Annotated in this window: 55 protein-coding genes (1 of these 55 running past the window's edge); 19 read left to right on the forward strand and 36 right to left on the reverse strand. The window is 35.0% G+C overall.

The genetic code is table 11. The features are described from left to right. Positions 1-19 precede the first annotated feature (19 nt). The 13 genes from BA768_RS03260 to BA768_RS03320 form a co-directional block, all read right to left on the reverse strand. Complete coding sequence (locus tag BA768_RS03260; protein ID WP_123947057.1) at positions 20-874, reverse strand: hypothetical protein; 855 nt, start codon at positions 872-874, stop codon at positions 20-22. Positions 875-883: 9 nt separating this feature from the next. Beyond that, complete coding sequence (locus tag BA768_RS03265; protein ID WP_065719693.1) at positions 884-2,527, reverse strand: T9SS type A sorting domain-containing protein; 1,644 nt, start codon at positions 2,525-2,527, stop codon at positions 884-886. Between the two features lie 402 nt (positions 2,528-2,929). Further along, positions 2,930-4,198, reverse strand: a complete 1,269-nt coding sequence (gene serS, locus BA768_RS03270; protein WP_065719694.1) for a serine--tRNA ligase — start codon at positions 4,196-4,198, stop codon at positions 2,930-2,932. A 108-nt stretch (positions 4,199-4,306) separates the two neighbouring features. Further along, complete coding sequence (locus BA768_RS03275) at positions 4,307-4,813, reverse strand: hypothetical protein (RefSeq protein WP_065719782.1); 507 nt, start codon at positions 4,811-4,813, stop codon at positions 4,307-4,309. A 22-nt stretch (positions 4,814-4,835) separates the two neighbouring features. Continuing rightward, on the reverse strand, positions 4,836-6,749 hold the full coding sequence (gene asnB, locus BA768_RS03280) for an asparagine synthase (glutamine-hydrolyzing) (RefSeq protein ID WP_065719695.1): 1,914 nt from the start codon (positions 6,747-6,749) through the stop codon (positions 4,836-4,838). A 65-nt stretch (positions 6,750-6,814) separates the two neighbouring features. Beyond that, on the reverse strand, positions 6,815-8,074 hold the full coding sequence (locus BA768_RS03285) for a lipopolysaccharide biosynthesis protein (RefSeq protein WP_065719696.1): 1,260 nt from the start codon (positions 8,072-8,074) through the stop codon (positions 6,815-6,817). Next, positions 8,071-9,213, reverse strand: a complete 1,143-nt coding sequence (locus tag BA768_RS03290) for a glycosyltransferase (RefSeq protein ID WP_065719697.1) — start codon at positions 9,211-9,213, stop codon at positions 8,071-8,073. The genes BA768_RS03285 and BA768_RS03290 overlap by 4 nt, the downstream gene beginning before the upstream one ends. Positions 9,214-9,509: 296 nt before the next feature. Continuing rightward, on the reverse strand, positions 9,510-9,998 hold the full coding sequence (locus BA768_RS03295; RefSeq protein ID WP_047482813.1) for a hypothetical protein: 489 nt from the start codon (positions 9,996-9,998) through the stop codon (positions 9,510-9,512). Between the two features lie 24 nt (positions 9,999-10,022). Continuing rightward, positions 10,023-11,153, reverse strand: a complete 1,131-nt coding sequence (locus BA768_RS03300) for a hypothetical protein (RefSeq protein ID WP_065719698.1) — start codon at positions 11,151-11,153, stop codon at positions 10,023-10,025. A gap of 32 nt (positions 11,154-11,185) precedes the next feature. Beyond that, positions 11,186-11,971, reverse strand: coding sequence for a (Fe-S)-binding protein (locus BA768_RS03305; RefSeq protein ID WP_034678269.1), 786 nt, complete (start codon positions 11,969-11,971; stop codon positions 11,186-11,188). Positions 11,972-12,056: 85 nt separating this feature from the next. Then, entirely contained in the window at positions 12,057-13,391 is a 1,335-nt protein-coding gene (locus BA768_RS03310; RefSeq protein ID WP_065719699.1) for a 4Fe-4S dicluster domain-containing protein, read from the reverse strand. Positions 13,392-13,402: 11 nt separating this feature from the next. Then, complete coding sequence (locus BA768_RS03315) at positions 13,403-14,353, reverse strand: MlaD family protein (protein ID WP_065719700.1); 951 nt, start codon at positions 14,351-14,353, stop codon at positions 13,403-13,405. 127 nt (positions 14,354-14,480) lie between these two features. Then, positions 14,481-16,622: a peptidylprolyl isomerase gene (locus BA768_RS03320; RefSeq protein ID WP_065719701.1), complete on the reverse strand. Its 2,142-nt coding sequence runs from the start codon at positions 16,620-16,622 to the stop codon at positions 14,481-14,483. A 258-nt stretch (positions 16,623-16,880) separates the two neighbouring features. Here BA768_RS03320 and lon point away from each other — a divergent pair, with 258 nt between their 5' ends. The 4 genes from lon to BA768_RS03335 all read left to right on the forward strand — a co-directional run bounded on the left by lon (position 16,881) and on the right by BA768_RS03335 (position 20,951). Then, on the forward strand, positions 16,881-19,289 hold the full coding sequence (lon, locus tag BA768_RS03325; protein ID WP_065719702.1) for an endopeptidase La: 2,409 nt from the start codon (positions 16,881-16,883) through the stop codon (positions 19,287-19,289). Positions 19,290-19,361: 72 nt separating this feature from the next. After that, a complete protein-coding gene (locus BA768_RS21420; protein WP_228388277.1) occupies positions 19,362-19,532 on the forward strand; it encodes a hypothetical protein in 171 nt (56 codons plus the stop codon). A gap of 41 nt (positions 19,533-19,573) precedes the next feature. Beyond that, entirely contained in the window at positions 19,574-20,473 is a 900-nt protein-coding gene (locus BA768_RS03330; RefSeq protein WP_262484164.1) for an AI-2E family transporter, read from the forward strand. A gap of 100 nt (positions 20,474-20,573) precedes the next feature. Then, positions 20,574-20,951 (forward strand): DoxX family protein, encoded by a 378-nt coding sequence (locus BA768_RS03335; RefSeq protein ID WP_034677670.1) that lies wholly within the window; start codon positions 20,574-20,576, stop codon positions 20,949-20,951. Between the two features lie 86 nt (positions 20,952-21,037). Here BA768_RS03335 and BA768_RS03340 read toward each other — a convergent pair whose 3' ends face one another. Beyond that, complete coding sequence (locus tag BA768_RS03340) at positions 21,038-22,396, reverse strand: acyl-CoA dehydrogenase family protein (RefSeq protein WP_034677668.1); 1,359 nt, start codon at positions 22,394-22,396, stop codon at positions 21,038-21,040. Between the two features lie 203 nt (positions 22,397-22,599). Between BA768_RS03340 and BA768_RS03345 the strand changes: the two genes are divergently transcribed. The 8 genes from BA768_RS03345 to BA768_RS03380 all read left to right on the forward strand — a co-directional run bounded on the left by BA768_RS03345 (position 22,600) and on the right by BA768_RS03380 (position 30,614). Beyond that, positions 22,600-23,523, forward strand: coding sequence for a DUF4349 domain-containing protein (locus BA768_RS03345; protein ID WP_065719703.1), 924 nt, complete (start codon positions 22,600-22,602; stop codon positions 23,521-23,523). A gap of 215 nt (positions 23,524-23,738) precedes the next feature. Next, on the forward strand, positions 23,739-25,379 hold the full coding sequence (gene pgi / locus BA768_RS03350; RefSeq protein ID WP_065719704.1) for a glucose-6-phosphate isomerase: 1,641 nt from the start codon (positions 23,739-23,741) through the stop codon (positions 25,377-25,379). A 29-nt stretch (positions 25,380-25,408) separates the two neighbouring features. Continuing rightward, positions 25,409-26,293: a bifunctional 5,10-methylenetetrahydrofolate dehydrogenase/5,10-methenyltetrahydrofolate cyclohydrolase gene (locus BA768_RS03355; RefSeq protein ID WP_065719705.1), complete on the forward strand. Its 885-nt coding sequence runs from the start codon at positions 25,409-25,411 to the stop codon at positions 26,291-26,293. 7 nt (positions 26,294-26,300) lie between these two features. Beyond that, complete coding sequence (locus BA768_RS03360; RefSeq protein ID WP_034677659.1) at positions 26,301-26,930, forward strand: 7-carboxy-7-deazaguanine synthase QueE; 630 nt, start codon at positions 26,301-26,303, stop codon at positions 26,928-26,930. Between the two features lie 41 nt (positions 26,931-26,971). Continuing rightward, positions 26,972-28,342 (forward strand): exopolysaccharide biosynthesis polyprenyl glycosylphosphotransferase, encoded by a 1,371-nt coding sequence (locus tag BA768_RS03365; protein ID WP_065719706.1) that lies wholly within the window; start codon positions 26,972-26,974, stop codon positions 28,340-28,342. Positions 28,343-28,424: 82 nt separating this feature from the next. Further along, positions 28,425-29,177 (forward strand): MlaE family ABC transporter permease, encoded by a 753-nt coding sequence (locus BA768_RS03370; protein ID WP_034677656.1) that lies wholly within the window; start codon positions 28,425-28,427, stop codon positions 29,175-29,177. Further along, positions 29,177-29,992 carry an ABC transporter ATP-binding protein gene (locus BA768_RS03375; RefSeq protein ID WP_034677654.1) on the forward strand — a complete coding sequence of 272 codons (816 nt, stop codon included), beginning with the start codon at positions 29,177-29,179 and terminating at the stop codon, positions 29,990-29,992. The genes BA768_RS03370 and BA768_RS03375 overlap by 1 nt, the downstream gene beginning before the upstream one ends. Beyond that, positions 29,976-30,614 carry an outer membrane beta-barrel protein gene (locus BA768_RS03380; protein ID WP_034677653.1) on the forward strand — a complete coding sequence of 213 codons (639 nt, stop codon included), beginning with the start codon at positions 29,976-29,978 and terminating at the stop codon, positions 30,612-30,614. The genes BA768_RS03375 and BA768_RS03380 overlap by 17 nt, the downstream gene beginning before the upstream one ends. A gap of 37 nt (positions 30,615-30,651) precedes the next feature. Here the strand turns inward: BA768_RS03380 and BA768_RS03385 are convergent, their stop codons facing one another. Both BA768_RS03385 and BA768_RS03390 read right to left on the reverse strand, forming a co-directional pair. Beyond that, the gene (locus BA768_RS03385; protein ID WP_034677652.1) at positions 30,652-30,963 is read right to left on the reverse strand and encodes a hypothetical protein; all 312 of its coding nucleotides are present in this window, start codon (positions 30,961-30,963) and stop codon (positions 30,652-30,654) included. Positions 30,964-31,037: 74 nt separating this feature from the next. Further along, on the reverse strand, positions 31,038-31,844 hold the full coding sequence (locus BA768_RS03390) for a M48 family metallopeptidase (RefSeq protein WP_065719707.1): 807 nt from the start codon (positions 31,842-31,844) through the stop codon (positions 31,038-31,040). Between the two features lie 103 nt (positions 31,845-31,947). Between BA768_RS03390 and BA768_RS03395 the strand changes: the two genes are divergently transcribed. Then, the gene (locus BA768_RS03395; RefSeq protein WP_065719783.1) at positions 31,948-32,493 is read left to right on the forward strand and encodes a DUF4251 domain-containing protein; all 546 of its coding nucleotides are present in this window, start codon (positions 31,948-31,950) and stop codon (positions 32,491-32,493) included. A 46-nt stretch (positions 32,494-32,539) separates the two neighbouring features. Here BA768_RS03395 and meaB read toward each other — a convergent pair whose 3' ends face one another. After that, a complete protein-coding gene (meaB, locus tag BA768_RS03400) occupies positions 32,540-33,553 on the reverse strand; it encodes a methylmalonyl Co-A mutase-associated GTPase MeaB (RefSeq protein ID WP_065719708.1) in 1,014 nt (337 codons plus the stop codon). Between the two features lie 184 nt (positions 33,554-33,737). Here meaB and BA768_RS03405 point away from each other — a divergent pair, with 184 nt between their 5' ends. Both BA768_RS03405 and BA768_RS03410 read left to right on the forward strand, forming a co-directional pair. Next, positions 33,738-34,031, forward strand: a complete 294-nt coding sequence (locus BA768_RS03405; RefSeq protein WP_034677650.1) for a c-type cytochrome — start codon at positions 33,738-33,740, stop codon at positions 34,029-34,031. 33 nt (positions 34,032-34,064) lie between these two features. After that, positions 34,065-34,352, forward strand: a complete 288-nt coding sequence (locus BA768_RS03410; protein WP_065719709.1) for a cytochrome C — start codon at positions 34,065-34,067, stop codon at positions 34,350-34,352. A 46-nt stretch (positions 34,353-34,398) separates the two neighbouring features. On the opposite strand, the gene BA768_RS03415 is transcribed toward BA768_RS03410, so the two are convergent. From BA768_RS03415 to BA768_RS03490, 16 genes are all read right to left on the reverse strand, one after another. Then, positions 34,399-34,995: a hypothetical protein gene (locus BA768_RS03415; protein WP_065719710.1), complete on the reverse strand. Its 597-nt coding sequence runs from the start codon at positions 34,993-34,995 to the stop codon at positions 34,399-34,401. A 26-nt stretch (positions 34,996-35,021) separates the two neighbouring features. Further along, entirely contained in the window at positions 35,022-35,531 is a 510-nt protein-coding gene (locus BA768_RS03420; protein ID WP_065719711.1) for a tetratricopeptide repeat protein, read from the reverse strand. Then, positions 35,518-36,216 carry a peptide chain release factor H gene (gene prfH, locus BA768_RS03425; protein WP_065719712.1) on the reverse strand — a complete coding sequence of 233 codons (699 nt, stop codon included), beginning with the start codon at positions 36,214-36,216 and terminating at the stop codon, positions 35,518-35,520. Before prfH ends, BA768_RS03420 begins: the two co-directional genes overlap by 14 nt. Positions 36,217-36,218: 2 nt before the next feature. Further along, positions 36,219-36,764 (reverse strand): nucleotidyltransferase domain-containing protein, encoded by a 546-nt coding sequence (locus BA768_RS03430; protein ID WP_065719784.1) that lies wholly within the window; start codon positions 36,762-36,764, stop codon positions 36,219-36,221. Between the two features lie 181 nt (positions 36,765-36,945). Beyond that, on the reverse strand, positions 36,946-38,337 hold the full coding sequence (locus tag BA768_RS03435; protein WP_065719713.1) for an RtcB family protein: 1,392 nt from the start codon (positions 38,335-38,337) through the stop codon (positions 36,946-36,948). A 96-nt stretch (positions 38,338-38,433) separates the two neighbouring features. Further along, positions 38,434-39,096 (reverse strand): hypothetical protein, encoded by a 663-nt coding sequence (locus BA768_RS03440; protein WP_083206581.1) that lies wholly within the window; start codon positions 39,094-39,096, stop codon positions 38,434-38,436. A gap of 620 nt (positions 39,097-39,716) precedes the next feature. Beyond that, the gene (locus BA768_RS03445; protein ID WP_034677644.1) at positions 39,717-40,217 is read right to left on the reverse strand and encodes a hypothetical protein; all 501 of its coding nucleotides are present in this window, start codon (positions 40,215-40,217) and stop codon (positions 39,717-39,719) included. Positions 40,218-40,284: 67 nt separating this feature from the next. After that, a complete protein-coding gene (gene scpA, locus BA768_RS03450; protein ID WP_065719714.1) occupies positions 40,285-42,402 on the reverse strand; it encodes a methylmalonyl-CoA mutase in 2,118 nt (705 codons plus the stop codon). Positions 42,403-42,774: 372 nt separating this feature from the next. After that, positions 42,775-44,820 carry a prolyl oligopeptidase family serine peptidase gene (locus tag BA768_RS03455; protein WP_228388285.1) on the reverse strand — a complete coding sequence of 682 codons (2,046 nt, stop codon included), beginning with the start codon at positions 44,818-44,820 and terminating at the stop codon, positions 42,775-42,777. Positions 44,821-44,988: 168 nt separating this feature from the next. After that, positions 44,989-45,585: a hypothetical protein gene (locus BA768_RS03460; protein WP_065719716.1), complete on the reverse strand. Its 597-nt coding sequence runs from the start codon at positions 45,583-45,585 to the stop codon at positions 44,989-44,991. Between the two features lie 173 nt (positions 45,586-45,758). After that, positions 45,759-47,408, reverse strand: a complete 1,650-nt coding sequence (locus BA768_RS03465; RefSeq protein ID WP_065719717.1) for a DNA repair protein RecN — start codon at positions 47,406-47,408, stop codon at positions 45,759-45,761. A gap of 73 nt (positions 47,409-47,481) precedes the next feature. After that, the gene (locus BA768_RS03470; protein WP_047479897.1) at positions 47,482-48,381 is read right to left on the reverse strand and encodes a DUF4835 family protein; all 900 of its coding nucleotides are present in this window, start codon (positions 48,379-48,381) and stop codon (positions 47,482-47,484) included. 37 nt (positions 48,382-48,418) lie between these two features. Continuing rightward, entirely contained in the window at positions 48,419-49,621 is a 1,203-nt protein-coding gene (gene coaBC, locus BA768_RS03475; protein ID WP_065719718.1) for a bifunctional phosphopantothenoylcysteine decarboxylase/phosphopantothenate--cysteine ligase CoaBC, read from the reverse strand. Between the two features lie 125 nt (positions 49,622-49,746). Continuing rightward, the gene (locus BA768_RS03480) at positions 49,747-50,070 is read right to left on the reverse strand and encodes a DNA-directed RNA polymerase subunit omega (protein ID WP_034677637.1); all 324 of its coding nucleotides are present in this window, start codon (positions 50,068-50,070) and stop codon (positions 49,747-49,749) included. A gap of 42 nt (positions 50,071-50,112) precedes the next feature. Further along, complete coding sequence (locus BA768_RS03485) at positions 50,113-51,108, reverse strand: outer membrane protein assembly factor BamD (RefSeq protein ID WP_034677635.1); 996 nt, start codon at positions 51,106-51,108, stop codon at positions 50,113-50,115. A 97-nt stretch (positions 51,109-51,205) separates the two neighbouring features. Next, the gene (locus tag BA768_RS03490) at positions 51,206-51,835 is read right to left on the reverse strand and encodes a TetR/AcrR family transcriptional regulator (RefSeq protein ID WP_034677633.1); all 630 of its coding nucleotides are present in this window, start codon (positions 51,833-51,835) and stop codon (positions 51,206-51,208) included. A 95-nt stretch (positions 51,836-51,930) separates the two neighbouring features. Here BA768_RS03490 and BA768_RS03495 point away from each other — a divergent pair, with 95 nt between their 5' ends. The 4 genes from BA768_RS03495 to BA768_RS03510 all read left to right on the forward strand — a co-directional run bounded on the left by BA768_RS03495 (position 51,931) and on the right by BA768_RS03510 (position 54,463). Further along, positions 51,931-52,557 carry a TatD family hydrolase gene (locus BA768_RS03495; RefSeq protein WP_065719719.1) on the forward strand — a complete coding sequence of 209 codons (627 nt, stop codon included), beginning with the start codon at positions 51,931-51,933 and terminating at the stop codon, positions 52,555-52,557. Continuing rightward, the gene (locus BA768_RS03500; protein WP_034677630.1) at positions 52,550-53,281 is read left to right on the forward strand and encodes a ThiF family adenylyltransferase; all 732 of its coding nucleotides are present in this window, start codon (positions 52,550-52,552) and stop codon (positions 53,279-53,281) included. The genes BA768_RS03495 and BA768_RS03500 overlap by 8 nt, the downstream gene beginning before the upstream one ends. Continuing rightward, the gene (gene rnpA / locus BA768_RS03505) at positions 53,274-53,654 is read left to right on the forward strand and encodes a ribonuclease P protein component (protein ID WP_065719720.1); all 381 of its coding nucleotides are present in this window, start codon (positions 53,274-53,276) and stop codon (positions 53,652-53,654) included. The genes BA768_RS03500 and rnpA overlap by 8 nt, the downstream gene beginning before the upstream one ends. A gap of 197 nt (positions 53,655-53,851) precedes the next feature. Continuing rightward, entirely contained in the window at positions 53,852-54,463 is a 612-nt protein-coding gene (locus BA768_RS03510) for a DUF4126 domain-containing protein (protein WP_065719721.1), read from the forward strand. Positions 54,464-54,503: 40 nt separating this feature from the next. Here BA768_RS03510 and BA768_RS03515 read toward each other — a convergent pair whose 3' ends face one another. The 3 genes in view from BA768_RS03515 to BA768_RS03525 are tightly spaced (at most 12 nt apart) and all read right to left on the reverse strand, a layout consistent with a single transcriptional unit that may run on beyond the window. Beyond that, entirely contained in the window at positions 54,504-56,627 is a 2,124-nt protein-coding gene (locus BA768_RS03515) for a hypothetical protein (protein ID WP_065719722.1), read from the reverse strand. Between the two features lie 2 nt (positions 56,628-56,629). Further along, on the reverse strand, positions 56,630-57,154 hold the full coding sequence (gene lptE / locus BA768_RS03520; RefSeq protein ID WP_034677626.1) for an LptE family protein: 525 nt from the start codon (positions 57,152-57,154) through the stop codon (positions 56,630-56,632). A 12-nt stretch (positions 57,155-57,166) separates the two neighbouring features. Then, positions 57,167-57,671, reverse strand: partial view of a hypothetical protein gene (locus tag BA768_RS03525; RefSeq protein ID WP_034677625.1) — the 3' portion only. The gene runs 203 nt beyond the window's last position; 505 of the gene's 708 nt are visible here — the last part of the coding sequence; its start codon lies beyond the right edge, outside the window; it ends in the stop codon at positions 57,167-57,169.

Consider the following 57,671-nt stretch of genomic DNA (forward strand, 5'->3'; position numbering starts at 1 on the left):
TGGATTCAAAACAAGAATACTAAGTAAAATAATGACACTCACATTTATCCAATTCATAAATGTTTTTGTTTATAAAAGAAAAATGAATAATATTAAAATAGCTATTGTGTGATAATGCACTACGGGTTATATTACTGTTATCAGTAGCTTCAATTTTTTTTATTTTCCACGCATTTGTTCCGAAATAATTACTCGTACTGATTGAACCTATTAGATTATATGTTTCTGTACCATCTTCACCAAAAATATATTTTGTACCATTTGTTGTTTTTATATCAATTGTTTTAATTTGATTTGTATTTCCAAAACTGTAATCAATTTTAATATCCGACATTGGAAACGTGACATTTTTTTTATTTTTTGGATTATAAAAAAAGCTTCCCGAAAAATCATTGATTGATAAGCTAAATTCATCAGGCATCAAATCTGCTATTGCTTCGTTATATAGTCCGTTGGTAGCCATATTAAGTCTTAATTGCTGATTAGCTAAATTGCTGTTTAGAAAACCTTCAATATTATCATCATGCTTCATTACTCCATTCTCATCAGTATATCCATTAGTTTTCCTTGTAATAGGTGCTACTGTATTAATCGACCAACCTAATCCCACGGAACTGGCAATATCGGAAACCAAAACTCCACCTGCGTGATAAGATAAGGTGATAGGAACTTCAACACTTCCTGATTTTGCCGTATATATTGGTATTGATATATTCGGAACTCCAGTATAATTAGAAACAGGTGTTTCCTGATATTTTAAAAGGCTACTCGTCTCAGGTGTAAAAGGAAATATATTTCTTGGATCTTTAAAGATTTGTGAAAATCCTAAAGAATATATAAGCATACATATTGTTGCTATAAAAATCTTCTTCATAGTATAATTTTATTTTTTAATCAATTTAGCATTAGCTGTTTTTTCAGTGTCTGTTTTCACAACAATCAGATAAGCTCCCTGTATCAGGTTCTGAGTATTGATCTTCGTTACCTTATTCTTGGTCTTAAAACCCTGAAGCTGTCTTCCGCCCATGTCATACAAAGTAATATCTGCTTCCTTAAATTCAAAACCGATCTCCACATAACAATAATCACTCACAGGATTCGGATAGATTTTCATATCCTGCTTCTCGATCAACTGATCGATCTGGCTGTCTCCCAGTTTCACAATCTTCCAGTTTTCTTTTCCAAGTTCTTCAGCACTCGTTCCCGCCAATACAATCGAACCGTCTTTATTCATCTTCAGATCAGATAATCTTTCTTCCTTCTTTCTCGATTCTCCTTTTACATGTTTTCTCCACTGTTCATTGCCGTCATTGTCAATATAAAGCATCCAGAATGTCTCATCATCAGCTTCAATTCTTCCTTCTGCCTGAGTGTATCCACCCAGCAAAATACCTTTCGTTGATGGTTGTCGGTTGTCTGTTGATGGTTTTCCTGTGATCACATTCATCCCCATTAGTATGTCTCTGTTTTTGAAATTGTAGGATTTCTGCCACTGCTCATCACCTTTGGTATTTAAAGAAATTAGCCACAGATCAGTTCCTTCTTCAATTCCAACGGTTTTATTTCCTGACCTCTCAGATCTCGATTCTCCGCCAATAATATAACCAGAAGAAGTGAACGCCATTGTTCTTACATGATCATCTCCTTTACCTCCAAAATTCTTTTCCCATTCTACCTTTCCGTCTTTGTTAAGCTTTATAATCCAGTAATCGCCTTCTCCATAATTCTCGGTAGCTTTGGGATAACGTGATACGGGATTCGGGTTTTCTGATGATGAATTTTTAACTGTCGCTCCGGAACCCGTACCACGGATCTCGGAACTCCTTGAATAAATTCCAAGCAAAGCTCCACCATCGGGAGTAGGAATCATCTTTTCAACTTCATCCAAACCTTTTCCCCCCAATATCGTTTCCGATAATAGTTTCCCATTTTTATCCAGTCTTGAAACGATCACATCTTTAGAACCAAAACCATTTCCAGCATTCTGAACATTTCCAGCGACCATAAATCCTAAATCTGCCGTCTGAATAACCGACCTTGCTTCTTCATCATGTAAGGTTCCTAAAGTTTTCTGCCAAAGCTCATCTCCGAATTCGTTGATTCTGATCAGCCAGATATCAGATCCGCCTTTTGAATCGTCTTTTTTATCCAAACCTTTTGATGAATACGAAGTTCCTGCAAGCAAAAACCCGCCTTCCTGGGTAGACATGGTTGCTGAAAGAAAATCGTGGTTCTGGCCTGAGAAATACTTTTCCCAGACTTCCTCACCCTGTTGATCGAGTTTCACCAAATGGAAATCGTACCCGTTGTTTTGTTTTGAGGTAGAAGATAAACTTCCAGCACCGAGCTTCCCGCTTCCAGCCTGAATAGAACTTCCTGTAATAAGGTATTGCTGATCTACGGTAGTGCTTACCTGAGAAAGAAAATCCTGCGTCGAGGACTTGATATCTTTCTGCCATACCACTTCCTGAGAATACAATACAGCAGTCGTACATATAAGAAATGTACTCATGTAGAGTTTTTTCATGATTTGTTTTTAATGATATTTAAGTTTAAATTTTATAGAAATCTTTTAAATCGTAAAAATGATCTAAAAAATAGGGAATAGTCTCTTTTGCATAACGAAAAAATGCGTCTGTTGAAGGTTAATAGTTTTATTCATCTTTGTTCATCATATTTTGTGTTTGGTTTAATTCTACAAATCTAAAATATTTTAAATTTACTTCAAAATAATTCACTGTACTTTTTCCCATAATCTATTGACTATTAGTCAATAATACAAATGTAATCCTGTGCAGCGACAGAACTCGTCGTGTCTGAAATATTTTTTCCAAGTAAATTATTTTAAAAAAAATAACTTTAAAACTGTACTATAAAACAACAAAAGCCACCCGAACCGGATGGCTTTTTTATATGAAATTTATTAAAACTAATTAATCAATTCAAATCTCGCATACTCAGCGATTTTCTTAGGAAGCTTAATGCCTTCTTCAGTCTGATTATTTTCAAGCAACGCCGCCATAATTCTTGGTAACGCCATTGCTGAACCGTTTAAGGTATGAACCAATTGAGATTTCCCGTCTGCTTTGTAACGGCACTTCAATCGGTTTGCCTGGAACGTTTCAAAGTTGGAAACTGAACTTACTTCCAGCCATTTCTCCTGAGCTGCGCTCCAGACTTCAAAATCATAGGTCATCGCAGAAGCAAAACCTGTGTCTCCACCACAAAGTCTTAATACTCTGTACGGCAATTCAAGGTCTTCCAAAATTCCTTTGATGTGCTCTACCATTTCTTCCAGAACAGCATAAGAATTCTCAGGTTTTTCAATTCTTACAATTTCCACTTTTTCAAATTGGTGAAGACGGTTAAGACCTCTTACGTGAGCTCCGTAACTTCCCGCTTCTCTTCTGTAACATTGAGAAAAGGCTGTATTTTTAATCGGAAGATCTTTTTCCTCCAACAAAACATCACGGTATAAATTCGTCACCGGAACTTCTGCAGTAGGAATTAAATATAAATCATCTGCATTTACATAATACATCTGTCCTTCTTTATCCGGCAACTGTCCTGTTCCGTAGCCAGAAGCTTCATTTACCACGTGAGGCGGATTTACCTCAAGGTAACCTGCATCTGTATTTTTATCTAAGAAATACTGCACCAAAGCTCTCTGCAATCTTGCTCCTTTCCCGAAATATACAGGAAAACCGGCTCCGGCAATTTTCACGCCCAGTTCAAAATCGATCAGGTTGTATTTTTTTGCCAGTTCCCAGTGCGGAATTGCGCCCTCACCCAAACCTTCCACATCATGAGACTGATAAATGATTTCATTATCATCGGCAGAAATACCTGCTTTTACCAATTCGTAAGGAATATTCGGAATCTGATATAAAATATCCAATAACGCTTTTTCTTTTACATCCAGCTGTGACTTTAATTCCGACGTCGACTCTTTATATTGTGCTGTTTTAGACTTTGCAGATTCTGCTTCTTCTTTTTTTCCTTCTTTCATCAACATTCCAATTTCTTTGGAGATTTTGTTGATCTCGGAAAGCTGAGAATCTAATTCAAACTGAATTTTTTTTCTTTCTTCGTCGGTAGCAATAGCCTCGTCTACCAACTCAGGATTCTTGAATTGTCTTTTCTGAAGACCTTCTAAAACGCGCTCTTTGTTGTCGCGCAAAAAATTAACCTGTAACATAGTTGTTGGGTGTTTGATGATGGGTACCTGATGTTAATTTGATGAGAAAATATTTTAAAACTTCCATCATCGTGCATCCTGCATCCCGCAATTTTGCAAATTTAAGATTTATTTTGTGACTGTAGCGGTATTGGGCTGATCCTGAACCTTCGTAAAAATCAATTGATTGTTATAAAGGACTCTGGAAACTTCAAAAACGGAGGATGAGGATCGGTAAAATATTTCCATCCTATCGATCACCACAGGATCATTCTGAGTTTCGGATATTTTCTTGGTTAAAGAAACTTCCAACAGAGATCTGTAGGTTTTACTTCCATCTGCTTCATCTGCCACAAATTCTCTGGTTGCTCCGGCAATATATTCGATATAATAAGTGGAATCAGCGAGCATTTTGCGGCTGTAATTTACATTAGCGATATCTTTATCAGCCAGTTCATCATTGAAAGAAACTCCTGTAAAAGAACCTACTTTTGTAGGATTCAGCATGGTTTTTCCCGAAGAATCCTGAATATAAAGATTGAATATCTGGTCGATTTTCTGCAAATCTTCATCATCACTTCCGCAGCTGAGAAGTGTAAGACCGAAAAGCATCAATAAGGGAAATAATTTCTTCATTTGCACAAAGATAAAATATTCATCAAAAATAAGTTGGGTGATTTTCAAAATATTTCTGATACCAAAGCTCAAAAGTGACCAATTGCCAGATTTTAACACAATCATACTCATTTTTTTGGTTGTTCCACCATTCATCGATAACTTTTGCATTGAAAAAATTTCTCTTTTTCAGACTGCTTAAATTTTCAAGAATAAAATCTCTTACTTTCGGTTCAGTTTTAATAAAATGGGCAAGCGGAAAAGAAAACCCACGCTTCGGCATCTGCAAAATCTTCTGAGGAAGATATTTTTCAGCAACTTTTCTAAGAAGCGGTTTATTCTGAATACCAATGTAACGCAATTTTTCCGGTAATGAAGAAACATACTCAATTAAATCATTGCTCAAATAAGGATAACGGAATTCCACGCTATATTTCATCGCACTCAGATCGTCTCTGAAAACGTGATGCGAAGACAGAGAATATTTCATGTCATATTCAAAAAGCCCTTGATAATCTTTGCTTTCAGATAATTGCTTGTCTTTTAAATTGATTTGAATTGAATTAAAAATATTTTCAGAAAAAATGTTTTTAGCTTCCAAAGGTTTCATTCCGACCTGACTTTGGCGGAAAAAATCCAGCATATCATCCTGAGAAAAATAGTTTTTTACTTTTTTTGAAAAATTATCATTGGTCAAAATAAAATGTCGCACAAAATTGAAATTTCTCATGGAAAGCCATTTATTAAGCTTCAAAGAATGAGAATATCCTGCAAATAGTTCATCGGCTCCGTTTCCGCTTAGAACAACTTTAAAACCATTATTTTTTGCATATTCTGCAGCATTCATCAACACTTCCAAACTGCTGTAAGGTTCTTCAAAATGCTGAATATTTTCTTTTAACTGATCTAAAATCTCACCATCCGAAACTTTCTTCACATGATGCCGAATATCGATCTTGTCCGCTAACAAAGATGCATTTTCAACTTCGCTTTCTGAAAATTGGTACGAGATTGTGAATGCATTAATATCATTTTTATAAGGCTTAGATTTGGCGGTAATCAAAGTAGAATCAATTCCGCCGCTCATCATACTCGTGACCGGAACATCAGCAAAAAGTTGTTCTTTTACACTTTCAGAAAGAAGTTGGTCAACTTTCGCAACAACTTCATGTTCTGTAATATTATTGTTTCTTTTAGCAGGAAAATTCCAGTAAAACTGTTTTAATGTTGAAAAATCTTTTAAATCAATCGTTACGAAACTGGCTGGTTCCAATGAATAAATGCCTTGAAAACAGGTTTCCGGAGCCAAAGTCGTCTGAAAAAGGAAATTCGTATATACTCCATTCCAATTGATTTCAGGTTTGACGAATTCATTTTTCAGAATAGATTTTATTTCTGACGCCCAAACCAAAGCATCATCATTTTTAAAATAAAATAAGGGTTTCAGCCCGACTCTGTCTCTTGCCAGAATGAGTTTTTGTTGGTTTAAATCAATTAAAGCGATCGCAAACATTCCGTCGAATTTAACGAACATTTCAGTTCCCCATTCTTCGTAAGATTTTAATATAACTTCTGTATCTGAACTACTTTTAAAACTATAACCTAAATCTTCAAGTTCTTTCCTGATTTTTTTAAAATTATAAATCTCACCATTGAAAGTAATGGTAATTTTTTCATCATCGGAAAGCATCGGTTGGTGACCTTTTTCGGACAAATCTACAATCGAAAGTCTGCGAAAACCCAAAGCAATTTTTGAAGAAGCTTCATCCAGAACAGGAAAAGTTTCTTTAATTTTTTGTGTAGAATCGTTTCCGGAAAAAGATTCACCGGCGAACCCATCAGAAGTCCAGAAACCTTCGTCATCCGGACCGCGGTGACGGATGGCTCTATTCATTTCTAAAATATTTTTAGAAGAAATTTCTTTCTTAAATGAATAATAGCCGCAGATTCCGCACATATTTTAAAAGCTTTTTGGAATGGTAAAAATAAGGATTTGGACTTAATTTAAACCAAGAAAAATAATTAGCTTTTTTTAGAAAAAGTTTTAATTAAAGTATTGATCTCATCTTTTGAAATGATATAATCTTTGATCTTAAAATCTGTAGACTGATAAAATTTCCAGAATAAAATTCCTGCTGAAACGATGTAGGAAGATGTGGTTACCAAACAGGCTCCAAAAATTCCCCATTTCGGAATGATTAAAAATGAACAGGCAACGGTAATCAACAATCCGATTATTGATTTGATGTTTAAAATTCTGAGTTCTTTGATCCCCGAAAAGTAATACCCGATCATATCGCTGACTGCAATGGCAAAAATTCCGGGGGACAGCAATAGCATGATCTTTTTTGTCTCACTAAATTCTTCGCCGAAAATCTGCGTATAAATAAAGCCCGGAATAACGAGAATTCCTAAAACAAAAACAAGCATTAGGGTAAACGAAAGTTTTAGTGAAGACTTTGTTCTAAAAATAGAATCTTCTCTACTCTCGCTGTTTACAACATCGGAATAAAGAACAACGGCGATACTTCTCGTGATCGTCCAGATCGCTTCAGAAAAGGTGATTCCTATGGAGAAAATTCCGACTGCAGCAATTCCTTCAAAATGTTCAAGAAAATAAAAGGAAAGCCTGTAATTGAGAAACTGTATGAATGCGCTGAGTTGGGTTTTCCAGCCATACTCAAACATATTGATGAAAACATTTTTTGAGAAAGAAAATTCAGAGCTTTTACATTTTTTTAAAATAAAGAAAAGACTGGTCAGAAATAGAAAGAGCAGACAAAAAATCTGCGCTAAAAAGTAAGCTGAAACATCTTTTAGTTTGATAATATAAATCAGGAAAACAATAAATAAGACATGAACAAGCTGCTGTAAAACGGTATAAATATTAAATAGTCTGATATTTTGCGTCCCGATAAACAAATTGATATTGGTCGATAAAAGTGAAGACAGTACGGAAATCCCGATCAGACCATATAAATAATCACTTTGAATTCCTGCAAAACTAAACAGCAGCGGAACTGCAACTCCCGTAACAACTGACCAGAGATAAGAATAAACCAGAACCTGCTCAATTTTAAACTTTCTAGCAAAATATGAAGTGCTGCTTCCCGAAAAAATACTGCTGAAAAAACTGACAACGGCAACATTCGCAATGACAATCGAAATTGTTCCTTTCCCTTCACTTCCCCACATATTTGTAGAAAAGATCACCAAGCCAAAGCTTAATATCAAAATGAGAAACCTCGAAATGAAAGTCTGAACAACTTTGAGCTGTTTCATCTGTTGCTTTTTGGTAAAGAATTCTGAATAAAGGTAACAAAAGAATTTTTGATCACCTTCCAATTATAATGTTCCATAAATTCTTTTCTTGCATTGGCTGCATGAAGATCATATAATTTTGAATTTCTGAGATAATTTTCAACATGGGTTACAATCTTCACAGAATCTTTAGGATCAACCAAAAAACCAAACCCGGAAACATTCATATGCTTTCTGATTCCTTTTAAATTCGAATAAATAATCGGTTTTCCGGCTCCCATATAATAAAAAAGCTTGATCGGAAGCGAATGATGATTTTCAAAATTAAAATTTCTCAGATCAAAACAAATATCTGCATCAGCAAAAGCTTTCGTAAAACTTTCAAATGAGGTTGGTTGTTTGATCTCAATATTTCTTACCGAAGATTTGGTAAGAATTTCAGCAAAATACTCTCGATCACTTTCACTTCTTGTTGAACCTACGATCAGAATTTTAATATTCAGCTGCGGATTTCTTTTGTTCAGTTCTTCGACAGCATTGAAAAAATTACCAATTCCTTTATCTTCCGAAAGAGCTCCGGTATAGCAAAGCGTAATTTCGTTGGGGCTGAGCTTTTTGATGTTTTCAGAAACAAATTTTTCATGCGGATAATAAGGCAGGATCATTTTCTTTTTAAACGGAAAAAAATAAGCCAGCGGAAATTTTTTGGTTTCTTCTCCGAAAATAAAATGTGTGCTCAAAAAACCTGCATACAACTGAATCAGGAAAAATTTAAATCCATGAATCAGCTTCTTCGGAAAACTATAATCCTGAAGCATCGACATCGCAGGATACCACTCTGTAATATCGTAAACAATACTGATTTTTTGGATTTTACTGAATTTATGGGCTGCGATAACGGCAATCGGCTCTGAACAAATTATACAATCAGGTTGAAAAGCCTTACAGACATCGAGAAATTTCTGCATTTTTGTTTTTGCTGATTGATTTAAAATATCAAAAGATTCTATATCAATTTCATCAATTTTACCTTTAAAATCTGATGTTAAACTACAAATTTTCACTTCAAAACCAGAGGTAATTAATTCTTTCGCCTGATGAAAAAAGATTCTGTCATCGTCATAATTATGCGCAGTGGTTAAGAATAGGATTTTATTCATGTAAAATTTTGACGCTATGATCGCGAAGCAATTAATTCTTTTACTATTTTATTTCTCGTTCGCAAAGGCACTTCGTTCAGCCAATGATAGCAGAAGCCTTTGCTGAGTGAAACGCCTTTGCGAACGGGAAATATTTACAAAAATAAATGAAAAAAAATTTGCGGACATAGATAGCGTTTAAAAAACTTTAGTTAGATTACTTAGCTCGGATTCAGTTTAAATAATATGATAAAAAAATTCCTCATCGGTTTCTAACAATCAGAAGCCAAGAGGAATTTTCAGTATTTTGTAAAGAACTATTTTATAGTTACCGCCCAGCTTTTGTTAAACGGCAATAAAAAATTTCCTAAAAATTCTAAATATGTATTTTTCGAGAAATCAAAAACTTCGATGTCTTTCGAAATTTCTCCGCTTCTGATTTTATTTTTGAAATCTAAAAGCTTTAATGTTTTCACTTCTCCGTTTTCAACAAAGCTTGCTTTCATTCTGTCGAATAAACCTAATTGATATTCTTCATCAATTTCTCTCATGATCTTTCCTAAAGCATCGATGCTGCATCCTGAAGCCATTTCTTTCTCTTCATCTACACAAATAATGATAAACTGGTTTTTCTCAATTTTAAAAGATGACGAAAGTGGTTTTCCGTGTGCTGCCCAACCTGCCAGAAAATCATACAGTTTCTCTGTAATTACTTTTGCTTCCTTCGTCGTAAAAGGTCTTGATGCGGGATATATAATCACTCTGTAATCGTTTGCTTCAACGATATTAGATTCTTCAATTTTCATACTGAATAAATTTAAAAAGTAAAATTACGCAATTTTCCTGAGTTGAAAACCATTGTATTTTTTACTGATAGCATAGAGAAATATAATGAAAAGCAGAATAACAAAACCAATAAAAAACCTCAAATTGGCGCTGTCCGGAAAGAATATAAATTTGATATAAATGTTTGAAAAAAACAGAACTGCCAAAATCCTGATCCAAATTTCTTTTGAAAAATAAAATATCGCACCAAGCAAAACTAACGATACCAAAGTTATTTTCTTAAAGTTAATAAGTTTAAAAATAAAATAATCAAAGTATTGTTTAAAAGTAAAATCTGCTTTTTCGGCTGAAATCAGAGGTCTTCTGTAGAAAAAACTGTCATAAAATAAATCTTTCCAACCGGGATAATGATAATATTTAATGATCGCTATATAAATCAAAGCGAGCGAAGCACCCTGAATAATCAAAGAATAATCAAGCTTTTTGTTTTCATTAAAAAATTTAAACACAAATGTTGCAAAAAGATACGTTGCCGCAAACAGAATATAATCTGGTCTTATTAAAACACAGCAAAGAAGAATAATATAATGAACTAAAGAACTTCTCTTCTGCAATATGCTTATCATAAAAAACAGCATAAAAACAAACAAAAAAGGATCCGGAGTGGGATTTTCTGCCATGCTTCTTACAGGTGGCAACCAGAGAACGAAAAGCGAAATAACGGGAGGTATAAAATAATTTTTAGGGAATAAAAATTTCACCAGATAAAAGAGGAGCAATCCTGCAATGAAATAGGAAAAAATATTCACCATAAGAACCGCATGAGGACCGGTAAACCCTATTTTATACAAAGCATAAACCGCAACATTAAAACCAACTTTAATCTGATAATACGGCAATTGCTCACCAAATGCTTTATAATCAGCTGTGAAAACTTCATTCGCATGATTATAGGCGACAATATCATGAAATTCTTTTGCTGAAGCTTCTTCTTTGATGTTAGAATAAACCAGTTCGTGCACTTTTTTAGGTTCATTCGGATGTTCCCATGAAAGAATACTTCCTAAATAACCGGGCATATCCCAATCGTACACTCTGTTTTGATAACAGGAATAAGTAAGAAAACTTAAACCGAGAATAAAAAAAAGAAAGGATAAACCCCATTTTAATTTCATAAACTCAAGATTTATCCTTTCCAGAAAAATTTTTATAGATCTTCAGCTTCTGCCAAAAGCTCTACAATATCTTTTACTTCTACTTCTGTATTTTTATTGAAATGTTTTACTCCATCCGTCAACATGGTATTACAGAACGGGCAACCTGTTGCAATGACTTTAGGTTCGAAAGATAAAGCTTCTTCAGTTCTTTCAATGTTGATGTCTTTCTTACCTTTTTCAGGCTCTTTAAACATTTGTGCTCCACCTGCTCCACAACAAAGACCATTGGTTTTGCAACGTTTCATTTCAATTAATTCCGCATCAAGCTTTTCTAAAAGCTCTCTTGGAGCTTCATATTCACCGTTAGCTCTTCCTAAATAACAGGGATCATGGAAAGTAATTCTTCTTCCTTTGAAAGTTCCGCCCTCAATTTTCAGCCTGCCTTCATTCATCAATTGTCTCAAAAACTGCGTGTGATGAATCACTTCATAATTTCCACCCAGATTTGGGTATTCATTTTTTAAAGTATTGAAGCAGTGCGGACAAGCCGTAACTATTTTTTTTACTTCATACGCATTCAGAACTTCAATGTTCGTCATGGCCATCATCTGGAAGACAAACTCGTTTCCGGCACGTTTTGCGGGATCACCGGTGCAGCTTTCTTCTTGTCCGAGAACAGCAAATTCAACTCCGATTTTATTTAAAATTTTGCAGAAAGCTTTGGTTATTTTTTTGGCTCTGTCGTCGAAACTTCCGGCACAACCTACCCAGAAAAGAACTTCCGGAGATTTGCCTTCCATTGCGTATTCCGCCATTGTTTTTATATTGAAATCCATTTTGTTCAATTTGAAAATGTGAGAATTTGAGAATTTGAAAATGTGTAGAACAACCAATTTTCAAATTTTCAAATTGATTAATTATCTAATTTTCCGCCGCCCAGTTCAGACGATCCGCCTGATTGTATTGCCAAGGTGCGGCATTGTTTTCTACATTGGTCATCATCAGGTTTAGTTCCTGTGGCGCTGCAGATTGTTCCATCACCAGGAATCTTCTCATTTCGAAAATGATAGAAAGTGGATCAAGCAATACCGGACAAGCCTGCGTACAAGCATTACAGGTTGTACAAGCCCAAAGTTCTTCTTTTGTGATATAATCGTTCAGCAATTTTTTACCGTCATCTTCAAACTTTCCGTTTTTATCGATGTTTCTTCCTACTTCTTCAAGACGGTCTCTCGTTTTCATTAAAATCAATCTCGGAGACAATTTTTTGCCTGTAATATTCGCAGGACAAACCGAAGTACATCTTCCACATTCTGTGCAAGAATAAGCATTCAGCAACTGAACCTGATTTAAATCGAAAACATCTTCCGCACCAAATTTTGAAGGAGCTTCTTCTGTACCTTCTGCAGGAGCTGCATAAGGATCAGCATTCGGATCCATCATCAACTTGATTTCTTTTGTTACCGATTCAAGATTATTGAATTTTCCGTACAAATCAAGGTTTGCATACCAAGTGCTCGGAAATGCAAGAATAATATGTAAATGTTTTGAATAATAAAGGTAATTCATGAAGAACAGGATCCCTACGAAGTGAAACCACCAAGCTCCTCTTTCAACGATTTCTAAAAAAATATTATCAAAACTGAAAACTTCTAAGAATGGAACCAATGTCATTTCACTTATCGGGAAGCTTCCATGTGCTGCAAGAACTCCTCTCTGCTGTAAAATGAGGTCAGAAGAATTCATCGTTAAGAAAGCGATCATTAAAGCAAATTCAATGATCAAAATCCAGTTTGCATCATTTTTTGGCCAACCGAAAAGTTCTTTCATTGTTAACCTTTTCACACCATAAAAATTTCTACGGATAAAGAAAGTAACAACCCCAATGATTACCAAAAGTGCTAAAATTTCTAAGGTTGCTGTAAAGAAACTGTAGAAACCGTCACCTAAGACTGTAGCTAAGAAACGGTGGGTTCCGAAGATTCCGTCAACGATGATTTCAAGTAATTCTATATTAATAATAATAAAACCTACATATACAAATAGATGGAGAACTCCTGCAATTGGTCTTGCTGTCATTCTGCTCTGTCCCATTGCTACACGAGCCATGGTCTCCCATCGCTCTGCCTTTCTGTCGTTTCGGTTGATTTCTCTTCCTAATCTGATGTTTCTGTAGATTTTCATAAGGCTTTTTCCGAACAGCCCTAAACCTGCTATCAGCAAAATCAGAAAAAGTACATTATCAAGATACTGCATGGTTAAGTTTTTTAGTCTTTACTATTCTTACCGAAAACCGAGAAATTGATATATCTCTTAGGATTGGCTTTCATATCTTCAATTAAAGAATTCAGATTTGTAGAAGCAGAATTCAGATTGTTGTACAATTGGTCGTCTTTCATGATTTTACCTAGGCTTCCTTCACCTCTGTCGATTCCTGCAACAACACTGTTCAGTTTTCCTACAGTCTGATCAAGATTAGCAATTGTTTGATTCAATTGTTTTGTATCAATACTTTCTGCAAGATTTCCGTATTTGTCTAAAGTAACTTTACCGCTTTTCATGGTAAGACTTGCTTCATCCAAAACTTTCTGAAGTTTAGGGTCGTTGTTTCCAACCAATCTATTTACACTTCCTGCTGTAGTTTCTAATGCGCCAACTGTTTTATTCAAATTATGAAGTAAAACTTTAATTTCTTCTCTGTTCTGAGCGTTCATCACCTGATTAGCATTTGCCATCAAAGAATCCACTCTGTGCAAAACAGTTTGCAGCTGATCTTTCACAGGACCAACCTGAGAAGAAAGACTGTTCATCATTCCCAGCTTAAAAGCTCCTTTAAGGGTGTCACCATCTTTTGCAGTTTCGCCACCATAGAATAAATTCACTCTCATTTCTTTACCGCCCATTAAGCTCGGCTCGAAAATTTCAAGATTGGAATTTTTTGAAAATTCAAAATTGTTATCTACGGTTATTTTTACGACAAAATGTATTTTCCCATCTTTGGTTGTCTGAGGAATGATCTTGTCAACCTGCCCTACTTTCAAACCATTAATGGAAACAGGAGCAGATTGTGTTAATCCCTCCACATTATCATATTTAGCGTAAAATATATTATCGGTAGTAAAAAGGCTTCTGCCTTTCATGAATTGGAATAAAATCACAAAGCCGACGATGGCTAAAAGCGCGATTAAACCAGCTTTTAATTCTTTACTGAATTTCACTTGTTAAATTTTTTCTAATGTAGCAAATATAGCACATTTTAAGTTAATCTTTCTCTTTATTGCTCTGCGTAAAATACAAAAAAAGCGCCAAAATAATTTGGCGCTTTTATATTTCTAAATCAGAATCTTATTGCTGAGTTCCAAGCTTGCTCCAGATTTCGATTCTGTAATCATCGATATCTGCATTATCTTGTAAGCTTTTCAACCAAGCCTGACCAAACATTCCTGCATTTCTCTGAGTAACAGACTCAGTAAACTGCTTAGCGTCTCCAGGTTGTTTGTTCAGAGTTTCGTTCTTTTTAACGATCACATAAACGCCTGTTCCACCTTCGATCGGGTTTGAAGTTTTTCCTTTTGCAATCCCAAATGCCGCACCAGCAACTTTAGGCTCCATTGCTCCGGCTACAGAAGGATTAAGCATATTTACCTGTGCAGATTGCTTAGTTGTAGCAAATGTTTTAGCAACCTGATCTAAACTTCCTGCTTTTCCGATTTTAGCTGAAATCTGTTTTGCAGCCAGTTTATTCTGAACAACTGTTTCTATCTGATCTCTTACAGATTCAGGATCTGCAAGACCTTTTTCTTGTTTTCCGTTCAAGTAAACAACAATTTTATCTCCCGTGCCGTCTACTGTAAAGAATTCGGTATCACCTTTTTCTCTTTTCTTATCAAAAGCCCAAGCAATGATTTCACCGTCTTTATCTGTTCCTAAACCTTGTAACTGACCGTCAAATCTTTTTGCAGATTTAGCATTAGAATACTGGTAGTTTGATTTTTTAGCAATGTTTACGAAATCGTTGAAAGATTTCCCTTGAATCTGCTGAATAAATCTTCTTGCTTTTTTATCTGTTTCTGCTTCAGTAGCATCAGAAGGCTTGATTGTTTTTACGATGTGAGCAATTTTATACCCCATTGCTCCAGATTTTTTATCTTCAACATTGATGATGTGGTAACCGAAACTTGTTTCGGCCAAACCTGTTGCACCTTTAGGATTATTAGCCAAAAACGCTAAATATCCTGGAGCAAACTGACTTTGAGGAGTCGTCCAACCCACACTACCTTTTCTTTCAACAGCACCCGGTTCATCAGAAAGCTTTAGACCTTCTGCAAATTTTGCAGGATTAGCTTTAATTACAGCCATTAAACTGTCCGCAATTTTCTTAGCTTCTTCTTTAGATCTTGTTGCCGTAGATCTCTCGGCACCTTTGTAAGAGATTAAAATATGATTTGACAATGTAGAATCTGATGGTTTTTTGTCAATCAATTTAGACAATACATAAAGATTCTGCTCTTTGTAAGGTCCGAAAACCTGTCCAATTGCAGCAGTTTCAATCTTACCCTGTAATCCTTGAGGCATTTGAGTTGCCGGAACATAAGCGTTATTGTAAGGCATATCTGAATTTGCCATTACAAACATTGAATCGTTTGTTGTATTCTGGAAGTTTTCTTTACCACCACTTGCATCAGTACCGCCAGAGAAAATTTTTGTGATCTCTTTCTGTACAGCCGCCTCATCAGCAGCACTAGCCTGTGAAGGGAAAAATACAACTCCTAAATTTCTGCTTGGTTCTGTTTTGAACATTACCGGATGTTCATCAATATATTTTTTCAAATCTTCAGTCGTAACTTTAATTTTGTTTTTCTGAAGATAAGAAGCGTAATCTACTTTTACGAAATCGATATCAGCAAGCTGATCTCTTTCTTTCATCAATTCATCAGCTTCTTTTTTACCGGTAGTAATCCCTGTAGAAATATTAGCAAAAACCTGTCTTGCCATTATTCTGTACTCAATCGTTTTTCTGGTTTTCAACCATTGACTGTAAGCTTCGGGATTTGTATTCTGTAAAGTTTCAACTTCTTTTTTAAGCTCCTGAAGTTTGAAGTTACCTTTTTCGTCAAACAACTGTTGATTCTGAGCAAACATCTGATCGAACTGGATCTGACTCCAGAACAAATCATCAGTCATTTCAAAGCCCATTTTTTCAAACTGCTGCTTAATTAACTTTGATTGTACCAATAATTGCCAAGCCTGCTCTTCAAGACCGTTTTTCGGCTGTCCTTGCTGCTCCGCCTGCTGCTGTAATACAAAAAGCTGGTCGTTAAACTCTTCACGGGTAATTTTCTCACCATTTACTTTTCCTAAAACATCAGGGTTTTTTCCAAAAACCTTATCAATACTATCAGGATTTACCAAAAAGGCCAAAAGTGCCAATGCGATAACGCCCATTAAAAGCCAAGGCTTACTCCTAATCTGTCCTAAAATTGCCATTTTATAAATATAGTTTTTATATCAGTGTGCGAAAATACACATTTTTAAGAAATTACAGAAATATAAGTCGTTTTTTTAATTTTTAAAATTCAAATACTCTTAAAATGGAAATTTTGACCGTATTTTTTGATGATTAACAAATGGCATTAAACTTGACAATCTTTAATACAATTCACGTATATTGCCTTTTAAAAGCATATTGTGAAATATCAATCTAACGACTTTAACTGAAAATGACAATTTGTCATTCGATTTATTATGACAGAATTTGAAGATATAAATTTTGATGATATTCTTGGGGACGGTTTCAACATCGTCGCCGAAGAAATCAATCTTTCTGACCTGAATGTAGATCAAGAGAAAAGTTCTGACCAGAATATTTTCCCAATACTTCCGGTAAGAAATATGGTAATGTTCCCGAATGTTGTAATTCCTATTACTGCAGGAAGAAAGACATCGATACAGTTGCTTGAAGAAGCGCAGCAAAATGGCGATTACATCGGAATCGTAAGCCAGAAAAACTCTGATATTGAGCAGCCAACCGAGAAAGATCTTTATCAGACAGGAACTTTGGCAAAGATTATTAAGATCATCAAACTTCCAGAAGGGAATATTACAGCAATCACCAAAGGTTTTCAAAGGTTTAAAATCAAGAAAATTGTAAACAGCCAACCTTATTTTAAAGCTGAAATCGCCAAGCTAAAAGATACGAAAGCTAAAAACAAGGAAGAATATGAAGCATTACTAGAGAATATTAAAGATTTGGCTCTGAAAATTATTGAGCTTGATCCGAACATTCCCAATGCTGCCAATTTTGCAATAAAAAATATCAACAATAATGATGATCTTTTAAATTTCATCAGCACAAATGCCAATTTCCCTTATTCAGAAAAGCAAAAGCTTCTGGAAGAGAAAAATCTCATGGAAAGAGCAAACAAGTGCTACGAAATGATGCATGAGGATTTCAGAAAGCTGGAACTGAGAAATCAGATTCATCAGAAAACTTCCAAAGATTTAGACAAACAACAAAGAGAATATTTCTTAAACCAGCAAATCAGAACGATTCAGGATGAATTGGGAGGTGGCCCGGAAAGCGATGTTGAAGATTTAATTAAAAAATCAAAAACCAAAAACTGGAATGCTGATGTTGAAGAACATTTCCTAAAAGAAATCAACAGACTTCAGCGTCAAAACCCAAATTCTCCCGACTATAATGTTCAGAGAAATTACCTGGATTTCTTCACCGATCTTCCTTGGGATACTTTCACAAAAGATACTTTTGATATTGAAAAAGCCCAGAAAGTTTTAGATAAAGCCCATTTTGGTTTAGAAGACATCAAAAAAAGAATTTTAGAGCACATGGCTGTTTTAAAATTAAAGAACAATATGAAATCGCCAATTCTATTGTTGGTAGGTCCTCCCGGAGTTGGTAAAACCTCTTTGGGGAAATCGGTTGCCGATGCTTTGGGAAGAAAATATATGCGTGTTTCTTTAGGCGGACTTCATGACGAGAGCGAGATCCGTGGTCACAGAAAAACCTACATTGGCGCGATGGCAGGAAGAATTCTTCAGTCCATTAAAAAAGCCGGGACATCAAATCCCGTTATTGTTTTGGATGAAATCGATAAAGTAGGAAAAGGAATGCACGGCGATCCGAGTTCGGCTTTGCTTGAAGTTCTTGATCCTGAACAAAACAGCTCTTTCTATGACAATTTCCTTGAAATGGGTTACGATTTGTCTAAAGTCATGTTTTTGGCAACTGCAAACTCACTTTCAACCATTCAGACTCCGCTTTTAGACAGAATGGAAATCATTCAGATTGCAGGGTATACGCTAGAGGAAAAAATTGAGATTGCGAAGAGACATTTAATTAAAAAACAACAGGACGAAAACGGTTTGACTGCAAAATCTTTCAAACTTGGAAGTTCTGAACTGAAACATATTATCGAAGCTCATACTTCCGAAAGCGGTGTGAGAACTTTAGAAAAAAGAATCGCAGCGATTGCACGTTGGGTTGCTCTTCAGACCGCTTTGGTAAAAGAATATGACGCTAAAATTTCTATTGAAAAAGTTGATGAAATTTTAGGTGTTCCAAGACCGAAGAGCTTATCTGAATTAACGGACGTTCCAGGAGTTGTTACAGGTTTGGCTTGGACAAGTGTTGGTGGAGACATTTTATTTATCGAAAGCTTAACCAGCAACGGAAAAGGAAATCTTACGATGACCGGAAATCTGGGAACGGTTATGAAAGAATCTGCAACGATTGCTTTGGAATATATTAAAGCCAAACATGAAGATTTGGGAATCAGTGAAGATGATTTGGAGAAAAAAAACATCCACGTTCACGTTCCTGAAGGTGCAACACCAAAAGACGGACCTTCTGCCGGAATTGCGATGCTGACTTCTATGGTTTCTTCATTTAAAAATAAAAAAGTAAAACCTCACCTTGCAATGACCGGGGAAATTACTTTACGAGGAAAAGTGCTTCCTGTAGGTGGAATTAAAGAAAAATTACTCGCTGCAACAAGAGCAGGAATAAAAGAAGTGATTTTGTGTGAAGCCAACAGAAAGGATGTAGAAGAAATCAAGCAGGATTACCTGAAAAACCTGAAAGTAAACTATGTAAGCTGGATGAACGAAGTTCTGGAACTGGCTATCGAAAAATAAAATTTTTATTTATAAATTTATAACCTCATCGGAAAACGGTGAGGTTTTTGTTATGTGTAGAAAAACCTTCCCATGAATTTTTTTAAACTTCCTTTTCTTCCGAAACTTGCATTAGCAGTCATTTCCATTATCGGAATCGGCTATCTTATTAAGCTGGGACAAAGCATTTTGGCTCCATTCTTTTTAGCATTTTTAATGGCGATGCTTTTTTTGCCGATTGCTAATTTTTTAGAAAAAAACTAAGGTTTACAAGATCGGTTTCAACCATTGTTTCTGTAATGATAATGTTGACTATTCTCACCGGAATGATATTTTTCTTCAGTACACAGATTTCAAGTTTCAGCAAAGATATTCCGCATCTTACAAAGCAGTTCAATCTGGTGTTCCATAATCTTCAGACCTGGGTTTCGCATACTTTCAATGTGAAAATTGATGAGCAGCTCGATTATCTTGATCAGGGTTTAAATAAACTATTATCTTCTTCGGGAATCATTTTAGGATTTACATTTGGAATTTTCTCTACGAGCTTAGGATTTCTGGCGTTTTTCATCTTGTTTTTTATCTTCATCTTAAATTACAGAAGAATTTTGAACAATTTCATCGTTAATGTATTTAATGAAAAGCATAAAGCAAGCGTTCAGGAAGTGGTTTCTGAGGTAAGAATTATGACGAAAAGATACATCATCGGATTGTGTCTTCAGGTGATTATCGTTTCTGTTCTTACGACCATTGTTCTGACTATTTTAGGTGTAAAATATGCCATTTTATTGGGTGTTTTAACGGGTTTATTAAATGTTATTCCCTACATCGGAATTTGTATTTCGCTTTTAATTTCTTGTTTTATTGCATTTGCGACGGGAACAGTTTCCACTTGTGTGTATGTAGCAATTGGTTACGTCATCGTTCATGCGATCGACGGAAATATTGTTCTACCTTTTGTCGTAGGTTCAAAAGTAAAAATTAACGCATTATTTTCTTTTATCGGTATTCTTTTAGGAGAACATCTTTGGGGAATTTCAGGAATGTTTCTGTGTATTCCGGCGATTGCGATTATTAAAATTATTTTTGAAAGAGTCGACGGATTGCAACCTTGGGGAAAACTTCTCGGCGAAGATGAAAAACCCAATAAGAAAAAGAAAAGCTACAAAATTTCTAAGAACATCACCTTAAAGGAAATGGATTAGAATATTAATAAGCAATGAATAATTAATATTAAATATAAAAATTTAGTGATTTTTTCATAACGAATTAGAATTTTATTTAATTTTAATAAAAATTCAATTTATGAAAATCATTAAATTTATTATCTGTCTTATTTTTGGGCTCATGTTTATTAATGCAGGCTTAAATAAACTTTTCAACTACATGCCAATGCCGGAACAAACACCGGAGCAAATGAAAATTTTTGAAGCGTTCAATCAATTGCATTGGTTGATGCCTTTGGTTGGAATCGTAGAGGCAATTGGCGGCATATTATTTATTTTCCCAAAAACAAGAGCTTTAGGCGCGATAGTTATTTTACCGGTAATGGTCGGAATTATTCTTCACGTTTTCACGATTGACAAATCAACGATGGGAATGTCGATTGCCGGAGTTCTTTTCCTGATCAATATCTGGATAATTATTGACAACAAAGAAAAATATAAAGCTTTGCTGAAATAGTAGTGTGAATAGTGAATTGTAAATTCGCCTTGCTTGTCAATTTTAAATTCACTTGCGAAGCAAAATTCACAATTCACTATTGACTTTTACACAAATGCACTGAAACCGGTGATCGATCTTCCGACAATCAGTGAATTGATTTCTTTTGTTCCTTCATAAGAATAAATGGCTTCTGCATCGGCAACAAACCTTGCGACATCATACTCCAAAAGAATTCCGTTTCCGCCCATCACTTCACGAGCTCTGGAAACGACATCTCTTGTTCTTAACGTACAAAAAACTTTAGCTAAAGAAGCGTGTTCGTCTTTCAAAATTCCTTCATCCTGCATTTCAGAAAGCCTGAAAACCATTGTTTGCATTGCGGTTAAATTAGAAAGCATTTCCACCAAATGCCCTTGAATCATTTGGAAAGAAGCAATTGGTTTTCCGAACTGTTCTCTTTTTCTGGTATAATCTAAAGCGCTTTCATAAGCTCCTCTTGCACAACCTGTCGCCATCCATGCAACTCCAGCTCTAGTCATTCTCAATACTTTTGCCGTGTCTTTAAATGAATTGGCATTTTGGAGACGATTTTCTTCTGTAACGATACAATCTTTTAATGTAATTAAACCATTTTGTACAATTCGAAGAGCCATTTTCCCTTTAATTTTCTGTACCGAAAAACCGGGATTATCTTTTTCAACAATAAAACCTTTCACTTCACCGTCATCTAAATCTCTTGCCCAAATAATAATAATGTCAGCAAATGTTGCATTTCCGATCCATTTTTTTTCTCCGTTTAAAACCCAGCCTTCAGGAGTTTTTTTGCAGGTAACCGTTAAGCCTCCTGCTGCTCCGGAACCCACTTCCGGTTCGGTTAATCCAAAAGCTCCAATTTTTTCGAATTTCTGCATTTGGGGAAGCCATTTTTGTTTTTGCTCCTCAGAACCGCAAATATAGATCGAACCCATTGCCAAACCCGATTGCACTCCAAAAAATGTCGCTATTGAAGCATCAATTCTCGCCATTTCCATTGCAATAACGCCTTCCATCAGAAAAGGCATTCCTTTGCAACCGTAACCTTCATAGGTGACCCCACAAATATCAAGTTTCTGAAACTTTGGAATTAATTCATGCGGAAATTCGTCTCTTAACCAATAATGATTCACCAAAGGCTTAACTTCTTTTTCCATAAACTCCCTTACTTTAAGCTGAACTTCCCTTTGCTCAGGAGTCAGAGTATGATAGATATCGTAGAAATCGCCATCAATTGGTGGAAGATCTTTTTTCTTTTTGTTTGGATCCAGCATTTTCATCATTCCATTGAGTTGCTTATCATCAAGCTTGGAAAAATTTTCCATCAGCTTCGGAAGATTTACTTTTTGCGAAATTTCGCTCAGCTGATCAAAATCAATGGCTTTAAAAAGTTCTATAGCGTTTCGGATTTTAGAAAAGGTTTTAGACATATCTATTTTGAGTTTTAATTTGTAAAACATCAGCAAAAATCAATCCGAAATACCACGCTACGCTCCGTATATCATTTACAAAATACTGAATAACAATCATTTAAATCTAAATAATTATTTACAAAAGGTTTACCTGCAATATTCAAACATTACAAAAGATTCTGCTGGACTTTGGGTTAAGCAAAACATTAAAAATAAATATTATGAAAACGACACACATCAGATTAACGATTGCAACAGCATTATTATTAGGAATTTACTCTTGCAAAAAAGGCGAAGCAACAGCAAGTGATTACGAAATGTCAACGTCTGCAGATTCTGCCTACGTAAATGTATCAGACAGTGTTTCATCTGCTGCAACCATGTCTGTAAAAGACAAGCAATTCATCAAAACAGCTGATGTTAATATGGAGGTAAAGGATGTTTATGATGCAACAATTTCCATTGAAAAATCGGCTCAGGAACTTGGCGGGTTTGTTACCAACAGCAACCTGCAAAGTCGTGTGATTTCTGAAGACACTTACAATACTTCCGATGAAGAAGCAATGCTTGTGAAAAAATATCAGACCGAAAACACAATGCAGGTAAGAGTTCCCTCTTCAAGATTGGGTGAGCTTTTAACTTTAATTAATGATAAAAAACTATTCCTGAATTCAAGAATCATCAATGCGGAAGACATAACTTCAAACATTAAATATGCTGAATTGGAGGGAAAAAGAATCAAGAAAACCGGCGAAAATATTTCTGAACTTAAAACCACAAAAGACAAAGTGAAAATGAGTGATGAAAATATGTCTGAAAACAATTCGCAACAACTCGCCAATCTTAACGTAACCGATAATCTTAAATACAGTACTGTTGATATTTACATAAAAGAACCCAAGCTTCGTATTGCAGAAATTGCAGTAATCAATTCAAAAAACATTGACAACAAATACAAATTCAACTTTTTTTACAGTGCGAAAAATGCTTTTGTGGAAGGTTATTATTTAATTCAGAAACTTATCGTTGGATTAATTATGATTTGGCCAATTCTATTAATCTGCGGACTGATATTTTACTTTTACAGAAAAAATCAATCTAAAAATAAAATTCAGCAACCAAACCAAGAAAATCCGGCATCCTAACCTTTAGGTTATCAACATAGATTATTTGAACCTTCGCTTTTGCGGAGGTTTTATTTTTCATCCTGATAATCCTTGAAAACTGATTTTTAATCCTCAATTAACATCGTTGCGCAAAAATTCCGTAAATTTGCGGTTTGAAAACTTACATTTTAATTATCGTGATTTTAAATGTGATATTTTCTAAAAATCAGCTTTTTAAACCCTAAATTTAATTTATGCTATCTAAAATAAATCCTACACAAACCAACAGTTGGAAAGATCTTGACGAACATTTTGGTGATAATGACTTTGATCTGAGAAGTCTTTTTCAATACAATCCCAACCGTTTTGAAGAGTTTTCTATAAAAAAAAATAATTATTTATTCGATTATTCTAAGAATCTGATTGATTCAAGAACGAAAGGATTATTATTAAATCTTGCAGAAGAGTGTCAGCTCAAGGATGCAATTTCTAAAATGTTTTCGGGAGATAAAATCAACGAAACAGAAGGAAGAGCCGTTCTTCACACTGCTTTGAGAGATTTTTCAGACAAGGAAATTTTGGTAGATGGTGAAAATATCAAGCCTCAGATCAAGAGAGTTTTAGATCATATGAAATCTTTTTCTGAAAGTATTATTTCAGGAACACACAAAGGTTTCAGCGGAAAAGAAATTACAGATGTCGTGAACATAGGAATCGGTGGTTCAGATTTGGGACCTGTGATGGTAGTTTCTGCTTTGAAGCATTTTAAAACAAGGCTAAACGTTCATTTTGTTTCTAACGTGGACGGAAATCATATGGCAGAAGTTGTAAAAAACTTGAATCCTGAAACAACTTTATTTATCATCGCTTCTAAAACATTTACGACTCAGGAAACGATGACAAATGCGAATTCGGCAAAAGACTGGTTCTTAAAAGCCGGAAAACAGGAAGATGTAGCCAAACATTTTGTTGCTTTATCAACTAACGTTCAGGCAGTTAAAGACTTCGGAATTGCAGAAGAAAATATCTTCGAATTCTGGGATTGGGTTGGCGGAAGATATTCTTTATGGAGTGCGATTGGCTTAAGCATCGTTCTTTCAGTAGGATACGAAAACTTTGAGCAATTATTGAAAGGAGCTAACGATACGGATCAACATTTCCAAACAGCCGAATTTGGTGAGAACATTCCTATTTTGATGGGATTAATCGGAATCTGGTATCGTAATTTTTATGCTGCAACAACGCATGCAATTCTTCCTTATTCTCAATATTTAGACAGATTTCCGGCATACTTTCAACAAGGAGATATGGAAAGTAACGGAAAATGTGTCGACAGAAACGGTGAGTTCGTAGAATATGAAACAGGACCAATCATTTGGGGTGAGCCGGGAACAAACGGACAGCACGCTTTCTATCAATTGATTCATCAGGGAACAGAATTGATTCCTGCAGATTTTATTGCATATGCAAAAAGTCCGAACAAAGTTTCTGATCATCAGGACAAACTTTTAGCCAACTTTTTTGCTCAGACTGAGGCACTTGCCTTCGGAAAAACGGAAGAAGAAGTTGAGGCGGAATTAAAAGCTTCAGGAAAATCTGATGAGGAAATTGATTTCTTATTAAACTACAAAGTCTTCCACGGAAATACACCAACAAACTCTATACTAATCAATGAATTAACGCCTTTTTCATTGGGTCAGCTAATCGCTTTGTATGAGCATAAAATTTTCGTTCAGGGTGTGATCTGGAATATTTTCAGTTTCGATCAGTTCGGAGTGGAATTAGGAAAAGTTTTAGCCAATAAAATTCTTCCGGAACTTGAAAATAATGAGACCATTAGCTCTCATGATTCTTCAACAAATGGGTTGATTAATTATTATAAATCGAATAAGTAAAAGAAAGTAAATATCTAATAAAAGTAAAAATGGCAGAAATTCTTGACGGATTAAAAGTATCCAAAGAAATAAAACAGGAAATTAAGGCTGAAGTTGAAAAAATAGTTGCCGGAAAAAGAAGAGCACCGCATTTGGTGGCGATTCTTGTTGGAAACAACGGAGCGAGTAAAGCCTATGTAAATGCAAAAGTAAAAGATTGTGAAGAAGTTGGTTTTCAATCGAGTTTAGTGAAATTTCCAAGCACGGTTTCTGAATCTGAATTATTGGAAAAAATCGATGAATTAAACAAATCTAAAGCAGTTGACGGATTTATCGTTCAGTTGCCTTTACCGGATCAGATCGATCAGGAAAAAATCATCAACGCAATCGATCCAAGAAAAGATGTTGACGGTTTCCATCCTGAGAACTTCGGGAAAATGGCTTTGGAAATGGATACTTTCTTGCCTGCGACTCCATTCGGGATTTTAACATTATTAGAAAGATATAATATTGAAACGAAAGGTAAAGACTGTGTCATCATCGGTAGAAGTAAAATTGTTGGAAGACCAATGAGTATTTTGATGGGAAGAAAAGATTTTCCAGGAAACTCTACAGTTACCTTAACGCACTCTTACACAAAAGATATCGAAGAATACACTAAAAAAGCAGACATCGTAATCACCGCTTTAGGTGATCCTCACTTTTTAAAAGGTGAAATGATCAAAGAAGGTGCAGTGATTGTTGACGTAGGTATTACAAGAGTAGACAACGATTCTCCAAAAGGATATTATTTGGCAGGTGATGTAGATTTCGACAGCTGTGCCGCAAAAGCAAGCTGGATCACGCCAGTTCCGGGAGGAGTCGGGCCTATGACAAGAGCGATGTTGATGAAAAACACCATCATTGCCTACAAAACTTCGGTCTATAACGACTAATTTTAAAATGAATAAAGAAGAAGATATATTATTAAAAGAAGGTAAAATGCTCCCAGTGATGGAGCATTTTTACACTATTCAGGGAGAAGGTGCACATACAGGAAAAGCAGCTTATTTCATCAGATTGGGCGGCTGCGATGTTGGCTGTCACTGGTGCGATGTGAAAGAAAGCTGGGATCCTACCCTTCACCCTTTAATGAATGCTGAGGAAATTGCAGAAACTGCTGCAAAACATTGTAAAACCATTGTTTTAACAGGTGGTGAACCTTTGATGTGGAATCTTGATATTTTAACATCAAAATTAAAAGAACTGGGTTGTACAATTCACATTGAAACATCCGGAGCTTATCCGATGAGCGGACAACTGGATTGGATCACCCTTTCTCCAAAGAAAACAGGTTTGCCTAAAGAAGAAATTTATGCTAAAGCTCACGAGCTGAAAGTAATTATTTTTAACAATAACGATTTTATATTTGCTCAGGAGCAGGCTGAAAAAGTTTCCGAAAACTGCAGATTATATCTTCAAAGCGAATGGAGCAAGCGTGATGCTATGTATCCGAAGATGACCGATTTCATTCTTGAAAATCCTCGTTGGCAGGCTTCGGTTCAGACACATAAATATTTAAATATACCGTAAAATTGTTATATTTAGCTTCTCGCTTTTTTCATTAAAGATAGATGCAAAGAATACGATATTCCCGATATCTGAAATCAATCATTATTTTGCTTGACCTTTTGGTTATCGCAGGGGTTTTTATATTCTATTTTATCAGTACAACCCGGGGTGTAATTGTTCAGGATGAAGATCTATGGTATGAAAGTTCATTTCCGTTACTTCTTGTTATCTCTTTTTGGATTTTACTGAGTGGTAGAACGAAGATCTATAACATTTCCAGAAATCTCACCTACATCCTTTTTGTAGAAAGAATAATCGTTCATTTTCTGTTGTTTATTATCGGGTTGGTTCTTATTCGTAAAGTGAGCAGCAATCAGTTTTTTGGTTCAGAACTGACGTGGTTGTCATTATATCTTTTCTTTTTCATTTTTTTATTAAAATCAGCGGTCTACTATTTAATAAGATACATCAGAACAATAGGGATAAACCATCGCAATGTAATGTTTCTCAGTGAAAATAACTCAACAGAAGTTTTGAAGAGAATTATTGAAGAAAGAAAAGATTTCGGTTACAAAACATACGATTACACTTCTGAAGTAAATGCTGAAAATCTGACGGAATTCTGGAAGAAAAACGGCATCAATACTCTATTTCTTCCTGCCGAAAATTCTTTCAGCGACGAGAAGCAAAATGAGATATTCAGATTAGCGGAAGCCAATAAGGTACATATTTCCCTGATTCCGAATATTTCCAGAAATAATTTTTTCTTTTATGATTTGGGATACATTCAGACACAGCCAGTTTTAACCCAGGCAAAATATCCTTTAGATTATTATTCTAATTTTTTATTGAAAAGAACTTTTGATATTATTTTTTCGGTCTTAGTTTTGCTGTTCATCTGTTCGTGGCTGTTTCCTATTATTGCTTTGCTGATTAAAAGAAGTTCCAAAGGGCCTGTTTTCTTTATTCAGAAAAGATATGGTTTTCATGAAGAGGTTTTTAATTGTATCAAGTTTAGAACAATGTTTGTAAATGATGATTCGGCAAAGAAAACAACAAGCGAAAATGATGCAAGAATAACCAAAATCGGAAAGTTTTTAAGGAAAACCAGCCTCGATGAAATGCCACAGTTTATTAATGTTTTAAAAGGCGAGATGTCGGTGGTAGGCCCAAGACCTCACATGTTGGCGGTAGATGATTATTACAAACCAAAAATCGGAAGATACAGCCTGAGAAGTCATACTAACCCCGGAATTACAGGTCTGGCTCAGGTAAACGGTTTAAGAGGTGATGCAGGAGATGTGGAAATTGAAATGAACAAACGTATTCTTGCTGATGCATTTTATGTAAGAAACTGGAGTTTCGTTTTAGATTTAGTTATCATTTTAAGAACTATTTTGTTGGTGATAAAAGGAGATAAAAATGCAAATTAATATTGAATTTAAGGTTAAAACAGAGAGATCAGTATTCCTTAAAATTTAATTTAGTTAAATAAAAATAGCCTAATTTAGCAGAATGTTAAAAAAGTTTTTTACAGCGATAGGAGAATACATGTTACTCCTCGGAAAATCAATCCAGAAGCCTCAGAAAATGAGAGTTTTTTGGAAGCTGTTTATGAGAGAAATCAATGATTTGGGAGTCAACTCTTTTGGGTTGGTGATTTTCACTTCTATATTCGTGGGAGCAGTAGTTGCAATTCAGATGTTTAATAATTTTGATGCTTCTTCATTTCCAATTCCGCCATCTTTCGTTGGTTATGCAACAAAAGCAGTTTTGGTGCTGGAATTTTCACCCACGATCATCAGTCTTATTTTAGCCGGTAAAGTAGGTTCATATATTGCATCCAGTATTGGAACCATGAGGGTTTCTGAGCAGATCGATGCGTTAGACATCATGGGAGTAAATTCTCCAAATTTTCTAATTTTTCCGAAAATTATTGCATGCGTTATTTTTAATCCGTTGCTTATTGCTATCAGTATTGTGTTCGGTATTGGCGGCGGCTATATTGCTGGTCTTCTTACAGGAAACTGGACGACGGCAGATTATATCACCGGTATTCAGATGTATATGCCTAATCTTTTCATTTATTATGCATTTACGAAAACTGTTGTTTTTGCATTTATTATTGCAACAGTTCCTTCTTATTACGGATATAATGTAAAAGGCGGATCACTTGAAGTTGGTAGAGCGAGTACACAAGCTGTAGTCTGGACGATGGTTTTCATTATCCTTTCTGAATTACTATTAACCCAATTAATATTAAGCTAATGATTGAGGTAAAAGATCTGAAAAAGAGTTTTGATGAAGTTGAAGTATTAAAGGGTATTTCAACCTCTTTCGACAAAGGAAAAGTGAATCTGATTATCGGGCAGAGTGGTTCGGGAAAAACGGTGTTTCTTAAAAGTTTATTAAACGTTTATCAGCCTTCATCGGGAGAAATTCTTTTTGACGGGCGCGATATCAATGTAATGACGAGAGAAGAAAAACAACATTTGAGATCGGAAATCGGAACCGTATTCCAGGGAAGTGCATTATTTGACTCAATGACGGTTGAAGAAAACATTATGTTTCCGCTGGATATGTTTACCAATCTTACTTTCAGAGAAAAGAAAAGAAGAGTTTTTGATGTGATCGGAAGGGTGCATTTAGATAAAGCCAATAAAAAATTCCCGTCAGAAATTTCCGGAGGAATGCAGAAACGTGTTGCCATTGCAAGAGCAATTGTAAACAATCCTAAATATCTTTTTTGTGACGAGCCCAACTCAGGATTAGATCCATATACATCAAATATTATTGATGATCTTTTGCTTGAAATTACCAAAGAATACAACACTACAACCATCATCAACACCCACGATATGAACTCGGTAATGACGATTGGCGAGAAAATTGTATATCTGAGACTGGGTATAAAAGAGTGGGAAGGCAACAAAGACGTTCTCATCACCGCTGGCAATAAAAACCTGATAGATTTCGTTTACTCATCAGAACTATTCAAGGAACTGAGAGAGTATTTACTTGAGAATAATAAAACAATAGACAATACTATTACAAAAATTGACGATAATGAAAAAATTGATTAGTGCAGCATTCATTGGTTTTTCAGTATTTGCTTCGGCGCAGATTTCTTTGGCCGGAAAAGCAAATGTTCTGATCCCGACAAGCTCGGCATCATGGAAGAACTTCAAGACAGCTGCAACCAATGCTGTAGAGCAAAAAGGCAAAAATATTACAGGTTTCAATGTTGGTTTATCTTTAAAAATCGATTTACCAACTGCATTATATCTGATGCCGGAAATATATTATACTAATTTCAGTAATGAAGTTACTGTACAGAATGATGCAAATTCAGAACAAACAACCATAAAAGCTAAAAACAGCAGAGTAGATATTCCTGTTTTGGTTGGGGTAAATGTTTTGGGAGATCTTCTAAGCGCTTATGCAGGTCCTGTTGGAAGCTTCAACTTAGCGAAGAGTGATAATTTTGATAATTTCATTCAGAAAGTTGATGCTAAAGAATTTACGGTAGGTTACCAGCTAGGTGTGCAAAGTGAAATCAAAAAGGTAATTCTTTCTGCAAGATATGAAGGTGCTTTTTCTAAAGATCAGAGAAAATTCATCAACAATGTTGCAGGATCAAACCAAGAGATCGATTACGATAACAGATCAAGCTTATTTTTGCTTGGTTTAGGGTATAAATTCTAATCGGATTTATCAAATAAAATAAAGAAATCCTCAAATTCTAAATTTGAGGATTTGTATTTTCCCTTTCAAGCTCAGCCTGACGTTTTTCAATTTCTATAGCCTGTTTTTCTAGCTCTTCTTTTTCTTTCTGAAGCTGCTTGAATTCTCTTCTTTTTGCTTCAGCTTTTATCGCACTGCCTTTGCTTACATAGCCAACCAATCCACCAAAAATCAAACCGATTCCGATTCCCGCCATTACACCCATCACATGAGAAATTGTAATTCTTTCAACGGTAAAATCTGTTGTTAAATAAAAAAGTAAAGCCGATACTGCCAAAAGTATCATTCCGACTACTGAGAGACTTTTCATATTTATATTTTTTAGAATTAAAAAAAGCCTTTACTCAATTGTACTGAAGAAAGGCTTTTAAAATTTATAGAAAATTATCCTTTGCCACCTGCAGCTCTGTAATATTCCAAAGCTTTTGGTAAATCGTTCTGAATATCTGCAATTCTGGTCTGAGGACTCGGGTGTGTTGATAAAAATTCCGGTTGTCTTGCTCCGGATGAAGCTGCTTCCATTCTGCTCCAGAACGGAATAGCCTGTTTTGGATCATATCCTGCAATCGCCATAAGATTTAATCCCATTTCATCTGCTTCAGATTCCTGAGTTCTTCCATATTTCAAAAGAGCTACCTGAGATCCGATAGGATATGCTGCTTCGAAAACTTTTGCTAACTGTGCGTTTGAAATTGTTCCGCCCAAAATTTGCCCTCCATATTGTGCAACCATAGCCTGAGAGATTCTTTCATTACCGTGTCCCGCCAAAGCATGAGAAACTTCGTGTCCCATCACAACAGCAAGACCTGTTTCATCTTTTGTGATCGGAAGAATCCCTGTATATACTGCCACTTTTCCGCCCGGCATACACCAAGCGTTAATCTGATTATCCTGAAGAAGGTTAAATTCCCACTGATACCCTGATAAGTCTGCACTTCTCCCTATGCTTGCATAATATTTTTCGGCTGCAGTTTTAATTCTGTTTCCAACTTTTTTTACCAAAGTAGCCTGAGTTCCTGTTACAACTTTAGATTCTTTCAAAGTCTGTTGATATTGTTGTACTGCACTTGTTGTAATTTGAGAATTCAAACTTCCGATCTGTAGGGACTTTCTTCCCGTCATCGGATTTGTTGTACATGCTACGAGCGCCAAAACAGCAGCTCCCATTCCTAAAAAATGATTAATTTTCATAATTATGCTTATTATATTTGAACCTTAACAATATCTATTCCAAAAAACCACAATATATTTTTTTGCACGTATTTTGATGTATAAATTTACTAATTTTAATGTCATGAAAAATTATATAAAAATCATATCTGCTTTTGTGGTCGTTTTCTTTTTCCAGAACTGTACTGCACAAAAGACAGATCCACAAATAGTAAACAATCTGGTGAGTTCTGATGAATTTACTTTTCACGCAGAGAAGGCTAACCCAATGAACTATGATGTCATCAATGTTGTAAATTCTATACCGAATGCACCTCAGCTTCGAACATTTCAAATCTCCGGTGAAAATTACGGAATTGAAATAAAAAAAGGAGTCATGGAAGTTACGCTTCCTTATTTCGGAAGATCATTTAACACGACTTACGGTGGTTCAGATACAAGTTACAGATTTACTTCAAAAGATTATGCGGTGACAAAAACGCAGAGTAAAAAAGGAAACTGGGTCTATAAAATCAAACCTAATGATGTAAAAAATGTGAGTGATATAAACATCGAAATTTTTAAGAACGGAAGAGCTCTTACTTCAATTAGGAGTAATGACAGACAGCCGATTTCTTACGACGGATATATTTCTGAAAACGAAAAAACAAAGGAGAAAGAAAAGCTTTAAACGTTTCGGTTTACGCAATTCGCAGCTTTAATCTTAGAAAAAATTATTAAATATTTTCTGAATCCCGAAACTCGGATCTCGAATCTCGTAAAAATTTTTCAACAAACAGTTTTGCTTCAGTATTCGGGTTTGAAATCTGGTCTGAAGCATTTTTTTTATGCTGAATATAAGCTTCTTCTACTGAATTATTTTTTTTCATCAATGCTAAAATATATTCCTGAACCCAATATTCAAATCGTTTTTCAGATTGTTGAGTACGAACTTCTTCAAAGCGTTTGGTTTTCTTTTTTAACGAAATAAAATCATCAATTTTTTGATATACATCATTTAAACCTTCATTATTTAAAGCGGAACCAAGTAAGACAGGCACTTTCCAGTCTTTTTCTTTTGCCGGAAGAAAATCTAATGCACGTTTCAGTTCGAGCTTAGTATTTTTAGCTTTCTGAAGATTATTTTCATCCACTTTGTTAATAAAAATAATGTCAACCATTTCCATGATTCCACGTTTGATGCCTTGAAGTTCGTCTCCGCCGCCTATAATTTTCAAAAATAAAAAAACATCGGTTATATCAGCAACCAAAACTTCCGATTGCCCTACTCCGACGGTTTCAATTAAAATATAATCGTAACCTGCAGCTTCGCAAATCATCATCGTTTCAAAAGTCGTATTGGCTACCCCACCCAAAAAACCAGAGCTCGGAGAAGGACGAATAAAAGCATTTTCTTCTTTTGCCAATTCTTCCATCCTTGTCTTATCACCTAAAATACTTCCTTTATTAATCGCAGAACTCGGATCAATGGCTAAAACCGCCACTTTTTTACCTTGGGAAATTGCTAACCTTCCAAAATTTTCGATGAATGTAGATTTACCTGCGCCGGGAACTCCGGTAATACCAACTCTGATTGAGTTTCCGGTAAGAGGTAGAATTTGTTTTAAGAGCTCTTCGGCCTGATTTCGATGCTCGGCTTTTGTGCTTTCAACCAAAGTTATGGCTTTTGCGATCAGGCGTTTATTGCCTGACTTAATTCCATCAATAAATTCTTCAGTTGAAATTTTCATTTAGAGCTTTTTTATTCTCTTAAAAGGAAAAATGTAACCTAAAGGTTTCATCAATTCAAAAATATAAAAATAACCCGCAAAATACGAGAAAAAGTAAATTAATTTTAATGCTTCTAAATTAACACCGACATACCATTCGCCTGTAAAATTCATTATTTTTGTTTAAAACAAATTTAAAAACGATATGAAAAGTCTATTTGCAGCAGCAACATTCGCATTGATACTATTAGCATCATGTACTCCGAAAGCAACTCCGGTAACGGAAGCTCCTAAATCCGTAACAAGTACGACGGAACAGATTGCACAAGGAAAAACTATTTTTGAGACTGCCTGCAAAAGATGCCATGATTTGCCGGAACCAACTAAATTCACTTCCGTACAATGGGTAGGAATTATGAATTCTATGGCACCAAAAGCTAAGCTTACCGATGAACAGCATCAGTGGGTTTATGATTATGTGGTTTCTGTGAAGAATTAAGAATTAAAAATTCAACCAACAAAAAATATCATTATGAAAAAATTAGCTTGGAGTATGATTTTAGGATCTGCTTTTATGGTTTCGTGCGGACCAAAAAGTACAGCCGTGACAGGGCCAAAGTTTACCTCTGCTGAACATTTAGCACAGGGGAAAACGGTTTTTGAAAATTCCTGCAACAGATGTCACAAACTACCCGATCCTGCAAAACACGATGATCAGGACTGGATCAAAACATTAAGCAGAATGGCTCCCAAAGCGAAATTGAGTGATGAGCAACATCAAATGGTTTATGATTATTTGATTTCTGTAAATAAAAAATGATTTTTGAATAATAAAAGGAGACTTATTTGGTCTCCTTTCTTATTTTTTAGCTAATCCAATGATCATAAGAACGTACTTCGATCCATTTTCCATTTACTTTTTTATATATCGCAGTGTAACTAACCGCATCTAGAATCCCACAACTTGTCGAATTTTGAATGACACAAATTGTTTTGTCTTTATTAAAGAATGGAATAGAAAAAGTTCTTAAGCATTTTCGATCGAATCTTTTGTAAAATTCCTGCCAGAACTCTCTATTTGTTGTTTGCCTCATTTGAAGAATCTTCTCAGCAGTTACATATTTCAATTTGCTCTTTATTTTACTTCTATCAAACTTGAATTTGAAATCAATTTTTTCTTGATTGTAATAAAAAACAGAATCTTTTTCTAAAAATATTGAATCAAATGTAAGGTCAACGCCCAATGGTCTTATTTCTTTAACATCTTTGTTGATGGTTGTTGGCATCAGTCCTGTACTGTAAATAAAATGACTTCGTCCGGAATTTATACTATCATTTTCTATTAGCTGGTTCAACACTTCATATTTCAAATCCAAAGTTTCATCTTTTGGGATAATTTCTACTTTAGCTTCGTTTTTCTTACATGAAAAAATTAATAATAAAAGAAATACGTAGAGTTTCATCTTTTAAAACTACAAAAAAAGGAGACTTATTTCGTCTCCTTCTTCTTTTTATTTTTCTTTGGCATTTTTGATTTAATAAATTTCTTTCTATCCTTTACCACATTCAAACTATATTCATTAAAACAGTATTTTGCCGCTTCATCCAAAAATTTCAAAGCATTATTGAAACTTCCTCTTTTCTCGGAGAGCAAAGCTCTGTAAAACCAAAGATTCGACTTATCAATTCCCTTTATTTTTAAAGAATAGTTGATCAATTTTTCAGCTTCATGAAAATCTTCATTGGCTAAAAGACAGTTGATGTAATATTGCGGAACGTTTAAGTTGGTAATATCACACTGCATCGCTTCTTGAAAATACTGTTTTGCGATCTCATAATTTTTTAACTGCTCAGAATAGATTCTTCCCATCAGACAAAGGCTGTCTGCATCTTCCGGGTCGTAGGACAGAGCATAGTTCAACGCTTCCAAACAATCAGGTAAGCTGTATGGGTAATTGTCCAAAGCCTCAAAGTAGTATTTATTTTTAGTTAAGGTCATTTTTGTAATTTTTTAATTCGTTTTTCAGTTGATTTCTTTCTTTTTTGAAAGATTTGTCCTGATAATTCTTTTTAAAATCGGTTCCCGAAAATATTCTGATCGGGTTTCCGCGCTGAACATTCAAATGATTGTTCCAAGTTTCCTGCATTTGTTTTTGAAGCTGGATAATATTCTGTTCCAACACTTTTTCTTTCAGTCTTGCAATCGAAAGCTTTTTATTTTCCAATTGTGAGCGCGAGTCCTGAACAAAAATACTTTGTCCCGTCGGAACGTGAGTAGCCCGAACAGCCGTATTCACTTTATTTACATTTTGTCCGCCACTCCCCTGACTTCTGGTTGTCTGAAACTGAATATCTTTTTCATTAAAATTGATTTTCTCCAAACCTTCCAGCTCGAAAACTCCGATGAACCAGTTGCTTCTTTTGTGCAGTTTTCGAAATGTACTTTTTCCCGTCCACAAAATACTTCCCAACCAATTTTTTAAAAATTCATTGATATTTTTTGATTTTAAAAGCAGGGTTACCGATTTTAAAGTCAGGTTTTCATCACCATTTTCACGATGAATAATTTCGTAATCGATGTTATTATCTTTTGCTTCCTCAAGAAAGACTTTCAACAGTTTTGCAACGACCCATTGGCATTCCAAAGGTCCTCTTCCTGAAGTTATTTGTATGATTTTTTCCATTGTTATTTCGGTATTTCACTTAATTTCGGATGACCAACAGGATCAATTCCTTTTTCCAATAAATCTTTTGCAGCCATGACCGCCCAACATTTATCGCTGGAATGAATATTTCTGTAAAACGAAAGCAGAACATCAGGCTTCACTACTGTAAATCCATTGGTGACAATGATTTCCAGATCATTTCTTTCGAAAAAATCGATTGTGATTCTGTGAAATTTTCCGTTTTCCATTTCGATTGTTTTTTCATATCTGCGAAAGTTTTCTTCGCTCGGAAGATGGTCATATCTTGTCCAGACTTTCAAAAAGCCTTCCTGCTGAAGAATCATGACAACCTGAGCTACATTTTCCTTTTTAACAAAAACATCAATATCCTTATGATCATGAGCGTGCTTATATTCCGTATGCCCAATTTCAGACATAAAATGCCATGCCCAACCTCCTGAAATAATGACTTTATTTTTTAATTTTTCTAAAATTTCCAGTCCGTATTGAATTCTGAATTCCGGCCAGACTTCACCGTATCTTTTTATATTATGTGGTGCTCCCATTTTTTTATTTTTTTTTTGATTTGAATTTGTCATTTCGAACGAAACAAAGTGCAGTGAGAAATCTTTTTGCAGATTCTTCATTCCACTCCGTTCCATTCTGAATGACAATCATTCTTTAAATATTACTGGCTATTATTATCAGTCAAAATCCATCAACCAACAACTACAACCTATCAACCATTTACCTGTCCATCCTCACAATTCTCGGTTGGAAAGTTCCCAGAATATCCACCAATTCGCTTTGTGCATTCATCACCTCATTGATGTCTTTGTACGCCATTGGAGCTTCTTCCGTATTTCCGCCCATTAATGTGACATTTTTGAGTTTCAATTCTTTTTTGATGTCATTTTGAGTAAAAAGACTTCTGCATTCACCTCTGGAATGTGCCCTTCCTGCGCCGTGAGAGGCAGAGTTCAAAGAATCAGGATTTCCTTTTCCACGAACGATAAAACCTTTTGCCGTCATTGATCCGGGAATCATTCCCAATTCGTTTTCATTCGCCGGAGTAGCTCCCTTTCGGTGAACAATCACTTCTTTTCCGTTATGAATTTCTTTCCATGCAAAATTGTGATGGTTTTCAATTTTTGCTTTCACTCTTCCACCGACTGCTTTTACCAATCGTCTGTGAATGTCGTCGTGACAAGCTGAAGCATAATCGCCCGCCAAATTCATCGCCGTCCAATATTCTAATCCGAGATGCGTGCTTAAATCCAACCAGGCGAAGTTTTGGGCTTCTTTTGGCAACGGACATTGTTCTGTCGCAACTCTTGAATAATATTGAGCGATCTCAGCTCCCAACCCACGCGAACCGCTGTGAGAAAGTATTCCGAGGTATTTTCCTTTTGGAAGTCCGATTTGTTCATCTTCTTCCGTAATTTCAACTTCTCCGAATTCCACAAAGTGATTTCCGCCGCCGGAACTTCCCATTTGCTTGATGGCTTTTCCTTTTAATCTCCTCAAAATCGGAATCATATCGAAAGTATCTCTATCGAAAATTTCGTGATCGATATGAGATTTATGAGTTTCGTACATCCCGAATTTTGTATGTTCGGCAAGAGCTTTTTCGTATTTATCTCTTGCGCCGTCAAGATATGAAATAGGGGTATCCAAAATACTGAGCGACATTCTGCAACCGATATCCATCCCGACTCCGTAAGGAATCACGGCATTTTCTACGGCAAGAACGCCACCTATCGGAAGTCCGTAACCGCTGTGTGCATCGGGCATTAAAGCCCCCTGTGTTGAAATTGGAAGTTTCAAAGCGGTATACAGCTGGTTTTTTGCTTCATCTGAAATATTGTTTCCGAAAATATTGAATGTTGCCCTGTTTGTATTGAGCGTTCTTTTCTCCGTTTTCTTGGATGATAGCAACGCTTCTGCGATTTGTCCGAAAGATAAATCCTTTTCGAATTGTTCCGGATTTTGCAGAATTTCCTTTAAAAGAGATTTCACATGATGAATATTTTTGGTTGCAAAATTTCTTTTCATGACTTCCAAAGCGATGTTCACACTTTGATTGTTTGGATAACCTATTTTTAATATATCTTTTCCCTTAAGTTTTAAATTTCCCATTGTTTTTATTTTAAAATTTTCGGACGCAATCGTCCTCTAAACTTTCTGCAATCTCTGTTGCAGACATTTTGTAGCGAAAGTATTTTATACTTTTGATCAGATCTGTTTTGTATTCGATATTCCATGAATTGGATTTACCATAATTTTCTTCTGAATAATACCAGTAATTTTATGTTGGTTTACATAAGATTCTACTTCTGCATATTCTTTTTCCAATTCTGCATTTACAGGCTTGTAATGCGTAATTATGTTTGGTCTTATTCTTAAGGTAAATCTCCACGGTTCGATAAAATCGTAGTAATCGTAATACGTTTTGCGAAAGGGACAGTATTCGCCTCTTTTTAAAAAATACAGTCTTTCTCGCTGCGTAAGCTGAATTTTTGTATTATTCCATTCATACAATGAAAGAGATTTTAATTTTTGTTCTCTTTCTACATATATTCTTCGTCCAAACTTTTTCTTCTTTTTTAAAAAGTGACGGATTTCCGAATACATGAATGTGTTTATTTTCTTTAAAATTCCTTCAAAAAATTCAGCATCTCTCGTACACATTAATTCTTCCGTAACAGCAAAGAATCTTACAAAACCTCTTTGATAAGGCTCTTCTAAAGGAATCCAAGGAATATCTCTTTTAATTTTCCAAAGTTCTTTACTACGTTTATACTTTTTCCTGATCTGTTTTTCTACATCTTTTTTTATGATTCTTTTTCTGCTTCTCAGACTTCTTAATCTGAAAAATAAAAGATTTTCTTTTTCCATTATTTAATTACAGTTGAGGTATGGAAATTTGGTTTCTATACGTCATATTAATTTTTCTCAACTAAGATTTTAGTTGATTTGTTCTTATTCAAACCTCATAGGTTTTGGAAACCTATGAGGTTTATCAAGGTGAAACTTTATCATTAGCCCCGATTGCAACGACATCCTTTTTTGCATTGGCTTGAAAAAAAGCGTTGGCAAAAAGATATAGTGGAAAGCGGGAAATTGCTCCTTAAAAATTAATAAGTAACAATTCGGCGTAGTCAAATAGCTCCTAAAAACTATTTGAAAAAGCTCCAAAATTTTATAAAAAAGATTTTCGGGGAAACTGATTTGAGTTTAAATATTGCGCAATAAAAAACCCGAAATCTCTACGACTTCGGGTTTTGATATTTCGATATACTGTTATTCTATGAGTGTACCAAACCACGAAGCCTCGCCTTTGCAAAAGGCAATCCTACTGTTGAATGTAGATTGAATTTGAACATTGCTTCGTTGTTTTTTAATTGGTTAAACTTGATTTTCAGATGCAAATATATCATTTTTTTTGATTTAAATAATTTTTTTCAAAAAAAACGTCTAAGAATAATTTCTCAAACGTTTATATTTTAATTTTTAGTTTAATCTTTTGAACCTAAATCGTCCATCGTGTTATCCATTCCTTTGCTGTTTGGACTATAGGTTCGCTCCCTGTCTAAGAAATAAACATCATGCTTTGCTTTTGCAATGATTCCGTTATAAACATCTTCTGGCAAACCTGCCGTATCAGGCTTTTCTTCATTGAAAGAAGGTTTGTTATAAATCTTCAGGGCACCATACTGGTCGAGAATTTTTTTTGCTTCCTGTGCTTCGATGATCGTTGAAGCGTAAACGATAAGATTCACTTTCCCCACACTTTCTTTGCTGTAAGCAGATAGCAGCTCATTGTCGTTCACAAAAATATGATTCCAGAAGCTCTGCGTTTTTTCGTCTTCCTGATAATTTTCTGCTGATGAATCATCATTAAATTTCGAAGTGGAAACGATAATATCTGCTTCGTTGAAACCATTATTCCTTAATTTTGATTTTATTTCCTCTGTACCAACGTTTGCCGGAAATACTGAAATTACTGTATAAGCCATAATATTTTGTTTTTGGTTATGGCGTACAGTACAAACCTCGTGCAATTTATCGGATTCTAATCACATTTTAATCTAAAAAACGATTCAGAATTTCAACTGCACATTTCGGAAGATTGGTTCCAGGTCCGAAAATAAAGTCGGCTCCGTTTGCGTATAAAAATTCGTAATCCTGCTGTGGAATTACGCCTCCGACAACAATCGTGATATCTTCTGCACCGAGTTTTTTCAGTTCTTCAACAACCTGCGGAACTAAAGTTTTGTGACCTGCCGCTAAAGAGGAAACACCCAAAATGTGAATGTCATTTTCAACCGCCTGTTTTGCCACCTCTTCCGGAGTCTGGAACAATGGCGCAACATCAACATCAAATCCCATATCTGCGAATGCCGTTGCCACAACTTTTGCACCACGATCGTGACCATCCTGCCCCATTTTGGCAACCATCAATCTTGGACGTCTACCTTCTTCCTGCTCAAATTTCTGAGTCAGCTCAAGTGCTTTTCCGAAGTATTCATTTTTATTGGCATTCATTGCGTAGACTCCTTGTATAGTTCTGATATTGGCTTTGTAACGACCGAAAGTTTCTTCCATCGCATCACTCATTTCACCTAAAGTCACTCTTCTTCGAGCCGCTTCAATACACAATGCTAAAAGATTTCCGTTTCCTGTTTTTGCAGATTCTCTGATCTGGTTTAAAATATCTTCAACCGCTTCAGCATTTCGGCTCGATTTTATCGAATCTAATCTTTCAATCTGTTTCCTGCGAACTTCAGTATTATCGATATCTAAAATCTCAATTGGAGTTTGTTCTAAAGCCGATTTAAAAGAATTTACCCCAATAATAAATTCCTCACTACTGTCGATTTTCGCCTGTTTCCTTGCAGCAGCTTCCTCGATTCTCATTTTCGGAATTCCGGCTTCGATGGCTTTAGTCATTCCGCCTTCTTTTTCTACCTCATCGATATATTTCATGGCCTCTTCAATCATCTGCTGAGTGAGAGATTCAACCAGATTACTTCCACCCATTGGATCTACCACATCACAGATTCCTGATTCCTGTTGAAGGATAATCTGTGTATTTCTGGCTATTTTTGCCGAATAATCTGTTGGAAGTGCAATGGCTTCATCCAAAGCATTTGTGTGAAGAGACTGTGTTCCCCCTAAAGCTGAAGATAATGCTTCGATTGCCGTTCTCGTAATATTGTTAAATGGTTCTTGTTCGGTTAAAGACCATCCTGAAGTCTGAGAGTGTGTTCTTAAAGCTAAAGATTTCGGATTTTGAGGATTAAATTGCTTCAACAAAGTCGCCCAAATATATCTTGCAGCACGCATTTTTGCAATTTCCATGAAGTGATTCATTCCGATTGCCCAGAAAAAAGATAATCTCGGTGCAAAATCATCGACATTCATTCCTGCTTTTATTCCGGTTCTTACATATTCCAAACCATCTGCAAGTGTATAAGCCATTTCCAAAACCGGAGTCGCTCCCGCTTCCTGCATATGATATCCTGAAATGGAAATAGAATTGAATTTCGGAATATTTCTCGATGTATATTCAAAAATATCGGCAATAATTTTCATGGAAGGCGTTGGTGGATAAATGTATGTATTACGCACCATAAATTCTTTCAAAATATCATTCTGAATTGTTCCTGAAAGTTTATCCTGAGAAACGCCTTGCTCTTCCGCAGCCACGATATAAAATGAAAGAATCGGTAAAACCGCTCCATTCATCGTCATAGAAACCGAAATTTCATCCAAAGGAATTTCGTTGAACAGAATTTTCATATCCTCCACCGAATCAATCGCAACGCCCGCTTTACCTACATCGCCAACCACTCTGGCGTGGTCTGAATCATACCCTCTGTGCGTTGCCAAATCAAAAGCTACGGAAAGACCTTTTTGCCCTGCCGCTAAATTTCTTCTGTAAAAAGCATTCGATTCTTCAGCTGTTGAGAAACCTGCATATTGACGAATTGTCCAAGGTTTTTGAACATACATTGTTGAGTAAGGTCCCCTCATATACGGTGCAATTCCCGGAGAAGAGTCTGAAATGCTCTTATCTTTTACATCTTCTGCGGTATATTTTGATTTCAGTTCGAGTCCATCTTTTTCGAATTGATAGATTTCCTGCTGATTTTCAGATATATTAAATTGAGGAGTTTTGTTCTTTATTTCCCTTCTCATTTCTTCAGATTTAAGATTTTAAAAATAAGCATTTTTGAAATAATGTTTTGTGTTTAATTTTCAATCGAAAACGAAGAATATTTAAACGCAAAGTCCGCTAAGATTTTTTTTGAATACTTTACGCATATTTTTAAGTTCGCAAAGGCGTTTCACTCAGCAAAGACTTGAAGCGAATTAAAATAATTTTATCATATACAGCACAAAGAGTTTATTGCAAGTCTGCATAAAGAATATATTAATTTTGAAAATGTTTAACTTCCTCTCACGTGTTCTAAAATACTCTCAACAAATCTTAGAATAATAATGTGTTAAATAAAAAGCGAGATTGTATCTACAGTCTCGCTTTAATCGTTTTAAACCTAATGAGGTTGACTATTTATTTAGTTTTTTAATTCCCATTTCATACAAAGCAAAAGAAATTAAATCAGCATTTTCGCTGATCACCTGGTCGGTTGCTCTACCTGCTCCGTGGCCTGCATTTTTCTCGATTCTTACCAAAATAGGATTTTCACATTTTTGTTTTTCCTGCAATTCTGCACCAAATTTAAATGAATGTGCCGGAACAACTCTGTCATCATGATCACTTGTAATAATCATGGTTGATGGATAGCAAGTTCCTGCTTTTATATTATGAACAGGCGAATAAGATTTTAAATAATCAAACATTTCTTTATTATCTTCTGCTGTTCCATAATCGTAAGACCAACCTGCTCCTGCCGTAAATTTATTGTACCTCAACATATCCAAAACGCCAACTCCAGGGAAAGCGACTTTTGCCAAATCAGGACGCATCGTCATCGTTGCCCCAACCAATAAACCACCATTTGATCTTCCAGAAAGCGCCATATATTCTTTGGATGTATAGCCTTTAGCCTGTAAATACTCTCCGGCTGCAATGAAGTCTTCAAATACATTTTTCTTCTGCATTTTTGTACCTGCATCGTGCCATTTTTTACCGTATTCACCACCACCACGGATGTTTGGGACCGCATAAATACCGCCATTTTCCATCCAGATTGCATTGACTACAGAGAAAGAAGGCTGTAAACTGACATTGAAACCTCCGTAAGAATAAAGGATTGTTGGATTTTTACCGTCAAGTTTTGTCCCTTTTTTGTAATTAATCATCATTGGAACTTTTGTCCCGTCTTTTGAAGTATAAAATACCTGTTCTGAAACATAATCTTCAGGATTAAATTTCACTTTAGGCTTCTGATAAATTTCAGATTTCCCGGAATCAGCATTGAATTTATAAGTTGTTCCCGGCGTTATATAGTTACTGAAAGAGTAATACAATTCCTTCTCCAATTTTTTACCTCCGAAACCTCCGACATTTCCTTTTCCTGGAAGAGAAATTTCTCTGATCAGTTTTCCGTTTTTGTCGAATTGTTTTACCTGATCAATCGCATCAATCATATATGTTGCGAAGAAATAACCGCCACCGCCGGAAATTCCCAATACATTTTCTGTTTCAGGAATAACGTCTTTCCATGTTTCAGGAGCCGGATTTTGAATGGTCGTTTTTACCAAACGCATATTCGGAGCATCTTTGTCGGTAAAGATGTAAAGATTGTCACCATCCGTATCAACGATACTTACGTTGATATCAAAACCACTGTTGATCTGAACAAAATCGCCGCCTTTCTTTAAATCTTTAATAAAAACCTCATTTCCGTTGGTTGCATTGGCTGCAGAAATAATTAAATATCTCTCGTCTTCCGAAAGATAAGCTCCTAAATATCTTCTCGGTGTTTTTTCACCACCAAAAATTAATTGATCAGCAGACTGTTTTGTTCCTAATTTATGATAATAAACCTTGTGTTTATCTGTCATTCCTGAAAGTAAAGTTCCCTCTTTCGGTTTATCGTAGCTTGAATAATAGAAACCTTCATCACCTTGCCACGCAATTCCGCTAAATTTTACATCAACTAAAGTTTCGTCAATCTGCTTTTTGGTTACTGCGTCAAGAATAATAATTTTATTCCAGTCACTTCCGCCTTCCGAGATGGAATACGCTGCTAAATTTCCTTTTTTGTTGAAAGACAAACTTGAAAGCGAAGTCGTTCCTTTTTCAGAAAATTTGTTTGGATCTAAAAATACTTCAGTTGTTTTTGTCTTATTATTGGTTCTGTACAAAACAGACTGCGCCTGCAAACCGTTATTTTTGTAATAATACGTATAATCTCCTTCTTTGAAAGGTGCGCCAATCTTTTCGTAATTCCAGATGTCGGTTAATTGCTTTACAATATCCTGTCTGTAAGGAATCTGAGATAAATATCTTTGGCTGAAAGCAACTTCTTCATCCACCCATTTTTTGGTAGGTTCAGAATCATTTTCTAAATCTCTGTAAGGATCTGCAACAGCAGTTCCGAAATATGTATTGGTTTGATTGCCTTTTATTGCTTTAGGATACGTCATTTTCTGAGCAAAAAAATTAGCCGAAAACAAAACGCCGGCAGTTAGTAAAATCGGTTTAAAATTCATTGTGAAGGATTTTCTCAAAAGTAAGAAAAGTTGTGGGAATAAAAAAAGCTTCTGTGGGGGAGAAGCTTTAATAGATCGAAACTTATGCTAAAGTCATTTCACTTATTTAATTATTTTATTTGAATTATAACTATTAACCGATTGCCAATATATTTTGTAAAAGTCTTTACCATCACTTAAACCCCGAATGCCATTTGAAAAATACTCAATAATTTTTTCTTTATTTGGGTAAGATGTACTTAAACAATCATTATTATTTTCATCAAAAACCAATACACTAGCATATATTTCATTCCAATTTTCATCACCATTTGCAAAAACAGAATATCGTTTATCTTCATTCTCAAATAATTTCACCTTTTCCCAAACTAAAATAGGATGAGATTCATCAATATTCGGCCTTACTTCTTTAGACCATTTTCCAAATTTCTCATACATCAGTTGTTTGGTATACATTGCAGAAAGTACCGCATTAAATTTAAGTTCATTAAGTTCAGTAGTATCATTATTTTTTTTAACAATCTGCTTTGTTAGAATGTTGTAATTTTTAAATCCTTTTTTGTAAATAAAAGGAGTATTTGGGTTATATGTTTTTTGTGCTGAACCAACAGACTTCTCTTTGTTAATTTTAATATTTTGAGCAAAAGACTTTAATGAAAAACTAAAAAGGATTAAGATAAAAGCAAATCTATAAGCCATATATATTTTATTTAGGCATAAATATAAAAATTTCACGCTTATAAACTCAGTTGTAAGTAAACTTTAGTTACGAACCAAATCTATAAATCAGCTTTATTAAAATTATATTCTTTGCAAGTTCTTTAATAATCTAAAAAAACTCTGAGAATCAGAAGTCTTATATTCAAAACAAATCACCCAATCAATTCTTTTGCCTGCGTCAGAGCCGCTTCCGTGATTTTACTTCCTGAAAGTAGCTGTGCAATTTCGTTCAGTTTTTCTTCGTCATTTAGTGGAATAATCGTTGACTGAGTTTTTCCTGCAACATCCTGTTTTATAACTTTGTAATTATCATTTCCTTTTGCGGCAACCTGTGCTAAGTGAGAAATAACAATCAGTTGCATATCTTGAGACATTTCACGCATCAGATTTCCAATTTCTTCGGCAACTTTTCCGGAAACTCCAGTATCGATTTCATCTAAAATTAAAGTTGGAAGTTCATCACTTTCTGCAATAATCTTTTTCACAGCGAGCATAACACGAGATCTCTCACCCCCAGAAATGGCAGTTTGAATTGGTTTTAGCGGAAAACCAGAATTTGCCTGAAATAACAGTTGAATATTCTCTTTTCCAAACGGGTTATATTCTGTTGAATCATTGATTTCGATGTCAACTTTTGCTTTCTCTAATCCAAGTTTTTTAAGCAAATCCTCAGCTTTTTTAATGAAAACAGGAATACTTTTTTTTCTGTTTTTGGAAAGTTTCTGACTTAAAGATTCCAGAGATTTTTCTTTGGATGAAATATTTTCAAGAATTTCTTTGATGTAAGCTTCGATTTCGGCAGTTCCTTTTTGTTCGCCTGCAAGCTGATCTCTGATTTCTTTTAAAGCTTCAATATCAGTAACATTATGCTTCAGAAAAAGGCTGTTGATTTTATTATTAAATTCTAAAAGCTGAGCTAAACTTTCAGGATTAATTTCAATTTTCTCAGACTCGTCTTCGAGTTCAGAAATGATGTCTTTTATTTCTACAAAAGAGCCTTCAAGTCTTTCATTAAGCTCTGAAAAGCTGGTTGAAATATCAGCAATTTTTGAAAGTTTAGACTTTGCTTCATTAAAAAATGAAAGAATCCCGATTTCTTCCTGATGAAATCTAGACAAAATCTGAGACAAATTTTCAGAAATCATTCCTGCGTTTTCCTGTACAGAAAGCTGATTTTGTAAGTCTTCATAATTTACATCATCCATTTTCAATTCTTCCAATTCGCTTAGAAGAAATTGCTTGTAGTCACCTTCTTTTGTATTTTCAGAAAGCTGAGTCTGATATTTTTTGAACTGGGTTTTTAAAGATTGATATTCAGAAAAGTCCTGTTGATAGTCTTCAATAAGCTTTTTATTATCTGAAAGCCCATCGATTATTTTAAACTGATATTCAGAAGTAAAAAGATTAGACGTTTCAAACTGTGAATGAATATCGATAAGCTGTGAACTAAGCTCTTTAAGAACATCCAAAGTTACCGGAACATCATTGATAAATGCCCTGGATTTTCCCGAAGGCAAAATTTCTCGTCTGATAATCGTCTGATGCTCATAGTCGAGATCATTTTCGATGAAGAATTTTTTAAACTGATTGTTCAGCTCAAATTCTGTCTCGACAATACTTTTTTCTTCAGCCTTAGAAATTGATTTTATATCTGCTCTTTCGCCTAAAATCAATCGTAGCGCACCTAAAATAATCGATTTTCCAGCACCTGTTTCACCAGTGATGACCTGTAAACCGTTTTTTAGAGACACTTCAAGTGCATCGATAAGCGCAAAATTTTTAATGTAAATTCGTGAAAGCATAGATTCAGAAGCAGATTACGTTTTGTTTCTGCAAATATAAAATTTAGAAGTCAGAATTCAAGAATTATACCCTTTACTTCCACTTATTCCACTTAGATTCTGTATTCTTTGGCGAGAAAATGATCATTTGCTGTTTCAAAGTACCAATGTTTACCGAACCATTATTTCCGGAATTGAAAATATTGAATATCTCATCCGCCTTATTATCCAAAAAAAGATTGAAGAAATAATTCTGTTGAAAAGAATTTTCATATGTTTTCAATTGCATCAAAGCATCGAAAATAATCTTCTTAGGCTGCGTCTGATCCTGATTGAATAATCCATCCAAACCCGCTCTGTGATAAGTATAAATTGTAGAACGCAACTGACTCATATTTGGATTCAGGATTTCCCCGATCAAAATCGAGCGGCTTCTTGGTTCGTTAATCTGATTCCATCCGTCATATCCTCGGTTTTGAGCATTCTGGGCAATCTGCTGAGCTTTTGAAAACCATTGCGTTCCGCTCATCGACTGAAAGCTGTCTGCATCATAACCTAAAATCAGATACACGTAAAAGCTGATCACATCAATTAAATTTTTCCCTGAAAATTGTCTTTCGTTGAAAACAAGATTCTCATTTTCGGCATATTCAAATCCGAATCTGTTATCCTGAATGTTCAGCAATGGTGATTCATATGAACTGCTGAAAACCGGGCGAACTGCCTGAACAACGATTGTTCCTTTATAACGATTTCCATCTCTTTCAGTAAGAACGATTGCAAAATTTGATTTTATTTTTTCAAAATTCTGAAGTTTTTTTCCCGTCCAGCTTGTATTATTGATAAAATCCCGGAGGCTTTTTTCCAAAGCTTTGTAAACTTGCGTATTACTTCCGCCTAAGCTCTGAGAATTAACCTGAACGGTAGAGAGGAGTTCCTGAGAAAACCCGAAATTGAATACGATCAGAAAAAAGAGTATGATTATTTTTTTCATTAGCTAATTAAAAATTGAAAACGGAAATTTATAAAATTTATTTTAAAATCTGAGTTTCAATACAATCGAGAATATCTTTTGCAACATTTTCTTTTGATTTCAGATCAAATTCCAGCTTCTCTGTTTTGGTAAATATCTTTATTTTATTGGTGTCATTTTTAAAACCTGCCCCTTCATCCCGAAGTGAGTTTAAAACGATCATATCCAAATTTTTCTTGGCAAGTTTTCCTTTTGCATTTTCCTCTTCATTCTGCGTTTCAAGAGCAAATCCTACCAAAAACTGATGTGATTTTTTTTCACCCATGGTTTTTAGAATATCCGGATTTTTGATTAATTCAATCGAAAAGCTGTCTTCGTTTTTTTTAATCTTTTCTGAAGCGACTACTTTCGGAGCATAATCCGCAACGGCCGCACTCGCAATTCCAATATCGATGGTTTCGTAAAATTCAAAAACCTTGTTGAGCATTTCTTTTGCTGAAGTAACTCGATGTAAATCTACATTTTGATGACTCGGTTTTAACGAACTCGGACCCGAAATAAGAATTACTTTCGCTCCTCTTTTTGCAGCTTCTTCCGCTAACGAAAACCCCATTTTTCCTGAAGAATGATTTCCGATAAAACGAACAGGATCAATTGCCTCATAAGTTGGTCCGGCCGTAATTAAAATTGTTTTACCTTGTAATGATTTTTTTTGATCTGAATTAAAAAAATCCTCAACAGTTTTAACAATTGTTTCCGGTTCTGACATTCTTCCCTGACCCACCAAACCACTCGCCAATTCGCCACTTTCAGCAGGAATTACAGTATGACCGTATTCTTCCGCAAGTTTTAAATTATTTTTAGTGGAAGGATGCTGATACATATCCAAATCCATCGCCGGAGCAATAAATACAGGACATTTTGCAGACATATAGGTCGCAATCAGAAGATTATCACAAATCCCATGAATCATCTTGGCTAAAGTATTTGCTGTACAAGGCGCAACGATCATTACATCTGCCCAAAGAGCCAATTCCACATGACTGTTCCATGTTCCGTTATCACTGTAAAATTCTGTGTAAACCGGATTTTTTGAAAGTGTGGATAAACTCAGCTTCGTCACAAAATGCTCCGCATCGGGTGACATAATAACCTGAACTTCAGATCCTTTTTTTACAAAATCCCGAATAAGAAAATGAATTTTATAGGCAGCTATTCCACCAGAAACGGCGATGAGAATCTTTTTCCCGGCAATACTCATGTAGTTTTTTTTAAAGCACTAATTTACTTATTTTTTCCTAAACGTATCCTGATATATCAAAACAGCAAAGGTCACAAAAGAAATATTTCCTTTATGACCTTACATTTTATAAAAAATAATTTTATTTATTTTCTGTCTTCAGTTTTTCTGAAGTAAACTTCATCTTCTAACCATTCCTGGATAGCAATAGAAGTTGGTTTCGGAAGTTTTTCGTAGTGTTTTGAAATTTCGATCTGCTCTCTGTTTTCAAAAACTTCTTCCAAAGTAGAGTTGTGAACTGCAAATTCGTCTAATTTATTGTGTAACTCAGTACGAATTTCTGCATTGATCTGCTCTGCTCTTTTCCCCATGATTACAATAGCTTCATAGATTGAGCCTACTTTGTCTTCAATCTTATCTTTATCGTAAGTAATCGTATTTACTTCTGCTTTTGTATCTTTTACGCTCATTTTGAGAAAATTAATTTATTTATAAGTTGGCAAATTTACGAATTATCTTTGAATTTTGAAAGTCGCTGCAGGAGGAGGAGTTTGAAGCACCGCACTGTCTCTTCTCATCTGGGTTGCCTGCTTTTCATTATCTACCTGATCTTTCATCTGCTGTTCAGTTTTGTTTTGCTCAGCCATTTTATCTGCAATTTTTTTCTGCTTAGCTGTAAGAACCGCAATTCTCTCTTCGGTTTGCTTTTTTACAACTGCAAAATTTTTCTTTTCTCTTTCAAGTTTTTCTCTCAGATCAAGTGCAGTTTTAGAATATTCTGTATTCGGAAGTTCTTTTTCAACCTGTCTTGTAAATGCCAATGCACTTTCAATACGTTCTTCTTTCAGTTCATAAACAGAGTTTTGAGCCAAAAGATAACGTGCTTTCATCATATAATCATAGATTTTCGGACGAAGTTTTGTACTCGGGAAATCATCTAAAACATTTTCAAAAGCAACGGCAGTAGACTTGTAATTTGCCATTTTGAAATATTGCTTAGCGTTTTCGTAAGCCTTAAATTCAAGCTTGTAAGAAAGTTCATCAACCATCGTGTTGATGTTTTTTGATCTTTCAGAGTTCGGGTAATTATTCAAGAATTCCTGAAGCTCGTTAATTGCCAATTCTGTACTCGACTGATCTAAGTTATAATCCATAGACCCGTTATAGTAACACAATGCCGACATATAAGCAGCTTCTTCTTTTCTATTATCCTGAGGAAAACTTACAGAGAAATTTTTAAACTGATTTCCTGCAAGTCTATAGTTTTTATCATAATAATTGGCATACGCTGAATTGAAAACCACATTCGGTGCATCATCTGTTCCAGCCACAAGATTTGGAAGTCTATCGTAAAGCGCCAAAGCGTTTTTCCATTTCTTTTTAGCAAAATTTTCATTTGCCGTTTTAAGGATAAAATTCTTGTCTGCACTTCTTAATGCTTTTTCCTGCTGACTTTTGCAAGAAGCAAGCACAGCAATAGCGAAAATACCTAAAATATATTTTTTCATATAAAAAATAACAGTTATCGGGTTTACCGACCTATTAATTTGCAAAAATATAACTTTTTTGCTAAAAGATTTTTTTTTATGATTATTTAACGTAAAATTAGTCGGCCGCGTATCCCAAAACAGCAAAAATATTCATTAAGAGATTCATTCTCACCTTTTTTTCTGCTTCTTTTACATAAGACTCTTCATCTTTGTGAGGAACATATAGCTCGTAAAAATTTTTGTTTCTGATGACAAATAAAGTAGAACCAATAATCGTCGTTAAAATATCTTCAGGTTTCGGAGTAAATGTAAAAACACCTGAAGTCACCCCTTTTTTGATCACTTCATCAAGCTTTCTTACAAACAATTGGTAAAAATCAAGCAGTTCATCTTTAAGGTTTTCGGTATGGCGAAGTTCCTGCGTCACGAAACCATGGAAATAATTATATTTAAAAAGCTGGCTCACAATATATTTGATCATTTCTTTCATCTGCATTTCCGGCCTTCCGTCTTTGATGGTGTCTGCAAATTGAGAAAAATTTTCTCTGGTCTTCAGCACACGATACTGGTAAAGGTAAGACATCATTTTTTCTTTCGACCCAAAATAATAGGAAATCATTGCCACATTGATGTTGGCTTTTGTACAAATGTCTCTTACAGAAGTTCCCTCATACCCTTTTTTAGCGATAAGCTCCTCGGCAATATCAAGAATGTGAATCTGTTTGTCAGAAAACTTTTTTCCCATAGTTACGTTTTTAGTAAAGTTAAGAAATTTTTAACATATCTATAAACGAACGTTTAATAATTTTCTATCCCGTTCAAAATATAGTATTTTTGAATATGGATTTTTTTGATTTTCATCATCATAGAGAAAATAAACCACTTGGAATTTATAATTTAAACTACGGAAAAACTCCGCCCAATCATTTGTATTCCATAGGAATTCACCCGCAAGATATTCAATCAGACAACATCAAAAATCAAATCAATTGGTTAAAATCAAACATTACGGAAAATTGTTTTGCCATTGGAGAGTGCGGACTCGACGGACTGATTTCTGTTGAACAAAAAATTCAGGAAGAGGTTTTCAAAAAGCAAATTGAGATTTCGAATGAGCTCAAAAAACCTTTAATTATTCATTGCGTAAGAAAATTCTATGAAGTGATTTCATTCAAAAAATATGCAGAACAGCCGATGATTATTCATGGATTCAATAAAAAACAAAGCATTGCCAATGATCTGTTGAAAAATAATTTTTATTTGAGTTTTGGAAAAGCCGTTTTGTATAATCTATCTTTGCAGAATGTTTTAAAGACAACTCCTTTAGATAAAATATTTCTTGAAACTGATAATGAAGATTTTAATATCGAAGAATTATACTTAAAAATTTCAGAATTAAAAGAAATTTCTTTGGAACAACTGAATAAGCAAATTTTAGAAAACTTAGAGACGATAAAAAATGGATAAATACTGGTTGGAAAGAACAGAACTCCTGATCAAAGAAGAAGGTTTGGAAAAGTTGAATAAAGCAACGGTTCTTGTTGTAGGATTGGGTGGAGTCGGTTCTTTTGCAGCAGAATTTTTGGCAAGAGCCGGTGTCGGGAATATGACGATTGTTGACGGAGATACTGTTGACATTACCAACATCAACAGACAGCTTCCGGCGTTGCATTCTACCGTAGGAAAACATAAAGTAGAAGTCGTTGCTGAAAGACTTTTAGACATCAACCCAAATTTGAATCTTACAAAAATCAATGAGTTTCTGAATCCCGGAAGAATGGAGGAAGTTTTAGATTCGGCAAAGTTTGATTTTGTTTTAGACTGTATTGACAGTGTTACCCCAAAACTAGAACTCATTATTGCGGCTAAACGCAGAAGAATAAAAATTGTAAGCTCAATGGGAGCCGGCGGAAAATCTGACCCATCAAAAGTTCTTGTTCGTGATATCAGCAAAACGCAACATTGTCATTTGGCAAGACAGATCAGAAAGAGACTTAAAAAAGTAAAAATTGACAAAGGTGTTCGTTGTGTATTTTCTGACGAAATTCAGGATGAAGACAGCTTAAAAATGACCGACGGAGCCAATTATAAAAGATCTTTTTACGGAACAATCAGCTTTCTACCCGCGATTTTCGGATTGTACGCAGCAGCGGAAGTTATCAATCATTTAGTGAAAAACGATAATGTCTGATTTTAAATATCCAAAAGAAGAAAAACTCAAGAAAAAAGCAGAGATCGACTTACTTTTCGCTAAAGGTAAATGGAGAACATATGGAAATCTGCGAATTATTATTCTTAAAAACCATCCTGATCTGCAGAATGAAAATGTGAAAATCGGAGTTTCTGTTTCTAAAAGATATTTTAAAAAAGCAGTTTACAGAAATCGAGTGAAAAGGCTTTTAAGAGAATGTTATCGTTTGAATAAAGAGCTTTTCAGAGACAATTTTGGTGAAAAAACAGTTGCCATGTTGTTTTGGGTCTCGAATGAACTTCCTGAGAAATTTCAGGATGTTGAAGCGCAGTTTATCAAGCTTTGCCAATTACAATCTCAAAAAAAATCATAATTTATCAATTGTCAATTGATTTTTGTTATAAATAATTGTTGCGCTCCTCCGGAGCGCAATTTTCTTTGGTCATCATTTTTCTACAAAGGTTCGGCTCCGAAGGAGCCGAATATCCTGTCTCTCGTCATTAACTATATTTAAAGTTTTGATTTGTATGTATTCATATTTTTTGTAGCTTTAGATAACAATTGATGATTATGTTAGATCAAATTCCTTATCTTCCGTATATTCTGAGTGCATTTATCGGAATCGGATTAGCTGCTGCAACAGGTTTCAGAGTTTTCCTGCCGATGTTTGCGGTGAGTTTAGCATCTTATTTCCAATGGATTCCCACCCATGAAAGTTTTGACTGGCTTTCTGGTCTTCCCGCTTTAATTACGACAGGAATTGCCACTTTAGCTGAAATTTTAGCATATTACATTCCTCTTATAGACAATTTTTTAGATACTGTTTCTGTACCGTTGGCAACAATTGCAGGTTCCATTCTTTTTGCGAGTCAGTTTGCAGATTTGGGAGCATTTCCGCAATGGGGATTAGCTTTAATCGCGGGAGGCGGAACGGCTGCAACAATCAGTACAGGTTTTGCGGGAATTCGGGCGGCTTCAACTGCTACAACAGGCGGATTAGGAAATTCCGTTGTCGGGACTACTGAAACGGCTGGCTCCGGAATTATGGCCGTTTTAGCAATGATTGCTCCTGTTATTGCAGTTTTTTTAGCAATTGTGACTTTGGTTGTGATTATTATTTTAGGTAAAAAAGCATATCGTAAGCTCAAAAAAGGAAAAGAGATTTCTAATAATATGACATAAAAATGGCGGAATTTTGAAATTCCGCCATTCTCATTTTAGTTTAATTTTTTCCACGATTGTCTTTAATTTCCTGAATTTTATTTTCAAAATATTCTTTCCGTTCAGGATGCTTATTGACTAATATCTGAAATGCATTGATTGCTTTTGTGTACAGTTTCTGCTCAATATAAAGATTTGCCAGTGTTTCGGTCATTAAGTGCGAAATATCGTCTGTCTTTTCTTTTACAACAAAATTTACTTCATCTTTCAGCTGACTGATTTTAGGATTGTTTTCAATAAAAGATTCAATGACTTTATTCTTTATTTCAATCTTATCTTTTTCAACTTCTTCTGCTCTGTCGATTTTCAGCCAGCTTTGCCAAGTGTTGATAAAACCGGGAACATTACTGTCTAAAGGGTTATTTTTAGTTTGAACAGCTATTTCCGGATTTTCTTCAATAGGTTGCTTTTCTTCTTTTTGAATGGATAAACTTGAAATATCATTTCCGAAGAAAGAAACATTCATCACAGGAACTTCGTCATCGTTGGTAGAATCAGTAGCCTCAGTTTCTACATTTTCTTCAATATTTTTTATCTCATTTAAAGGTTCTTCAATATTGCTTTCTACAATAATCTCTGATTTTTCTTCTTCTATTTTATTGTCTGAAATTACTTCACGTTTTTCTACTTTTTCTGCAGGTTCAGATTGAATTTCCACTTTTTTGCTGAACGAATCTGGGGTATGAGATTCAAAACTCATCGGCTTCCAAGTTGAAACTGCTTCTTTTTCAGTTTCTGTGTTTAAAACCTCGAGTTTTTCTTCGACAATTTTCTCTGCAATTTTTACAACAACTTCTTCAGCTGCTTTTTGCTCTTCACCGATATGGAAAGCCTGAGTTTCAGCAAAACTGATTTCTCCATCAATTTCTTCATGCTGAATTTCCGGTTTTTCTTCTACATTTTTTTTCTGAGACTTCATTTTCTTCTCCACCTCTTCAATTAAGCGACGCATCTCATCTTCATGCTTACTGAGGTTCGATTTTGAAATTTCAGAGACGGCATCATTTCCAGGATCGTTGGCTTCAATTTTGATTTCCGGTAAAAAAGAATCTGTTCCATGGAAACTCAACTCTGATTCATCATTGATTTTTTCCGCAATATTTTCAGAGTCTATTTTATCTTCTTCAATGATTGTTTCAGGATTTAAAACCTCGCTGATTTCTTCCGATTCAACAGAATCATTTTTTTGATCGATAATTTCAGCTTGCGAAATTTCATCTTCAGGATGTAATGATTCTATTTTTAAAAAGCTTAATTCAGATTCATCACCGATTTTCTCAGCAACTTTTTCTGAATCTATTTTATCTTCATTAATAACAGTTTCAATGTTTAAATCTTCTGAAATTTGTTTTGAATCTACCGGCTTAGTGATATTTTCTTCAACAGTGTCTTCATCTACAACCTTAGCTTCAGGTTCGAAAGGTTCTATTTTAATGAAACTGGATTCTGACTCATCATTAATTTTTCTCTCAACTTTTTCAGAATCTATTTTATTTTCGTTAATAATTGTTTCTGACTTTGGAGCAACAAATTCTGTTTCAGGCTTTTGTTCGACTTCAGATTCAGCAACAACTTCTTCTGTCGAAAATGGTTTTTGGGTAACAATTACTCCCGATTCTAAGGTTGCTTCAAGATCGATCGTTGCATTATTCGTTTCATCGAGAAAATTCTCTTCCCCCTCAAATAAAATACGGTTGCGCTCTCCATTTACAAATACATGCTTGATTTCAGGCTTTGGAGTAATCAAAGATTGGGAAACAGCTTCATAATCATGTTTAGGAGCCACTACTTTTTCTTCTGCAACAGGATTTTCGACCTTTTCAGTAGGAAGATCATCTGTTTTTTCAGTTATAGAAGATTCTACAGTTAGCTGATCAGCTTTTATCTGCTGGATTTTCCCGTTGATCAGCTGATACAGAATCTTTTTATCTGTAGTATAAGCAGCCGTTGTAGATAGTTCTTTCTGATAATTTTCTTTATCAAAAAGGTGCACTCCGTACAAATGTAAAGCACGGATGTTTTGAATATAAGGGAAAGAATTAATTTCCTGTTTCAAAAGACTGAGATCTTCTGACTGTATATTTTTCGGATTTTTTAATAATTCTAAAACTCTAGTATTCACCATAATTACCAGTTCGCGACAATGTCGTTAAAAATTTTATTGATGATTCTGTCTGTTGCGATTTTCACCTGTGAAGCTTCAATGTCACTCTGCGAAAGGCTGCTGTTGAAAACGGCTTCATCAGAATAATTTCTGTCGAAATTCAATTCCGGGTGCAGCTTATTTTCGTAACGAACTTTCACCGTGATCGTTAATTTATTCTGAGATTCCTGAATTGTTCCACCTGCAGTTGTTTGTTGCGTGGTGGAAGAAATCGTTGTCGGAGAAATTGAGTAATCGGTAATTTCACCTTCAATCAAAATATCAGGATTTTCTTTTGTTCCTTTAAGGGTTGTACGCTGTAAAAATCTATTCTGAATATCTGTAGAAAACTGCTGCGATAAGGTAGGATTTACATACGCTGCATTATTAGGAAACTCATTGATCTGAACTGTTTTTTCGTCAGTAAGTGACGAACCTGAAAAACTGTAGCAGGAATTGAGTAATCCGACAGATATAATTAATAGTAAAAGATTTTTAAGCTGATTCATTATAAAATTATTTTAATATTTTTCTTGAATACCGATCTCGGTAATTTCATCATATTCTATCTGCTGAATGGCATCTTCGTAAGCAAAATAATTTGCTGCGTAAAGAAACGGAGCCGTTACAAAAATACCAATACCACAAGCAAGAATACCTATTTGTGATAATATGCTGGCTACAAGTGAAAACAGGAAAATATTGAGTAGATTTCCTTTAGTCATTACTTTAGAAATATTCCATGCTGTTTTAATATCTGTGATCCCTTTATAGCTGATTAAAGGTGAAATATAGAATCCTTTTAGCACAAAATAATAAATTGCAAAAAACACCACAAACATATAAGGAAACATCAGAATCCCGAAAATCGGACTTACTTCTCCACTCGAATCTGCTGTAGCTCCCGCAATACCAGCAAAAATAATGAAAGGTATATACAAAACAAATACACCACCGATAATAATCAGCTGTAAAATAAAATAAGGCATAAAATCTTTAAAATCAAAAATTTCTCCTGCACTTGGA

It is taken from the genome of Chryseobacterium sp. CBo1, assembly GCF_001693475.1.
Taxonomy (GTDB): domain Bacteria; phylum Bacteroidota; class Bacteroidia; order Flavobacteriales; family Weeksellaceae; genus Chryseobacterium; species Chryseobacterium formosense.

What these genes read in the sequence shown, in the direction of transcription:
- prfH (WP_065719712.1), bottom strand. Translation starts at nt 36,216, where the DNA reads ATGGAAAAAATCATACAAATAACTTCAGGAAGAGGACCTTTGGAATGC.
- BA768_RS03265 (WP_065719693.1), bottom strand. Translation starts at nt 2,527, where the DNA reads ATGAAAAAACTCTACATGAGTACATTTCTTATATGTACGACTGCTGTA.
- BA768_RS03430 (WP_065719784.1), bottom strand. Translation starts at nt 36,764, where the DNA reads ATGGGAGCACCACATAATATAAAAAGATACGGTGAAGTCTGGCCGGAA.
- BA768_RS03275 (WP_065719782.1), bottom strand. Translation starts at nt 4,813, where the DNA reads ATGAAGAAATTATTTCCCTTATTGATGCTTTTCGGTCTTACACTTCTC.
- BA768_RS03320 (WP_065719701.1), bottom strand. Translation starts at nt 16,622, where the DNA reads ATGGCAATTTTAGGACAGATTAGGAGTAAGCCTTGGCTTTTAATGGGC.
- BA768_RS03470 (WP_047479897.1), bottom strand. Translation starts at nt 48,381, where the DNA reads ATGAAAAAAATAATCATACTCTTTTTTCTGATCGTATTCAATTTCGGG.
- BA768_RS03480 (WP_034677637.1), bottom strand. Translation starts at nt 50,070, where the DNA reads ATGAGCGTAAAAGATACAAAAGCAGAAGTAAATACGATTACTTACGAT.
- BA768_RS03415 (WP_065719710.1), bottom strand. Translation starts at nt 34,995, where the DNA reads ATGAAACTCTACGTATTTCTTTTATTATTAATTTTTTCATGTAAGAAA.
- scpA (WP_065719714.1), bottom strand. Translation starts at nt 42,402, where the DNA reads ATGAGAAGGGAAATAAAGAACAAAACTCCTCAATTTAATATATCTGAA.
- BA768_RS03435 (WP_065719713.1), bottom strand. Translation starts at nt 38,337, where the DNA reads ATGGGAAATTTAAAACTTAAGGGAAAAGATATATTAAAAATAGGTTAT.
- BA768_RS03405 (WP_034677650.1), top strand. Translation starts at nt 33,738, where the DNA reads ATGAAAAGTCTATTTGCAGCAGCAACATTCGCATTGATACTATTAGCA.
- BA768_RS03260 (WP_123947057.1), bottom strand. Translation starts at nt 874, where the DNA reads ATGAAGAAGATTTTTATAGCAACAATATGTATGCTTATATATTCTTTA.
- lptE (WP_034677626.1), bottom strand. Translation starts at nt 57,154, where the DNA reads ATGAATCAGCTTAAAAATCTTTTACTATTAATTATATCTGTCGGATTA.
- BA768_RS03515 (WP_065719722.1), bottom strand. Translation starts at nt 56,627, where the DNA reads ATGGTGAATACTAGAGTTTTAGAATTATTAAAAAATCCGAAAAATATA.
- pgi (WP_065719704.1), top strand. Translation starts at nt 23,739, where the DNA reads ATGCTATCTAAAATAAATCCTACACAAACCAACAGTTGGAAAGATCTT.
- BA768_RS03290 (WP_065719697.1), bottom strand. Translation starts at nt 9,213, where the DNA reads ATGAATAAAATCCTATTCTTAACCACTGCGCATAATTATGACGATGAC.
- BA768_RS03500 (WP_034677630.1), top strand. Translation starts at nt 52,550, where the DNA reads ATGGATAAATACTGGTTGGAAAGAACAGAACTCCTGATCAAAGAAGAA.
- BA768_RS03365 (WP_065719706.1), top strand. Translation starts at nt 26,972, where the DNA reads ATGCAAAGAATACGATATTCCCGATATCTGAAATCAATCATTATTTTG.
- BA768_RS03375 (WP_034677654.1), top strand. Translation starts at nt 29,177, where the DNA reads ATGATTGAGGTAAAAGATCTGAAAAAGAGTTTTGATGAAGTTGAAGTA.
- BA768_RS03445 (WP_034677644.1), bottom strand. Translation starts at nt 40,217, where the DNA reads ATGGCTTATACAGTAATTTCAGTATTTCCGGCAAACGTTGGTACAGAG.
- BA768_RS03380 (WP_034677653.1), top strand. Translation starts at nt 29,976, where the DNA reads ATGAAAAAATTGATTAGTGCAGCATTCATTGGTTTTTCAGTATTTGCT.
- BA768_RS03495 (WP_065719719.1), top strand. Translation starts at nt 51,931, where the DNA reads ATGGATTTTTTTGATTTTCATCATCATAGAGAAAATAAACCACTTGGA.
- BA768_RS03370 (WP_034677656.1), top strand. Translation starts at nt 28,425, where the DNA reads ATGTTAAAAAAGTTTTTTACAGCGATAGGAGAATACATGTTACTCCTC.
- BA768_RS03355 (WP_065719705.1), top strand. Translation starts at nt 25,409, where the DNA reads ATGGCAGAAATTCTTGACGGATTAAAAGTATCCAAAGAAATAAAACAG.
- BA768_RS03330 (WP_262484164.1), top strand. Translation starts at nt 19,574, where the DNA reads ATGTTGACTATTCTCACCGGAATGATATTTTTCTTCAGTACACAGATT.
- meaB (WP_065719708.1), bottom strand. Translation starts at nt 33,553, where the DNA reads ATGAAAATTTCAACTGAAGAATTTATTGATGGAATTAAGTCAGGCAAT.
- BA768_RS03310 (WP_065719699.1), bottom strand. Translation starts at nt 13,391, where the DNA reads ATGCAGTATCTTGATAATGTACTTTTTCTGATTTTGCTGATAGCAGGT.
- BA768_RS03300 (WP_065719698.1), bottom strand. Translation starts at nt 11,153, where the DNA reads ATGAAATTAAAATGGGGTTTATCCTTTCTTTTTTTTATTCTCGGTTTA.
- asnB (WP_065719695.1), bottom strand. Translation starts at nt 6,749, where the DNA reads ATGTGCGGAATCTGCGGCTATTATTCATTTAAGAAAGAAATTTCTTCT.
- BA768_RS03285 (WP_065719696.1), bottom strand. Translation starts at nt 8,074, where the DNA reads ATGAAACAGCTCAAAGTTGTTCAGACTTTCATTTCGAGGTTTCTCATT.
- BA768_RS03305 (WP_034678269.1), bottom strand. Translation starts at nt 11,971, where the DNA reads ATGGATTTCAATATAAAAACAATGGCGGAATACGCAATGGAAGGCAAA.
- BA768_RS03460 (WP_065719716.1), bottom strand. Translation starts at nt 45,585, where the DNA reads ATGGCTTATAGATTTGCTTTTATCTTAATCCTTTTTAGTTTTTCATTA.
- BA768_RS03510 (WP_065719721.1), top strand. Translation starts at nt 53,852, where the DNA reads ATGTTAGATCAAATTCCTTATCTTCCGTATATTCTGAGTGCATTTATC.
- serS (WP_065719694.1), bottom strand. Translation starts at nt 4,198, where the DNA reads ATGTTACAGGTTAATTTTTTGCGCGACAACAAAGAGCGCGTTTTAGAA.
- BA768_RS03455 (WP_228388285.1), bottom strand. Translation starts at nt 44,820, where the DNA reads ATGACGTATCCTAAAGCAATAAAAGGCAATCAAACCAATACATATTTC.
- BA768_RS03395 (WP_065719783.1), top strand. Translation starts at nt 31,948, where the DNA reads ATGAAAAATTATATAAAAATCATATCTGCTTTTGTGGTCGTTTTCTTT.
- BA768_RS03410 (WP_065719709.1), top strand. Translation starts at nt 34,065, where the DNA reads ATGAAAAAATTAGCTTGGAGTATGATTTTAGGATCTGCTTTTATGGTT.
- BA768_RS03420 (WP_065719711.1), bottom strand. Translation starts at nt 35,531, where the DNA reads ATGACCTTAACTAAAAATAAATACTACTTTGAGGCTTTGGACAATTAC.
- coaBC (WP_065719718.1), bottom strand. Translation starts at nt 49,621, where the DNA reads ATGAGTATTGCCGGGAAAAAGATTCTCATCGCCGTTTCTGGTGGAATA.
- BA768_RS03295 (WP_047482813.1), bottom strand. Translation starts at nt 9,998, where the DNA reads ATGAAAATTGAAGAATCTAATATCGTTGAAGCAAACGATTACAGAGTG.
- BA768_RS03360 (WP_034677659.1), top strand. Translation starts at nt 26,301, where the DNA reads ATGAATAAAGAAGAAGATATATTATTAAAAGAAGGTAAAATGCTCCCA.
- BA768_RS03385 (WP_034677652.1), bottom strand. Translation starts at nt 30,963, where the DNA reads ATGAAAAGTCTCTCAGTAGTCGGAATGATACTTTTGGCAGTATCGGCT.
- rnpA (WP_065719720.1), top strand. Translation starts at nt 53,274, where the DNA reads ATGTCTGATTTTAAATATCCAAAAGAAGAAAAACTCAAGAAAAAAGCA.
- BA768_RS03345 (WP_065719703.1), top strand. Translation starts at nt 22,600, where the DNA reads ATGAAAACGACACACATCAGATTAACGATTGCAACAGCATTATTATTA.
- BA768_RS03335 (WP_034677670.1), top strand. Translation starts at nt 20,574, where the DNA reads ATGAAAATCATTAAATTTATTATCTGTCTTATTTTTGGGCTCATGTTT.
- BA768_RS21420 (WP_228388277.1), top strand. Translation starts at nt 19,362, where the DNA reads ATGAATTTTTTTAAACTTCCTTTTCTTCCGAAACTTGCATTAGCAGTC.
- BA768_RS03390 (WP_065719707.1), bottom strand. Translation starts at nt 31,844, where the DNA reads ATGAAAATTAATCATTTTTTAGGAATGGGAGCTGCTGTTTTGGCGCTC.
- BA768_RS03465 (WP_065719717.1), bottom strand. Translation starts at nt 47,408, where the DNA reads ATGCTTTCACGAATTTACATTAAAAATTTTGCGCTTATCGATGCACTT.
- BA768_RS03440 (WP_083206581.1), bottom strand. Translation starts at nt 39,096, where the DNA reads ATGGAAAAAGAAAATCTTTTATTTTTCAGATTAAGAAGTCTGAGAAGC.
- BA768_RS03340 (WP_034677668.1), bottom strand. Translation starts at nt 22,396, where the DNA reads ATGTCTAAAACCTTTTCTAAAATCCGAAACGCTATAGAACTTTTTAAA.
- lon (WP_065719702.1), top strand. Translation starts at nt 16,881, where the DNA reads ATGACAGAATTTGAAGATATAAATTTTGATGATATTCTTGGGGACGGT.
- BA768_RS03485 (WP_034677635.1), bottom strand. Translation starts at nt 51,108, where the DNA reads ATGAAAAAATATATTTTAGGTATTTTCGCTATTGCTGTGCTTGCTTCT.
- BA768_RS03490 (WP_034677633.1), bottom strand. Translation starts at nt 51,835, where the DNA reads ATGGGAAAAAAGTTTTCTGACAAACAGATTCACATTCTTGATATTGCC.